Below are 55,867 nucleotides of genomic sequence, written 5' to 3'. Positions count from 1 at the left end.
GACGGGAGCCGGGACGGCCGCCGGGACCGCCGCCCCGCCCGGCGGGGCGGGCGCGTCGGAGGGCAGGCCGACCGGCGCCTCCTGGCGGGGGCGCGCGTGTTCCTGCGACCGGGCAGCCAGGGGCTGCCGGCCTTCGTGGGAGGTGGGATGCTCCGTCACGCGTGGGGTTCCGTCCATCCGGGCCGGTGGTGCGATGCACTCGCTCTTCTCGCCGATGCCGCGCCTTCGGCGGGGCTAAACCCCTGCTGGGCGGCGGATGTGGAGGCTCCGCGAGCGGCGGCAACGGCAGGGGTCGGAACACCCGGGCAGACGTCCGGCACTGTTCTCCCCCTCGTGGGTGACTTCTGATCAGGTCCTGCGCTGTGGTCGGTCCTTGACGAGCAGTCGGTTCGGTACGACGTGCCGTCGAGCCGGTCCGTGGTGCCGTCGGATCCGCCTCCGCCGTGCGGAGGACGATCCTACGTTTGAACCCCGGGGGCGCAGCAAGGGTCTCACGGGGCCGTGTGCGCCGGAGTGCGGTCCCAGTCGGACGGCAACTCCGGAATCCGCCACTCCGGATCGGGGCGCCAGTCCTCCCAGCCGTCCGCGAACGGCGCCCCCCAGGAAGCGATCCGGTCCACCGCGAGCCGCCCGGCCGTCCGCACCCGCTCGGCCTGCCGGGCTCCCATCAGACCGGACCGCTGGGCCTGCGCGAACTCGTCCTCGTCGCGCCAGAGCCAGCTGCGGTCGGGGAAGACGGAGATGTCGAGGAAGTGGTCCTCGGAGTCGACGCCGCCGGACCAGCGGGCGCGCGGCTCCTCCAGGTTCACGTACCAGCTGCGGAACCGCCAGTCCCGGTCCCAGAAGAGCCAGACGGACCAGGGCTCGTCGGGGCGGGCCAGTTTCAGGACTCCGCTGCCCGACCAGTGCGCGTGTTCCGTGGTGCGCGCGGCGGTGTAGCGGGTGGCGAGCGGCTCGTCGTGGACGGAGGTGCCGTCGGCGAGCACCGGCCGGACGCATTCGGTGCCGGGTGCCATCCAGACCGCGAGCAGCTCGGGCGTGTCGCGCACGACCGTCACCGGTCGGCAGATGTGCACCGCTCCGGTGCCGTTGCCGCGGTAGCGCCAGAGGATGTGATCCCCCGGCGCCCAGTGCTGGGAGCCGTCCGATCCTGTCATGCGCAGATCCTAGGGGCGCGCTCTCCCGGCCGCTGCGGTACAGATCACGAAAGGGCGGCTACCGGCCGGTTGCTACCGGTGGGTCACTTGGGTGCGCCGGGCGGGCACCCGGCGTGCGACCCGGCGCCCCCGGCCGGGGGCGCGCTGACGAAGGCGCTGTTCACACCGGCGTACGCCTGTCGTGGAACGATCCGAGCGCCCCGGCGTACGCCCCCTGTCCCGAGGGCACTTCACTCCGGCGTACGCCCCCTTGCCGCCCCCCGGGGAGGCGCGGGGCCGTACCCGACGTACGCGGGCGCCCACGCCCCCGCCCACGACCCCCGCACGCGCTCCTGTGTGCGGGCTCCGCACCCGTCCGCACCCGCCTACGGCCGCCGGTGGACGCCTTCTGCGTCCCGCGTCCACACCCGCGTCTCAAGGACGCGTCATGCGCAGTACGTCCAGGGCCTCGTCCAGCTGCTCGACGGTGAGGTCGCCGCGCTCCACGTAGCCGGATTCCAGGACCACTTCACGGATCGTCCTCCGCTCGGCGAGGGACTTCTTGGCGACCTTGGCAGCCTCCTCGTAGCCGATGTACTTGTTCAGCGGCGTGACCACGGACGGCGAGGACTCGGCGTACTCCCTGGCCCGTTCGGCGTTGGCCGTGATCCCGTCCACCGTGCGGTCGGCGAGCAGCCGGGAGGCGCGGGCGAGCAGCCGCACGGACTCCAGGAGGTTCTTCGCCATCACCGGCAGCATGACGTTGAGCTCGAAGTTCCCCGCCGCGCCCGCCACCGCCACCGTGGTGTCGTTTCCTGTCACCTGCGCGGCGACCATGAGGACCGCCTCGGGGATGACCGGGTTCACCTTGCCCGGCATGATCGAGGAGCCCGGCTGGAGGTCGGGGAGGTTGATCTCGGCGAGCCCGGTGCGGGGGCCGCTGGCCATCCAGCGCAGATCGTTGGAGATCTTCGTGAGGGAGACCGCGACCGTACGGAGCTGCCCGGACGTCTCCACGAGGGCGTCCCTGGCGCCCTGGGCCTCGAAGTGGTCGCGCGCCTCGGTCAGCGGCAGCCCGGTCGCGCGGGCGACCTCCGCGATGACGGCGGCGGAGAAGCCGGGCGGGGTGTTGATGCCGGTGCCCACCGCCGTGCCGCCCAGGGGTAGCTCGGCGAGCCGGGGGAGCGCCGAGCGCAACCGGTCGGCGCCGTACCGGATCTGGGCCGCGTAGCCGCCGAACTCCTGGCCGAGGGTGACCGGGGTGGCGTCCATGAGATGGGTGCGGCCCGACTTCACGACCGTCGAGAATTCGGCTGATTTTCGCTCAAGCGCGGTGGCCAGATGCGTGAGGGCCGGGAGGAGGTCGTCGGTGACGGCGGCGGTGGCAGCGATGTGGATGGAGGAGGGGAAGACGTCGTTGGACGACTGCGAGGCGTTCACATGGTCGTTGGGGTGCACCTCGCGCCCCTCCGGCAGCCGCTCGGTGGCCAGGGTCGCGATCACCTCGTTGGCGTTCATGTTGGACGAGGTGCCCGAGCCGGTCTGGAAGACGTCGACGGGGAAGTGCTCGTCCCAGCGCCCCTCGGCGACCTCGGCCGCGGCCGACGCGATGGCCTCGGCGCGGTCCCCGTCCAGCACCCCGAGTTCGGCGTTGACCCGGGCGGCGGCCGCCTTGATCCGGGCCAGGGCCTCGATGTGGGCGCGTTCGAGGCGCTGCCCGGAGACGGGGAAGTTCTCCACCGCCCGCTGGGTCTGGGCCCGCCACTTGGCGTGCGCGGGGACCCGCACCTCGCCCATGGAGTCGTGCTCGATCCGATAGCTCTCGGCCCGGTCTGTCTCGTTCATGTCCTTCGAACCTCCCAGAAAAGCTGAGCACTTGTCTTGTTCGATGTATTCCCATCGGGCGTACCGGACAGTAAAAACCGTGGGTAACCCCACTTCCAGGAGGCGCAATGAGGCGCACCAGGTACAGACTCCGCTGGCCCATCGTCGTCGTCGCCGCAGCCGCCGCGGCCCTCGGCACGATGACCGCCGCGGCCCCTGCGGGCGCGGCCCCCGCAGGACCCGCCGCACTCACCGCCGTACCGCTCCCGCCCCAGCTGGAGGCGGTCCGCGCCGCCGAGGCCACGAAGATCTACGGCGACCCGGCCGAGCGCCCGCTCGCCCAGCGCAAGACCGGACTGATCTCCCTCGGCGACAGCGAGATCTCCGGCGAGGGCGTGGGCACCTACGAGTCGCCCACCAACGGCCCCTCCAACTGGTGTCACCGCTCTCCCGACGCCGCCATCCACCGCACCGGAATCCCCGCCGACCTCACGTTCAACGTGGCCTGCTCCGGCGCGTACACCGGCAACATCCGCGTCGGCGGCAGCAAGCAGTACGCCGACGAGCTGGTCCAGAGCGACAACCTCGCCATCAAGGCGCGCAACACCCGGATCAAGATGGTCCTGCTCGTCGCCGGAGCCAACGACGACCTCCAGTTCGGCCCCGTCATGACCGACTGCGTCCAGCGCTACCTGCTCAGCCAGGGCACCTGCGAGCCCAAGTACGCCCCCGGCTGGCAGACGCGCGTCGACGGACTCGTCCCCAAGGTCGAGCAGACCATCCGGGACCTCAGGACCGTCATGACCGACGCCGGTTACGCCGACGGCGACTACAAGCTCGTCGTCATGGGCTACCCCAGCCCCATCGGCCCCGACTTCAAGGACAACCCGAGCTTCCCCGGCAAGCTGATCTGCGGCGGCATGGGCTACGACTCCGACACCGCCTGGGGCCGCAACACCGCAGTGCCCGCCTTCGAACGGGGCATGCGCGCGGCCGCCGCCGCCACCGGCGCCGTCTACCTCGACAACTCGCGGCTCTTCCACGGCCACGAGGTCTGCATGGAGGACACCTGGGCCCGGGGCCTCTACATCGACCTGACCAAGCCCGGCACCCCGGACGAGAACTCCGTCCGCCAGTCCTTCCACCCCAACAAGAGCGGCCACGCCGCCTTCGCGTCCTGCCTCACCCAGATCTACGGCTCGGGGCTCCGTGAGGCCGCCTGCGCCGACGTCGACTCCTCCGGCACGCCGACCCTCTTCCCGGTCGCCTGGGACGACGTCTACCGGCCGCTGCGGAACCAGGCCACCGGCAACTGCGTGGACGTCGACGCCTCCTCCTCGGCGAACGACACCGCCGTCCTCGGCTGGGACTGCCACGGCGGTCGCAACCAGGGCTGGTGGTACGACTCCACCCGCCGCAGCCTGCACACCGAGCTGACCCAGGACCGCTGCCTCGACGTGCCCGGCGCCGCCTACACGGCGGGCAAGGCCCTCATCGTCTGGAACTGCTCCGGCGCCGCCAACCAGAAGTTCGTCCGCGACGGAGCCACGATCCGCCCCGCCGCCGCGACCGGACTCTGCCTCGCCCAGAGCGCGGCCAGGCAGCCGGTCCGGCTCCAGAACTGCGACGGCTCCGCGAGCCAGAAGTTCGCGTAGCCGCCCTCCGCACGGCCTGCCGTACGACGGACGCCCCCCGGTCCCAGGGACCGGGGGGCGTCCTGCCTCCCGCGAGCGGTGCGGGGGCCGGGTCAGGCGAGACCGGGGCCGCGCACCGGGATGTGGGTGAACGTCGGCTCCGGCGCCGGGTTCTGGAAGAAGTCGTTGCCCTTGTCGTCCACCACGATGAACGCCGGGAAGTCCTCGACCTCGATCTTCCAGACCGCCTCCATGCCGAGTTCCTCGTACTCGACGACCTCGACCTTCTTGATGCAGTCCTGGGCGAGCCGGGCCGCGGGGCCGCCGATGGAGCCCAGGTAGAAGCCGCCGTGCGTGCCGCACGCGTCCGTGACCTGCTTCGAGCGGTTGCCCTTGGCCAGCATGACCTTCGAGCCGCCCGCCGCCTGGAACTGCTCCACGTAGCTGTCCATCCGGCCGGCCGTCGTCGGGCCGAAGGAGCCGGAGGCGTACCCCTCGGGGGTCTTCGCCGGGCCCGCGTAGTACACCGGGTGGTCCTTCAGGTACTGCGGCATCTCCTCGCCCGCGTCGAGCCGCTCCTTGATCTTGGCGTGCGCGATGTCACGCGCCACGACCAGCGGCCCGTTGAGCGAGAGGCGGGTCTTGACCGGGTACTTGCTCAGCTCGGCCAGGATGGCGTCCATCGGCTGGTTCAGATCGATCGTCACCACGTCGGAGGACTCGTCGAGGTGCTCCTCCGTGGTCTCCGGGAGGAAGCGCGCCGGGTCGGTCTCCAGCTGCTCCAGGAAGACGCCCTCGGCGGTGATCTTCGCGACGGCCTGACGGTCCGCCGAGCAGGAGACGGCGATCGCGACCGGCAGCGAGGCGCCGTGCCGGGGCAGGCGCACGACCCGCACGTCGTGGCAGAAGTACTTGCCGCCGAACTGCGCGCCGATGCCGATCTTCTGCGTCAGCTCGAAGACCTTCTCCTCCAGCTCCTTGTCGCGGAAGCCGTGACCGGTCTCGGCCGAGCCCTCGGTGGGCAGCTCGTCCAGGTAGTGCGCGGAGGCGTACTTGGCCGTCTTGAGCGCGAACTCGGCGCTGGTGCCGCCGACGACGATCGCCAGGTGGTACGGCGGGCAGGCGGCCGTGCCGAGCGAGCGGATCTTCTCCTCCAGGAACTTCATCATGCTCGCCTCGTTGAGGACGGCCTTCGTCTCCTGGTAGAGGAAGGACTTGTTGGCGGAGCCGCCGCCCTTGGCCATGAAGAGGAACTTGTACGCGCCGCCGTCGGTCGCGTACAGCTCGATCTGCGCGGGCAGGTTCGAGCCGGTGTTCTTCTCCTCCCACATGGTCACCGGGGCCATCTGCGAGTACCGCAGGTTCAGCTTGGTGTACGCGTCGAAGACGCCCTTCGACAGGGCCTCCTCGTCCTGCCCCCGGGTCAGCACGTTCTGGCCGCGCTTGCCCATGACGATCGCGGTGCCCGTGTCCTGGCACATGGGCAGGACGCCGGCGGCGGCGATGTTCGCGTTCTTGAGGAGGTCGAGGGCGACGAACTTGTCGTTCGAGGACGCCTCGGGGTCGTCGATGATCCGGCGCAGCTGCGCGAGGTGCGCCGGGCGCAGGAAGTGCTGGATGTCGTGGATCGCCTCGGCGGCGAGCGTGCGCAGCGCCTCCGGCTCGACCTTGAGGAACGTACGGCCGTCGGCCTCGAAGGTGGAGACGCCTTCGGAGGTCACCAGGCGGTAGGGCGTGGTGTCCTCTCCCAGGGGGAGCAGATCGGAGTACGCAAACTCTGGCATGGGGGCCATTCCTCACTCGGCAAAGACGGCGCACGGCCTCCGCTGGCAGTGCGCCCTCCAGCGTAGAGCGCCGCTCCGGGTGCGGTCCTGTGAGGTAAGGCTCACTTGAACGCCCCTTGAGGCGATCCGGCGCGGGGCGGTTCGAGGGCTTGTACGTCGATTGCGGGGCTTTCGGGGATACGCACGGGTTTCCTGTGGGGCGCGCGGAGTTTTCCACAGGCGGCGGCCCCGCCCTCTGGTCGCGATCTATCGCGTTTCGCTAGGCTGGGGCCGTGGACCTCGAAAAGAAGCCCGAACCCGACATGCAGCCCCAGCCGCAGCGGCAGGCCGCTCCCGCCGAGACCGGTCGGGCCGAGCCCGTCTTCGCCGATCCGCCGGGCGGGCTGCGGGCCTCGGACGCGGACCGGGACCGGATCGCGGACATCCTCAGGGACGCCCTGGCGGAGGGCCGGCTCGACGCCGAGGAGCACGCGGACCGGATCGACGCGGTCTACCGGGCCAAGACCGTCGGGGAGCTGGAGCCGATCGTCCGCGATCTGCCCGGGGCGCGCACCGCCCGTCCGCAGCCCGACTCGGCCTACGCGTACGGTCCCGAGGAGCCCGACGGTCCCGCCGACAGCCTCGTCGCGGTCTTCTCCAGCACCACCCGCAAGGGCCGCTGGCGGGTGGGCCGCAAGACGAACGCGTTCGCGCTCTTCGGGAACATCGAGATCGACCTGACCGAGGCGATCTTCGCCCAGCGGCTGACCACGATCAACGCGACCTCGATCTTCGGCAATGTCGAGGTCCGGGTCCCGGAGAACATCAGCCTGCGCGGCAGCGGCAGCGGCATCTTCGGCAACTTCGAGGTCGTGACCCTGGAGGGCGTCGACCCGCAGGCTCCGCTCGTCGTCATCAACGGCTACTCGGTCTTCGGAAACGTCGAGGCCAGACCGAAGCGCGGCAAGTGGATCACCGACCTCCAGGACCGGCTGCGCAAGCGGATCGGCGACTGACGCCGGTTCGGCGACTGGCTTGACGCCGGGTTCGGCGCTGGGTTCGGCGACGGGTCGACGGCGGCCTTACGGAGGGGCCGGGGAGAGGCGGCGACGGGGGTCGCGGAGGGGCGATGGCGGGGTTCGCGGAAGGCCGGCGGCGGGTGTGCGGCCGGGGAACCACCCCTGAGGTGACCGGAATTCGTCTTCTGATATCCGCAGAGCGGAACGGGAGCGCACGCAGTGCATAGGCGTGCGCACAGCGGGTAGGGCTGGGGCATCGCCGCTCGCTCGTGAAGCCGTCGTCAGGAGTAGACCGTGCTGGAATTGCCGCCTCAGCCCCTCCGGGTCGCCGCCACCCCCTCTTCGCGTGCCCCCGCCCGGGTGGACGAGGGCGGGCCCTGGCACGCGGAGGCGGTGTGCCGCCGGGACGAGGCGGGTCTCTTCTTCGCCCCCTCCAAGGAGCCGACCGCCGCGCGCCTCGCGCGGGAGGCGGCGGCCAAGCGGGTCTGCGGGCGCTGCCCCGTGATGGTCGAGTGCCGCGAGCACGCACTGCTCCAGCCCGAGCCGTACGGGGTGTGGGGCGGGCTCACGGCGGCCGAGCGCCGGGTCGCGCTGGCCCGCCGCAGGCGCCGGGAGGTCGAGCTGAGGAAGACCGCGGCGGGCGAGCGCGTCGCGAAGGCGGGTTGACGACGGGCCCGCGTCGCGGACCGGGCGTCCGAGCGGACCCGTACGAAGAGGGGCGCCCCCACCGCACAGGGGGGCGCCCCTCTTCGTACCGGCGGTCATCGCCGTCCGGGGTCAGTTGGCCCGATCGAAGTCGATCTTGCTGTACGCGCGCAGCTTCGAGAGCCGGTGCGTGGAGTCGATCTGGCGGATCGTGCCGGACTTCGAGCGCATGACGAGGGACTGCGTGGTCGCCGTCTCTGCGCGGTAGCGCACCCCGCGCAGCAGCTCGCCGTCGGTGATGCCGGTCGCGACGAAGAACACGTTGTCGCCGCTGACCAGGTCGTTCGTGGAGAGCACCCGGTCCAGGTCGTGACCGGCGTCGAGGGCCTTCTGCCGCTCGGCGTCGTCCTTGGGCCAGAGCTTGCCCTGGATCACACCGCCGAGGCACTTGATGGCGCAGGCGGAGATGATGCCCTCGGGGGTGCCGCCGACGCCCATGAGCATGTCGACGCCGGTGCCCTCGCGGACGGCCATGATCGAACCGGCGACGTCGCCGTCCGAGATGAACTTGATGCGGGCGCCCGTCTCGCGGATCTCCTTGACGATGCCCTCGTGGCGGGGGCGGTCCAGGATGACGACGGTGATGTCCTCGGGCGCGGAGTTCTTCGCCTTGGCGACCCGTCGGATGTTGACCGAGACCGGGGCGTTGATGTCGACGAAGTCGGCGGCTTCGGGACCCGTGACCAGCTTGTCCATGTAGAAGACGGCGGACGGGTCGAACATGGCGCCGCGGTCGGCGGCGGCCAGGACGGCGATCGCGTTCGGCATGCCCTTGGCGTTGAGCGTGGTGCCGTCGATCGGGTCGACGGCGATGTCGACCTCGGCGCCGGTGCCGTCGCCGACCCGCTCGCCGTTGAAGAGCATGGGGGCTTCGTCCTTCTCCCCCTCGCCGATGACGACGACGCCGTTCATCGAGACGGTGGAGATCAGGGTCCGCATGGCGTTGACCGCCGCGCCGTCCGCGCCGATCTTGTCGCCGCGACCGACCCAGCGGCCCGCGGCCATGGCCGCCGCCTCGGTGACGCGGACCAGTTCGAGGGCGAGATTGCGGTCGGGTGCCTCGGGGGAGACGACGAGTTCGGGCGGCAGATGATGCTGCTCGGTCATCGGAACGCACCTTTCTGTACGGCGACGGCCGGAAAAAAGAGGGTGATCTGACTCTATCGGTAGGTCGATAAAATGAGCAGTGGGGCCCACGGATGAGCGCGCGGGGTGCGGCCAGCCCTCGTGTCGGCCGCCGGAGGCCTCGTGCCACCATGGGGGCGTGGCAGGCAAGCGAGGCAGGCAGACGGTACGCGGGATGGTCCAGTCCCTCGGGGTGATCATGGTCGCCGCGGGTGTGATGTATCTCTTCATTCCGCACGACGAGAACGCCGATCCGGTCAAGGCGAAGGACTACCGGGTCGAACTGCTGACGGCTCAGCGGGCGGCGCCGTATCCGGTGCTCGCCCCCGAGGGCCTCGGCGAGGGCTGGAAGGCGACGGTCGTCTCGTACAAGCGCGAGAACGGGAACGCCTGGCAGCTCGGCTTCCTCTCCCCGGACACCCAGTACGTGGCGATCCACCAGTCCACGACGGAGCCCGGGAAGTTCGTGCCCCAGGTCACCCAGAAGGCGAAGGACACCGGGAAGACCGAGACGGTCTCCGGCCAGGTCTGGCAGCGCTGGGAGGGCCCCAAGTACGACGCGCTCGTCCGGACGGAGGGCGGCGCGACGACGGTGGTCACCGGCACCGCCTCCTTCGAGCAGCTCGCCGAGATGGCGGGCAGGCTCCAGTCCCGGAAGGCCTGAACCCCCGGCGCCGGACGCCCGCCGCACGGCGTGTGGCACAGGGCGTCTGCCGCACGCCGTATGGCGTGGCCGTACGCGAAAGGCCCCGCACTCGCAGGAGTGCGGGGCCTTCGTCATGCCGTCGGAAGGATCAGACGGTGGTGATGACCTCGTCGTAGGAGAGGCGCGGGGAGCGCGGGAACCAGGCGTCCTCGCCCGGCTTGCCGATGTTGACGACCATCAGCGGGGTGTGGTCGTCGTCCAGGAACTCCTTCTGGACGCCGGCGAAGTCGAGACCGGTCATCGGGCCCGCGGCCAGACCGGCGGCGCGGATGCCGACGATGAAGTACGCGGCCTGGAGGGCGGCGTTCAGACCGGCGGCCTGCTCGCGGACCGGGCGCTCGCCGAAGAAGAGGTCCTTGGCCTGCGGGAAGTGCGGGAGCAGGGCCGGGAGCTCCTCGTGGAACTCGTTGTCGGCGGAGAGGATCGCGACCAGCGGGGCGGTGGAGGTCTTGGCCTGGTTGCCCTCGGCCATGTGCTTCACCAGGCGCTCGCGGGCCTCGGGGGAGCGGACCAGGGTGACGCGCAGCGGGCTCTGGTTGAAGGCGGTGGGGCCGAACTTCACCAGCTCGTAGATGGCCTGGATCTGCTCGTCGGTCACCGGCTCGTCGGTGAACGTGTTGGCGGTGCGGGCCTCGCGGAAGAGGAGGTCCTGGGCGGCGGCGTCGAGGACGAGAGACATGCGGCGTACCTTCCAAACTGCAAAAAGAGGGCTCGCTTGCGGGGTTTCAAGCGATGCCTCGACAGTACGCCCTTGATTGGTGAAAATTCAACTAACCTATTCGGATAGTGATCCGTTTCACCGTGAAGTGAAGTCTACGGGACCCCCTGGCCCTGTCCGGCCCGCTGGCTCCGTCCGGCCCCCTGGCTCCGTCCGGCCCCCTGGCCCCGTCCGGACCCCGCGCCCGCCCCGGGCCTACTCCTCCCCGTCCCCGCCGCCCCCCGGTCCCTCCGGCTCCGCGCGCTCCGCCGCGAGTGAGGCGTCGAGCCGGGCCCGCGCCCCTTCGAGACGGCGACGGCACACCTTCGCCAGCTCCTCGCCGCGCTCCCAGAGCGCCAGCGACTCCTCAAGCGAGGTCCCGCCCGTCTCAAGCCGCCGGACGACCTCGATCAGCTCGTCCCGCGCCTGCTCGTACCCCAGCGCCGTCTCGTCCGTACCCGTCGTCATCCGTGGCTCCCTGCTCTCTTTTCCGGTTCTCTCACGTGCGTACCGCTCCACCGCTCAGGCCGGATCCCCGGGCCCGGCGGCCTCCGGGGACTCCCCGGTCTCGGGCACGCGGCGGACCGCGAACTCGCCCTCCGCGACCCTGGCCCGCAGCTCCTCGCCCCGCGCGACCTCCTCCGGCGCGCGGACCACCGACCCGTCCGCCCGCTGGAGCACCGCGTACCCCCGCTCCATCGTCGCGGCGGGCGAAAGCGCCCGGACCCGGGCCCGGGTGTGCGACAGCTCGGAGTCCGCCCGGTCGAGCAGATGCCCCAGGACCCGTCTGCTCCGGGCGAGCAGCGCGGCCACCTCGTCCTCGCGGACCTCCACCATCCGCCGGGGGCGCTCCATGACCGGCCGCGCGAGCGCCTGCGCGAGACCGCGCTCCTCCCGGTCGAGGAGCCCCCGCACCGTCCGCAGCGCCCGGTCCCGCAGCCCCCGCACCCGGTCCAGCTCCTCGCCGACGTCCGGGACGACCTTCTTGGCCGCGTCCGTCGGCGTCGAGGCGCGCAGATCGGCCACCAGGTCGAGCAGCGGCGAGTCCGGCTCGTGCCCGATGGCCGAGACCACGGGCGTACGGCAGTGGGCGACGGCGCGGATCAGCGCCTCGTCCGAGAACGGCAGCAGGTCCTCCACGCTGCCGCCGCCCCGGGCGACGACGATCACGTCCACCTCCGGGTGCGCGTCCAGCTCCCGGACCGCCTCGACGACCTGCGGGACGGCCTTCACGCCCTGCACCGCCACGTTCCGCACCTCGAAGGCGACGGCGGGCCAGCGCCGCCGCGCGTTCTCCAGGACGTCCCGCTCCGCCGCCGACGCCCGGCCGCAGACGAGCCCGATCCGGTGCGGCAGGAACGGCAGCGGCTTCTTCCGGTCGAGGGCGAAGAGCCCCTCGCCTGCCAGGCTCCGCTTCAGCTGTTCGAGCCGGGCGAGCAGCTCGCCGATCCCGACCGGCTTGATCTCCGCCGCCCGCAGCGACAGCTGCCCGCGCGGCGCGTACCACTCGGGCTTGGCGCGCACCACGACCCGCGCGCCCTCCGACACCACGTCCGCGACCGAGTCGAAGACCTGGCGGTAGCAGGTGACGCCGATGGAGATGTCGTGCGAGGGGTCGCGCAGGGTCAGGAAGACGACCCCGGCGCCGGGGCGCCGCGAGAGCTGCGTGATCTGCCCCTCGACCCAGATCGCCCCGAGCCGGTCGATCCATCCCCCGATGAGCCGGGAGACCTCGCCGACGGGAAGCGGCGCTTCGGCGGACGTAGTCAGAGCCATGGACCGAGCGTAACGGCGCGGTACGACAACGTCAGGAGCGCGTGCCCGCGCCGGGCGCCCCGCCTGCCCGGCCGACCGTGGCGCGGGGCCCCCGCCCGGAGCGCCGCAGGAGCACGACGGCCTCCCCTGCGTCCGGGTTCAGCGTCGGTCCCGCCCGGCGCGCCTCAGGGCCGTACTCCGGTCACGTCGCCCCCCGCTCGGGGCCCCCGGGCCCGCACCCGGTGCACGGCGCCGTCCCCTCGCCGGACACCCCTCGGAGCCGTACCCCTGTCTGGAATCCGCCCCTACCCGGAATCACCCCTACCCGGAATCACCCCTACCCGGAATCCGCCCCTGCCCGGAATCCGCCCCTGCCCGGAATCCGCCCCCGTCTGGAATCCACCCCGGCGGAGGCTCACCGCGCTCCCGGTCCCCTAGTCACCCCCTGCACCGCCAGGACCACCAGTCCCACGCCCAGCCAGATCACGCCCACGACCTGGGCCGCCGCCGAGGCCTCCACGATCACCGCGATCAGGATCGCCGCGCCTGCCACCGGCATGACGACGTGCTTCAGGACGTTCGGCGGGCCCTCCTCGCGCCGCACCGCGAACCAGCCGACCACGCTCGCGTGCAGCAGGACGAAGGCGGTCAGGGCGCCGACGTCGACCACCGACACCAGATGGTCGAGGCCGTCGGACCGCCTGGCCGCCCACACCGCCGCCGTCATCGTCACCACCGCCGACACGAGCAGCGCGACCCTGGGCACGCCCCCGTCCGTCCGGGCGAGCACATGCGGCAGCCGCCGGTCGCGGCCCATCGCGAAGAGCAGCCGCCCGCCGGCCGCCTGCCCGGCGAGCGCGGCGAAGGCGGCGCCGATCGCCTTCGAGACGGCCACCAGATCGTGCAGCCAGCCGCCCACCGAGGCGTCCACGGCGTCGTAGAAGGCCGAGCCCTGCTTCTCCGGGTCGGCGGCAAGCTGCGCCGACGAGACCGGTTCGAGCAGCGCGACCAGCCAGGACTGCGCCACGAACAGCAGACCGGCGAGGGCCAGACAGAACAGCACCGCCCGCGCCACCTTCGCCGAACCGCCGGTGACCTCCTCGGCGAAGGAGGCGATGGCGTCGAAGCCGAGATACGACAGGACGGCCACCGACACCGCCCCGAGCACCGCCGTGAGCGAGAAGGAGGCGTCCCCGGTGAACGGCGTCCACCAGTCGCGCAGGGTCCCGTCCCGGACGAGCACCACCACGGCGGAGACGACGAAGACCAGCAGGACCACGACCTCCATCAGGAGGACCGCGAAGCCGACGCGGGCGGCGGCCCGTACGCCCCACAGGTTGAGCAGGGTCGTGACGACGACGGCGATACCGGTCCAGATCCACCGGTCGACCTCCGGGACCAGCGCCTCCATGGCGATGCCCGCGAAGAGATAGGCGACCGCCGGGATCAGCAGATAGTCGAGCATCGCCATCCACCCGGCGATGAATCCCGGCCCTTCCCCGAGCCCCTTGCGCGCGTACGTGAAGACGGAGCCGGCCTGCGGGGCGACCCGCACCATCTGCGCGTAGCTGAACGCGGTGAAGGCCATGGCGATGGTGGCCACGACGTACACCAGTGCGACGGCGCCGCCTGATCTGGCGTCCAGCGTGCCGTAGACGCCGACGGGGGCCATCGGGGCGATGAACAGCAGCCCGTAGACGACCAGATCGCGGAACCCGAGGTTCCGTCGAAGTCCCGAATGCGGGGCACCGTCACCGGGCGCCACTCTCTGCGATTCCTCGGCCATGGGCACAGTTTCAGCCACCGTGCCGATCAAACCGCTCACCGACGCGGCCTTACGATGGGACGCATGACTGCAACGCCCGCGCCGACGCCCGAAGCCGCCTCCGCGCCGAGCCGCCCGAAGCGTGTCCTGCTCGCCGCTCCCCGTGGCTACTGCGCGGGTGTGGACCGTGCCGTGATCGCCGTGGAGAAGGCCCTGGAGCAGTACGGCGCGCCGATCTACGTCCGCCACGAGATCGTCCACAACAAGTACGTGGTCCAGACGCTCGAACGGAAGGGCGCGATCTTCGTCGACCAGGCGACCGAGGTGCCGCCGGGCAACATCGTGATGTTCTCCGCGCACGGCGTCGCCCCCGCCGTCCACGAGGAGGCCCGGCAGGGCCGGCTCGCCACCATCGACGCCACCTGCCCGCTGGTCACCAAGGTCCACAAGGAAGCCGTCCGCTTCGCCAAGGAGGACTTCGACATCCTCCTCATCGGCCACGAGGGCCACGAGGAGGTCGTCGGCACCTCCGGCGAGGCACCCGACCACATCCAGCTGGTCGACGGCCCCGAGGACGTGGCGAACATCGAGGTCCGCGATCCCTCCCGGGTCGTCTGGCTCTCCCAGACCACCCTGTCCGTCGACGAGACGATGGAGACGGTCGACGCGCTGAAGGAGAAGTTCCCGCAGCTGATCTCCCCGCCGTCCGACGACATCTGCTACGCCACGCAGAACCGCCAGACCGCGATCAAGGAGCTGGCGGGCCAGGCCGAGCTGGTGATCGTCGTCGGCTCGAAGAACTCCTCGAACTCGATCCGCATGGTCGAGGTCGCCAAGCAGGCGGGCGTCCCCGCCGCGTACCTGGTCGACTTCGCGAGCGAGATCGACGAAGCCTGGCTCGAAGGCGTGAGCAGCGTCGGCCTCTCCTCCGGCGCCTCCGTCCCGGACGTCCTGGTGCAGGAGGTCCTGGAGTGGCTCTCCGAGCGCGGTTACGCCGATGTGGAGATCGTCAAGACGGCCGACGAGTCGCTCACGTTCTCGCTGCCCAAGGAACTCCGCGACAAGGACCTGCGCGCCCAGGCGGAGCGACTCCTCGCCGAGGGCCCCGCCGCGCGCCCCGAATCCGCCGGACCGGTCACGAAGTGACCGGACCCGTCAAGAAGTAACCGGACCGGTCGGGAACCGACCGGAGCCGTCAAGCAGGAACCAGGCGCCTGCCAGCCCTTACCGTGGGTCCATGAACGTCTTCGGAGTGGACATCGGCGGCTCGGGCATCAAGGGCGCGCCCGTGGATCTGGAGCGCGGCGCGCTCGCCGAGGAGCGCCACAAGGTCCTGACCCCGCAGCCCGCCACACCCGACGGTGTGGCGGGCCGCGTCGTCGAGGTCGTGGAGCACTTCGGCTGGACCGGACCGGTGGGGGTGACCTTCCCCGGGGTGGTCACCGGCTCCACGGTCCGTACGGCCGCGAACGTCGACAAGTCCTGGATCGGGGTCGACGCGGGCACCCTGCTGAGCGAACGCCTCGGCGGACTGCCCGTCACGATCCTCAACGACGCCGACGCGGCCGGGATCGCCGAGATGACCTACGGCGCGGGCCGGGGCCGCAAGGGCACCGTGATCCTGCTGACCCTCGGCACCGGCATCGGCTCGGCGCTCTTCGTCGACGGCCGGCTCGTCCCGAACACGGAACTCGGCCATCTGGAGCTGAAGGGCCACGACGCCGAGACCAGGGCCTCGACGAAGGCCAAGGAGGACGAGGACCTCACCTGGGAACACTGGGCGACACGGCGGCTGCGCAAGTACCTCGCGCACGTGGAGATGCTGTTCTCGCCGGAGCTGTTCATCATCGGCGGCGGGGTGAGCCGCAAGGCCGACAGGTTCCTGCCGCTCCTGGAAGGCATCAGGGCGGAGATCGTCCCGGCGGAACTCCGCAACAACGCGGGAATCGTGGGAGCGGGAATGGCGGCGACCGGCCGGGCGGCCGGGTAGCGGGGCGAGGCGGCACGGGACGGTACGGGGCGAGGCGAGGCGGTACGGGGTCTGCGGATCCGGATTCACGTATGCGGGCTACGTGTACGGGGCTACGTGTACGGGTTCATGCGCATGGGTCCACGTGTACGGGTCCATGCGTACGGGCCTGCGTGTACGGGTCCCCCGTATGCGGGTCTGCGTATGCGGGGCTACGTGTACGGGGACGGGCGGCGGCGTGGGGGAGTGCCGCGACCGGGCTCGTCGGCACCGCTGCCGGGCTTGGCGCCGGGGCCGCTCCCGCCCCCCTTCCCGCCGCCGGGGGCGGGGGAGATCCGGGCGAGGCGCGGACGGCGGCCCATCTCCCGCACCTTCCGGACGCTCGCGATGAGCCCGGCGACGAGCGTGCCGCCGTACAGCCATCCGGCGTGCACGGCGAGGGCGGTCACGACGGCCATGGCCTGCCCTCCGATGCCGCCGGTGCCGCCGGAGACGGGGACGATGCCGACGGCGAAGGCGATGGGGACGCTGATGGGGGCGGTGACGAGGTCGGAGGGCCGGACCCAGAGCGCGGTGAGGGCGCTGACCGGCAGGAAGAGCAGCCCGTAGAAGACCGGGGAGGAGTCGAAGAGCAGCAGGTCGAGGAGGCCGAGGACCAGCATCACGGCGGAGGCGAAGAGCCCGGCGCCGAGCCCGGTGAGCCGGGGCGAGGGAAGCCGCCGGAGGGCCAGCACGACGGGCGGCACGGGCCGGGCACCGGAGGGCCGGGGGCGGGGCTTGCCGCCGGGACCGGGCGTACCGCCGGTCGGGGGCTTGGCGCCGCCACCGGGCTTGGCTCCGGCCCCGGGCTTCGCACCGGCCGCCCCGGGCTTCCCCGAGGTGGCCCCTGGCTTCCCCGCACCGGCCCCTGGCTTCCCGCCCGTACCAGGCTTTCCGGCGGCTCCCGGGGCGGAGGCGCGTTCGACGCGCGCGTCGCCGGGGCTCCGCCGGGTCCTGCCGGTCACCCGGTACACCGAGGCGCCCTCCACGAGCGCGCCCGGCGGCGTGACGGGGTTCTGCGGCCGTCGACGACCTCGCGGCTGACTAGTCCTGTGCTGCTCCACTCCACCAACGTAGGTCGGGTGGGGGCGGGAACCGGGTCCGGGACACGCCCTTTGGGTGACCTTGCCCCCGAGAACGACCGAAGGTCGGCGTCACTGGCTTGTTCGGCCCGCCCGTAAACTGGGGGATCGGCCCCCCGTCCACACCTTCAGGAAGTCGCCACCGTGTCGCTCACGATCGGAATCGTCGGTCTGCCGAATGTCGGCAAGTCGACCCTGTTCAACGCCCTGACCAAGAACGACGTGCTGGCGGCCAACTACCCGTTCGCCACCATCGAGCCCAACGTCGGCGTCGTCGGCGTCCCCGACGCGCGTCTGACGAAGCTCGCGGAGATCTTCGGCTCGCAGCGCATCCTCCCGGCGACGGTCGACTTCGTCGACATCGCGGGCATCGTGCGAGGCGCGAGCGAGGGCGAGGGCCTGGGCAACAAGTTCCTCGCGAACATCCGCGAGTCGGACGCGATCTGCCAGGTCATCCGTGCCTTCAAGGACGAGAACGTCGTGCACGTCGACGGCAAGGTCTCGCCGAAGGACGACATCGAGACGATCAACACGGAGCTGATCCTCGCGGACCTCCAGACGATCGAGAAGGTCCTGCCGCGCCTCCAGAAGGAGTCGCGGATCAAGAAGGACGTGGCGCCCAAGGTCGCGGCGGTCGAGGCGGCCCAGGCGATCCTGGAGAAGGGCGACACGCTGTTCTCGCAGGGCGTCTTGCAGGGCACGGAGAAGGCGGAGCTTCTCCACGACCTGCACCTGCTGACCACCAAGCCGTTCCTGTACGTCTTCAACGTGGACGAGGACGAGCTGACGGACGAGGCGTTCAAGGCCGAGCAGAGCGCCCTGGTCGCCCCGGCGGAGGCGATCTTCCTCAACGCGAAGCTGGAGCAGGACCTCGCCGAGCTGGACGAGGAGGACGCCATGGAGCTCCTCCAGTCGGTCGGCGCCGAGGAGCCGGGCCTGGCCACCCTCGCCCGCGTCGGCTTCGCCACCCTGGGCCTCCAGACCTACCTGACGGCAGGCCCCAAGGAGTCCCGCGCCTGGACGATCAAGCAGGGCGCGACGGCCCCCGAGGCGGCCGGTGTGATCCACACCGACTTCCAGAAGGGCTTCATCAAGGCCGAGGTCATCTCCTTCGCCGACCTCGTGGAAACCGGCTCGGTAGCCGAAGCCCGCGCGGCCGGCAAGGCCCGCATGGAGGGCAAGGAGTACGTCATGCAGGACGGGGACGTGGTGGAGTTCCGCTTCAACGTGTGAGCGGATGAAATAACACCACGTCGCTGACGTGGCAAAGATGCAGGTCAGAAGGGGTTGGACTCGATCGAGTCCAACCCCTTCGTCGTCACCGTGCTGGATGGGTGCTGGATCTTCTGACGCGGGGTCAGCGGCAATTACGTCTCGTAGACGGTGGACCGGTGTCCCACGTGAACGACCCAGACCACCAGCTCTCCGTCGTCGATCGTGTAGACGACGCGAAAGTCACCGACCCGCAGACGGCATCGCTCCGGCTGGGACGCGAGCGCGGTGGTGTTGAACCCGAGCGGGTCGCTCTCCAGCTCCGTCAGCTTGGCCAGGATGCGCAGTGCCATGTCGCGAGGGATCTTCCGAAGCTCGGCCTGCGCCTCGGGCCGGAAGGCGGTGCGGTACTCATTCACCGCGCGCCAGCGTCTCCCTCATGACGTCCTCGATCGGGATGCCGGGTGCGGGGTTGGCCATGCGCTCGTCGATGATCCGGTTGATCTCGCGCTCTTCCCACTCCTGGTACTTGCGCAGAACCTCGATGGAGACGACGGCGGCGACTTCCTTGCCCCGGCGCGTGATGACTGTGGGTACGTCGTCGCGGTCCGCGCGCTCCACCACTTCCGCCAGGTGGGCGCGCACGTCGCGGATGGACGCTATGGGCAGTGACTGCGTCATGCGCTCAAGCGTACCGAGTGTGCCATGTGTACACCACTGCCGGAATGAGGCCGGTCATGTGGTGCTGGATGCCGTGCGGGGGATGCCTCGGCGGGGTGATCCCGTGCCGGGACGGAGGCCCGAGCGTGGTCAGCCGTCGCGCAGCCCCCGGCGGAAGGCCGCGCAGCGCTCGTACACGGGGAGCAGACCACTGCGTCCGGCGGACGCGAGACTCGGAGCCTCCTGGTCCTTCCGCGACATCAGGAAGGGGATGTCGTCGGGCCACGCGATGGCGAGGTCCGGATCGAGAGGGTGGATTCCGTGTTCGCGGTCGGGGTCGTAGCCCTCCGAGCACAGGTAGACGACGGTGGCGTCGTCGGTCAGGGCGAGGAAGGCGTGCCCGAGACCCTCGGACAGATAGACGGCGTGGTGCGCCTGATCGTCAAGGCGTACGCCTTCCCACCGGCCGAAGGTCGGTGAGCCGACGCGGATGTCGACGATGACGTCCAGCACCGCTCCCCGGACGCACGCCACGTACTTGGCCTGGCCCGGCGGTACGTCCGCGAAGTGGATGCCGCGCAGGGTGCCGGCCCGGGAGACGGAACAGTTGGCCTGGGCGAGCTTGAGGTCGTGCCCCAGGGCTTCGCGCAGTGCGCGCCCCTGGAGCAGCTCGTGGAAGCTTCCCCGCTCGTCGGGGAAGACGGTCGGCTCGTGAATCCACGAACCCTCGATGGACAGGGGGCGCAAAGGCACTGACACCTCGGTAGGAGAGTGGTGGTGAGGGTGACGAGGGGTGCGATGTGCCCTGGTCAGAGGGGATCCGAGGACGCTGCGGTGCGGCACATGCCCGGCCACGCCCCGGCCACCGCCTCGCGCCAGTGTCCTATCGGCTCGATCCCGGCCTCTCGCCAGCGGTCGTGCCCCAGCACGCTGTACGCGGGCCGGGCCGCGGGCCGCACGAACGTTTCACCGGAGACGGGGCGCACCCGCGAGGCATCCGCACCAAGCAGGGTGAAGACCTCCTTGGCGAGGTCGAACCACGTGGCGTCTCCACTGCTCGTGCCGTGATAGATCCCGGGCGGGGCGGTCCCCGCGAGCGCTGCCTGCCCCAGTCGGACCAGGCGATCGGCGAGATCTCCCGTCCAGGTGGGCTGGCCCCGCTGATCGGTGACGACGTCGACGGGGCCGGTGCCACCCGCCAGTCTGATCATCGTCCGCACGAAACTCCGTCCGTGCTCCCCGAACAGCCACGCGGTGCGGATCACGTAACCGGAGTGGGGCAGCGTCTCCAGAACGGCCCGTTCTCCCGCCAGCTTGCCCCGGCCGTAGGCGGACCGCGGGGCGGTCGGCGCGTCTTCGGAATACGGCCGTGCGGCGTCGCCGTCGAAGACGTAGTCCGTCGAGACCTGTAGCAGTACGGCGCGTACGGCGTCGCATTCCTCGGCGAGGAGGCGGGGGCCTGTCCCGTTGACGGCGTGGGCCTCGGTCTCCCGCTCCTCCGCCTCGTCCACCGCGGTCCACGCGGCGCAGTTGACGACCAGAGCCGGACGGTGGGCCCGCAGGACTCTCCGCACGGCGTCGGGGTCGGTGACGTCGAGGCCGGAGCGGCCGATCCCCACCGCGGGGATGCCGGCTCGCTCCAGCTGGGCCAGGAGGTCGCGGGCCAGCATTCCTTCGGCCCCGGTCACGAGCCAGACCGGCTCCTCGGGGGCCGTCACAGCGCTGCCCGTTCCCGCAACGGCTCCCACCACGCACGCTGGTCGCGGTACCACCGCACCGTCTCGCGCAGGCCCTGCTCGAACGTCACCCGCGGTCGGTAACCGAGTTCTTCGCGGATCTTGGTCCAGTCGACGGAGTACCGTCGGTCGTGGCCCTTGCGGTCCTCCACGTACATCACGCTGGTGTCCCACCGAGCGCCGCACGCGTCGAGGAGCAGGGCGGTGAGTTCCTTGTTGGCGAGTTCGGTTCCGCCGCCGATGTTGTAGACCTCTCCCGCGTCACCGCGGGTGCGTACCAGTTCGATGGCCCTGACGTGGTCGTCCACGTGGAGCCAGTCCCGGACGTTGCCGCCGTCCCCGTACAAGGGCACCTTCCTGCCGTCCAGCAGGTTGGTGATGAAGAGCGGGATCAGCTTCTCGGGGAAGTGATGGGGACCGTAGTTGTTGGAGCAGCGGGTCACGCGTACGTCCAGGCCGTGCGTCCGGTGGTAGGACAGTGCTATCAGGTCGCTGGACGCCTTCGAGGAGGAGTACGGGGAGTTGGGCCGCAGCGGTTCGTCCTCCGTCCACGAGCCCTCGTCCGTGGATCCGTACACCTCGTCCGTCGAGATGTGCACAAAGGTCTCGATGCCGGCCCGATGGGCGGCATCGACCAGCGTGTGGGTGCCCAGCACGTTGGTGCGGACGAACTCCGCGCCGCCGTCGATGGAGCGGTCCACATGGGACTCGGCCGCGAAATGCACCACCTGGTCGTGTTCGTCCATCAGCCGCGAGACGAGTTCGGCGTCGCAGACGTCGCCCCGCACGAAGGCGAACGCCTCGTGCCCGCGCACCGTGTCCAGATTCGCGGTGTTCCCGGCGTAGGTGAGCTTGTCCAGCACCGTCACCGAAACGTCCCGGGGGCCTTCGGTGCCCAGCAGGGTACGGACGTAGTGGGAACCGATGAAACCGGCCCCGCCGGTCACCAGGATGCGGGTGGTCATGAGGGGACCTGCACCTCGCTGTGATCGCCGAGGACCAGTCGGTGGGCGGAGGAGTTGCGTGGTGCGGGCAGGACGCGCACGCCCCGACCGATGAGTGAGGCCTCGACGCGGCGGACGCCCACGAGGGAGGAGTGACGGAGCACGATGGAGTACTCGATCTCGCTGTCCTCGATGCGGCAGTCTTCCGAAATGGAGGTGAAAGGGCCGATGTAGGAGTCGTGGACCACGGTGGAGGCTCCGATGATCACGGGACCGACGATGCGGCTGGCCCTGATCCGGGCTCCCTTCTCGATCCGGACCCGGCCGATGATCTCGGTGCTGTCGTCGACCGTTCCCTCCACGCTGGGCTCGATGCCTTCCAGCACCGAACGGTTGACCTCCAGCATGTCGGTGACGTTGCCCGTGTCCTTCCAGTAGCCCGAGATGGTGGTCGACCGGACGTCCCGCCGCTGGTCGATCAGCCACTGGAGGGCATGCGTGATCTCCAGCTCGCCACGCTGCGACGGCGTGATGGCCCGTGCGGCGTCGTGGATGGCCGGGGTGAACAGATAGACGCCCACCAGGGCGAGGTCGCTCTTGGGGAACTCCGGCTTCTCCACCAACGAGACGACCCGGCCGTCGGAGTCGAGCTCCGCCACCCCGAACGATCGCGGGTCGGGCACCCGCGTCAGCAGGATGCTCGCGTCGGGGCGGTCGGCCTGGAAGTCGGCCACGAGGCCGGTGATGCCGCCGACGATGAAGTTGTCACCGAGGTACATCACGAAGTCGTCGTCACCGAGGAACTCCCGGGCGACGAGCACGGCGTGGGCGAGTCCGAGCGGGGCGGTCTGGGGTATGTACGTCACGTTGATGCCGAACCGGGAGCCGTCCCCCACGGCGCCGCGGATCTCGTCCGCGGTGTCCCCGACGACGACCCCGACCTCGGTGATGCCGGCCTCCGCTATCGCCTCAAGGCCGTAGAAGAGGACGGGTTTGTTGGCCACCGGGACCAGTTGCTTGGCCGAGGTGTGGGTGATGGGTCGTAGACGGGTACCAGTCCCGCCTGCCAAGACCAGCGCCTTCATGAGGTCCCTTCGCGGACGGCGTCGCACACGGCCGGTGCGGATGACTGGACGGCACCGCTGTCCATGGGCGGGAGGCCCCTCTCGACGAGTGCGGAGGCGGCCCGCTGCCGGGCGGTGCGTCGCGTGGGCACGCGACGGTGAACCGGGTTGACCCGTCGGCCCGTTCGATGACGCTCGCGGTGGCTCGGACCGCGCGTTCCCCGGGAGCGATCGGCCTCGGCCGCCGCCTGTGAACGGAGGACGCCGGGGCTGGAGACGGCTCTCCCGGGGAGATCGTCGATCGGCATGGGGTCCACCTCCCGTCCTGTGAGTCTGCCGCGACTCTACTTGCCGAGGCCAGGGCTGTCCGGGAAATGATCTTGGAAGTTCGCAGGGCGGAGGGCGGGCATGGCAAGGTGCGCCCCGGCCTTCTTGGGGGCGTCGGTGGCTCGGAATCGCCGGGGGAGGCAGGGGCCGCACTCCGTCACGTCGGCCCGATCCGGACTCCGCCGCCTGCCCCGGGCCGTGTGTTCACCACCGCCCGGCGGCGGGCCTCCGGCCCCCCGGCCGGCCCCTGGCGACAGGCCCCACCTCGGCGAAGTCCGGAGCCGAGGGGTGGGAGGGGGCCGGGTCTCGCCGCCGAATGGAGGGATAGGGCTTCCCTCGGATCGGTCGGGCGACGGCGCGATTTTCGGGAATAAGAACTTCTTTACAAGCGCCACGAGATGGCGCATGATCAACACGGCGCCGCAAGATCAGGAAGCGCGGCGATCTGTATGGGTGTTCATCGGGGGAGTGAGATATGGGTGCCGTGAGAGCGGTCCGGACTCTCAGGAATGCGGAATCAGGTGATCCACTTCCTGGAGTAATAGTTTTTGCGGCAGGTGGGTGCGCGGGAGGCGAGTCATGACCTCCTACTCGGTACTGGTGCCGTTTCTTCCCAGAAGGCCGGAGCAGGTTCTGCCCTACGCCGGCCTCGTGCACTGGACGCAGGCTGAACGGCTCTGGCAGGGGCAGGGGATGCTCCTTGAGACCCACCAGGCGTTCGCGCACGCCGCCGGAGCCGGATTCCGGGTCCCGGTCGGACTGGGCGTGACCCTCATGCCGCTGCGGCATCCCTTCGAGGCTGCCATGCAGGCACGGTCCCTGGCCATGGCCACCGGGCACCCCGTGATCGCGGGGTTCGGGCCGGGAAGCAAGTCCATGCAGCGGAGCCTGCTCGGCAGGCCCTACGCAAGCCCGCTGACCGCCGCCCGTGAGTACCTGACGGCGGTACGGGGGCTGCTGGCCAACGAGATCGTCGACGTCAAGGGCGAGTACGTCACCTGCCACGGTGCGCTCTCCCCGTTCCCCGCGCCTCCGGTCGAACTCGGCCTCGGTGTGCTCCGACCAGGCATGGCGCGCCTTGCCGGGGAGGTCGCCGACGTGGCCATCACATGGCTGACACCGGCTTCCTACCTTCGGGACGTCGTGCGGCCCGCCATGAGCGAAGGGGCGGCGGCGGCCGGCCGTGCCGTGCCGCGCTTGACCGCCATCGTGCCTGTCGCACTGGAACACGAAGGGCACGAGCCTGCCAGGATCGCGCTGGCGAGCAACTCGGCCCATCTGAAGGGGCCGCACTACATCGACATGCTGAGGCGTGCCGATGTCGGTGTCGGAGGGGAGGACCCGACCGTCGACGCGCAGGCGCTGGTGGACGGTGGAGCCTTTCTCTCCGGCGATGTGCAAAGCGTCCTGGCGAAACTCAGGCAATACGAGGAAGCGGGCGTCGACGAGATCGTCCTGAACGTCACAGGCGTTCACCATTTGGTCGGCGCTCAGGCGGCGACGGCCGATTTGAAGACGATTCTTTCCGGGGCGCTGTCTTCCTCGAAGTGACGAGTCGGACGTGTTTTCTGCGCGCTTTATCGACGTCGCTTGGAATTTAATTCGCTTTATGTGCTTGCTGTGGGCTGCCTATTCAACGGCGATTATGCCGCTGCTTTGATGTGCGCTGCCATTTCCTAGGCACTGACGATTCGGGACAAGGGGGGGCTTGATGTCCGCGTTGAAAGAACGCCTCATGAGTTGGGTGACCGGTCACGCGGCGGACCGTCCGGTCGGCCGATCCGCTGCCCGGACGGTCGTGCTGGAGGACGCCGGGCATCTGAAGTCCCTCCTGGAATCCGATGTGGTCGACGCGGAGACCCTGGTCTTCGCGCCTGGTCGACCGGAGGGCCTCACCGGCCCCACGGTGGTGGCGTACGAGGGATCGCTCGCCGAACCCGGCATGGAGTTCTCGCACGACCCCGGCTTCTACTTGCAGATCCAGGCCTACGGGGTCAGCGAGTACATGTCCGTCGTCGGGGCCACCGCGATCCGGGTGGCGGATGCCACGGACTTCGAGCTCTACCTGCGGGACGCCGACCGGGCGCGGAACGAGGGCGTCTTCCCCGAGTTCCTCACCGCACCGGTCGTCCAGCTGGCGGATCTGCCCGGTCTGGGAGCCCTCCCCGGACCGGACGGCCCCTGGCTGCGCCTGTACGTGGACGAGTCGGGACGGATGTCGACGTCGCCCGGGGGCGCACCGCTCGGCAAGGTGGGCGACGGCTTCGACCGGATCGTCGCCGAATGGTCAAGGGTCAACGACGCCTCCGCTTCTCCCTGCGCGGTCTGTCTGGGCGCCACCGTGCCGGAGGAGTACCGGGTGCGGGAGCTGGCCGAGCGACCGTGGCTCGGACGCTACCTCGCCGTCCTGCACGGCATCCGTGACCTCCGGGCCCGTGGCCTGAACGTCACCGGTGTCTCCGGCTTCGGCAGCCGCCTGGTGAACGCGCTCGGCGAGGTGCCCGACCCCGCCGACGCCGTCGACCCGGGGCTCCCGCTGCTGTTGTGGGCGGGTGACGAGGTGTACGCGCACAGCCCCCTGCGGGCACGGAGCTTCCGGCTGAACCGTGATACGGCCGAAACGGTCGAGGCGCTGTTGGTGTGCGGTTCTCCCGAGCGGGCATCCGAGTATGCCGGTGCGGCGGATGTCGCCACGGTTCTCGGGCAGTTCGAGCAGGCCGGTGTCCCGCTCCTCGTCAATTCCCTTGTCGTGGAGGGGAAGTGAGATGCCTCAAATGACGCTTCCGGAGACGGATTCGAGGACGGTTCCCGGCCAGGCCGGCGTGCTTCTGGCCGAAATGGGTGACCGGGCGGTGCTCTGTGACCTCTACGACGCGAAAGGAGCCGCCGTGTACCACGATTTGGCGGCTCAGGACGGGCACGAGGTACGTGAACTCGTCTCTCTCGTGAGAACCGCGCCAGGACCGGTACTGGACCTGGCCGCCGGCTCCGGGCGGTTGACCATGCCCCTCCTGGCGCTCGGCCGACAGGTCACGGCGCTGGAACTCTCCGGAAGCATGCTGGAACTCCTGGCCGCACGGCTGGACGAAGCGCCCGCGGCGCTGAGGGACCGATGCACCCTGGTGCGGGCCGACATGAGCGAGTTCTCGCTCGGCCGGCTCTTCCAGACGATCGTGCTCGGCACGACCTCCGTGTCGCTGCTCGACTCGGCAGGCCGGAAGGGGCTCTACGCGTCGGTGCGCTCCCATCTCGCGCCAGGAGGCCGGTTCCTCATGTCCACCCTGGAGATCGACCCGGGCGAGACCGGACCCGAGGAGAGGGTGATGGAGATCCGTACCGCGAACGCCGGCTACCGGCTCTTCGAACACTGGGTGCCCGGTGCCGAGACCCGCACGGTCACGGTCTTCCCCCTCGCGGGCTCGACGCCCGACGAGACGGCCGGGGCGGAAGCGGGCCTGACGACGGTCTGCACCTCGACCAGCCGCGTACTGGTCGCCGACCAGCTGGAAGAGGAGATGGGCGAGGCCGGTCTGGCCGTGCGCGCCCGCCACACCCTGCCCAGTGCCGACCCGCGTCACGTCAGCGTGCTTCTCGAAGTGGAGTCCGCCGCGTGAGTTACTCCTCGAACGCTCTGTGGCCGTCGTTGCAGCCCACCGACCTGCACGGCAGGGACGACCTGTGCGCCGTCTCGGCAGACGGTGTGCGGATCCGGTTCGCCGACGGGCGTGAACTCCTGTGCGGCTCAAGCGGCCTGTGGAACGCCAACCTCGGATTCGGCAACCGCGCCGTCGCCGATGCGGCAGCCGAAGCGCTGCGCACCGCGTCGTACCTGAGCGTCTTCCGCTACGAGAACGTGTATGCGCGGCAGGCCGCCGAAGCCCTGGTGGAGGTGGCAGGACCCGACCACTACGGGCGGGTGCTGTTCTCCACCTCGGGCGGTGCGGCCAACGACCTCGCCATGAAGGTGGCGCGGCACTACCAGGCACTCAGGAACAGCGCCGCACGGAAGCTCGTGGTGGGACTGCGAGGCAGCTACCACGGACTGACCTTCGGCGGGTTCGCGCTGACCGGTGAAGACCTCGGACAGCAGATGTACGGCGTGGACCAGCGCTTCGTACGGCATGTCACACCGAACGAGCCTGCGGAACTCACCGCGCTGATGGAACGCCAGGGCGGGCAGATCGCGGCGGTCGTGGTCGAACCGGTCCTCGGCTCGGGTGCGGTACCGCTCACCGACGAGTACCTCACGACCCTGCTGAAGCTCCGGGACGAGCACGGCTTCCTGCTCGTGGCCGACGAGGTGGCGACGGGGTTCGGCCGGACCGGAACCTTCTTCGCCTCCCAGGCATGGCCTTCGCCTCCCGACCTCCTGATCGTCTCCAAGGGGCTGACCAACGGCACGAGCGCCGCCGCCGCGGTGCTGGCCGCACGACACGTGTCCGATGCGTTCGACGAGACAGGGAGCGTCCTCGTCCACGGCGAGACGCAGGCGGGAACCCCCGTCACCTGTGCGTCCATCCTGGCCACCATCTCCGAGATGCGCAGGCTCGACGCCGTGGCCCAGGCGCGGCGTCTCGGCTCCCGGATGGCGGAGGGTCTGGCGGCCCTCGTCGCCGAGCACCCCTACGTGACGGACACGACGGGCGTCGGCTGCTTCCGGTCCCTGCGCGTCGCTTCGAGGGACGGCAGTGGGCAGCCCCTGCCGCAGAGCGAGGTCCCGGCACTCGTGGCCGCGATCCGGGAAGCGGGCGCCATCGTCCACCCGGGGGTGAACGGCATACAGCTCATCCCCGCCCTCACCTACACCGATTCCGATCTCGACGAGCTGTTCTCCTGCGTACGCGAGGGACTCGACCTCTACATCGGCCGGCACTCCGCGTTGGAGGAGTCGCGATGACGAGGCCGGCCGGTAGCGGGAACGCCCGAGTGATGAGCGGCAGCCAGGACCTCGCGCGACGGCTGCACGACGAGTTCGACGTGCAGAACCGTCACGTCCTGCTCCTGGTGGACTCCGGTGTCCACGACACCGAGATCCACCGCCGGGTGACACAGGCCCTTGGCCCGGGGTCCCGGGAGACCTCGGTGCTGGAGGGGGCCGGGGACCGCGACAGCGTGATCGATCTCGCCACCCGTGTGACCACGGCGGATCTGGTGGTCGCCGTGGGCGGCGGTTCGCTCCTGGACCAGGCCAAGATCGCCACCCTGATCTCGGCCGACCCGGGGACGGGCAGGCGTCTGACGGTGCCTCAGCGCTCGGGAATGGTGCTGCTCAGCCCCGCGCCGCCCCGTCCGATGCCGCTGGTCGCGGTGCCCACCACCCTGGGCACCGGTGCGGAGTCGAGCACCGTCGCGTGTCTGAGCTGTCCAGAGGGCAAGCGCCTGGTCATGGGGAGCGGGCTTCTGCCCGAGCTGGCGGTGATCGATCCGGTGGCCACCTCGACGCTGCCGCACCACCTGGTGGCCGAAGGCGTGCTGGAAGCACTCCATCGAGTGGTGAGCCCTTACATCGGTGACCACGGCGAACTGCCGCAGCAGGACGCCTTGGCCGAGAGGACCGCCGTTCGGCTGGCACGGCTCGGATACGAGGTCGCGGCGGCAGGGCAGGCCGGGAACAGGACGTCGGACCGGCTGCGTGCGGAAATCGCCGACCTCAGCGGCAGCAGCCACGGAGCGGCGTTCCAGGCGGGCCGCGACCCCTACTCGGTCAAGGGCTGGAGCATCGCGAACGAGCTGTCCACGGAGCTGGGCCTGCGGAAGATGACCGCGGTGGCGGCGCTGCTCCCGCCGCTGTGGCGGGTGATCGACGGCGGCGATGAACGGCTGGGCTCCGCAAGCCGGCTGAGGCGGATCTGGTCGTCCGTCAGGTCGGCGAGCCCCGAGCCGCTTCCCGCGGATCCGGCTGCCGGAATCGCCGCCCTCATCGACGCGTGGCGGATCGGACGACACGTCGCCGCACTCCCCGGCCAGGAGGAGACCGTCGCGTCCCGGACCACCCGGGCCTGGGGAGCGGGGCTCCCCATGCTCGGCGCGCTTGGCCACGACGACGTCCTGGGCCTGCTGCGGGAAGCAGGTCTGCCACCTCGGTCGTACGGCGTCCGGGCGGACCGCCTCGCGGCCGCGGGTCCCCTCGTGCGGACCCCTTGAGACTTCCGGTCCGGTCCGCTGGCGCGGACAGGACCGGGGAATGTAAGAAAAAAATCCGATATATCAGAAGGAGGGGAAATGCAGGACTTCGAGAAGGCTCAGCCGGTCCTTGAGCTGGGTATGCAGGAGCTTGAGGCCATGGACGCGCCGGGCTGGTGGACTGTCGTCGGCATCAGCGCCGGTGTGATCGTCAGCGCCTCTGCCGCGTACGGCAGCGCCGCCGTCAGCATCGCCGTCACCTGATCTCACCTGCCGATAGGCCGGTGAGCGCGCCCACCCGTCGAGCCGCACAGGAGTGAGGCTCGGCCGACAACGAGGAGAGGAGGTGTAAGAAATGCAGGAGACACAGGAGAAGAACGAGTTCGGCTCGATGCTCGAACTGGGCATGCAGGAACTGGAGGCCATGGAGGCCCCCGGCTTCTGGACCGGTTTCTCGATCGGCGTCGGCATCGTCAGCGTCGCCACCGCGAGCGCCGCTGTCAGCATCGCCGTCACCTGATGACCGCAGGCTGAGATCCGGATGCCGTGGTGGCAGCTCCTATCCGCCACCACGGCGTCCGGGTCCCGCAGAAAGTCAAGATAACACCACGAAGTGGAGATGAGCAGGGATGAAGAGCTCAAACCAGACAGGCGTCGCCCTCCCCGTCACCGTCCTGTGCGTGCTGATCGCGCTGGGAGCCGTGGCGGCTGCCCTGACCCTGTCGGGAGCGGCGCGGATCAGTGCGGTCGCCGTCCTGGTGGTCGCCCTGGCGGGGGCCATGGCGCTCCTCGGCGCGGCGAAGGCACGGGACACGCGTGGGTAAGCAGGCCGTCGTCGAGTTCCACTCGGTCACCAAGCGGTTTGGCGGAGTCTCCGCTGTCGAGGACCTGTCCTTCACGGTCCGCCCAGGCCGAATCGTCGGCATCCTCGGCCGCAACGGTGCCGGCAAGAGCACCTCGCTGAGGGTTCTCCTCGGACTCGCACGCCCCACGGAGGGAAGCGCGACCGTCTTCGGCCAGGCGTATCAGGATCTGCCGCACGCCGCGCGGAGGATCGGGGTGAGCATGGACAGCATCGGTCCGACCCCGGGCACCACAGGCCGACGCGACCTGTCCGTCTGGGCCAGGACCCTGGGGCTGCCCCCGGCCCGCGTCGACGAGGTGATCGACCTCGTCGATCTGACCGAAGGGGCCGACCGCAAGGTCAAGGGCTACTCCACCGGCATGAAGCAGAGGCTCGCGCTGGCCACGGCCCTGCTGGCGGATCCGGAACTGCTGGTGCTCGACGAACCGGTCAACGGACTGGACCCGGACGGCATCAGATGGCTGCGCGAGCTGCTGCGGTCCCTTGCGGCCGAAGGACGCACCGTGCTGCTCTCCAGCCACCTGCTCGCCGAGGTCGAACAGACGGTGGACGACGTGGTGATCCTCCAGCGGACCCTGCGCTACGCGGGTGCGCTCGAAGACCTGACCACGGGCGGTGCCGACCGACTGGAGGACCGCTTCTTCGAACTGGCCGGCACAAGGAGTGGGAGGGCCACCGAATGAGCGACGCGCTGCGAGGCGAATGGGCCAAGGCATGGAGCGGCCGAGCCTGGATCATGCTGCTCAGCTTCGCCGTCTACATGTCGCTGCTCACCAGCTTCGGTTACGCCTCCGAAGGACGCGACGGCATCACAGCGGGCACGACGGACATCTCCGCCGTCACCGACGACGTGGTCCGCGCCTGGATGATGACGTTCCTCCTCTCCTCCCTGTTCGGCGCGATCGCCGTCAGCCGGGAGTACACATCCGGTTCGATCAGCCGCTCCGTGCTGCTCACCGGGAGACGACGCCTGTTCGTGGCCAAGGCCACGGTCTCCGCAGCCGTGGGAGCCCTGTTCGGCCTTGTCGCGATCGCCCTCGCGGTGGCATCCGCCTGGGGACTGCTCGGCATGTACGGGTTGCGGCCCGAGTGGACCACGGAAACCACCCTGATCGCCCTGGGCGTCTTCGTCTGCAACGTGCTGGCCGCACCCTGGGGTGCCTTCCTCGGCTGGATCATCCGCCACCAGATCGGCTCGGTCATCGCCGTGATGGCGATGACCCTCCTCGTCGATCCCGGCCTCCAGCGCCTGGTGCCGGGCCTGTCGAAGTACCTGCTCACCATCGCCATGAGCGCGGTGTACAGGGATGTGAACCACGACCTGCTCTCCCCGCAGGCCGCTCTCCTGGTCATAGCCGGGTGGCTCGCCGCGGCCGGATTCGCCGGGTACCGGCTGCTGCGCACCCGAGACATCACGTAAGGCGTACCCATGCCCTCCAAGACCGCTTCGGCCGACATCGATCCCGAGTTCCTGGACCGGCCGAAACTCGCCGCCGACGTGTCGGTCCACGAGCCCGCCGAGGAAGGCGGTCCCTGGCTCATCCAACAGGGCCAGCGCAAGTACTTCCGCGTCGAGGCCGATCTCGCCAGGCTGGTCCTCGCCCTGAACGGCACCCGTGACCACGCGCTGCTCGCGGACATCCTCGGAACACCCTGGACCGTGGAGGCAGTCGGTACGGCGGTCGACACGCTCGCGAAGGGACACCTGCTCGACAACGGGGAGCCTGTCCGGACGAGCAACCGGTGGGTCAAGTTCGTTCCCCCGCTCACCGTGCAGTTCACCCTCCTGCGACCGGACGGTCTGCTGAAGTTGGCCTCCCCCCTGGTACGGCTGCTGAGCGGCAGGGCGGGACGCGTGACGGCCCTGGTCGTCGCCCTGGGCGGACTGCTGGCGCTCGCCGCCCAGTCGCGGGAAGTCGGCGCCGTACTCGGCCGTCCGCTGCCGCTGTCCACCTACCTGGTCGTGGTCGCGGGAATCCTCGCCACCACCGCGATCCACGAGTTCGGCCACGGCGCCGTGCTCAGCCACTACGGCGGACGGCCGGCCCGGATGGGCGTGATGCTGTTCTACCTCTCGCCCGCCTTCTTCTGCGACGTCTCCGACGGATGGCGACTGCCCCGCAAGGAGCAGCGCGTCGCCGTGGCCCTCGCCGGAATCGCCACCCAGGTGGTCATCGCGGGTGCCACGGCCACCGCCTCCCCCTTCTTCCACGGGATGGCGCGCGACGGACTGATCGTCTTCGCGATCGCCGCCTACACCTCGGGCCTCCTCAACCTGGCCCCGTTCGTGAAGCTCGACGGCTACATCGCCCTGATGAGCCACCTCGACATCCCTCACCTTCGGGACCACACGCTGACGGACGCGAGGCGCTGGATCGCCCGGGTCCTGTTCGGCGGGAGCTACGAGCGCCGCCTGCCCGAGCTTCGCTGGGCGGTCCCCTTCGGCCTCGCCTGCATGGTCTTCCCGATGTACCTGATCGCCACCGGCGTGCGGATGTGGGGAGACTCGTTGCAGCGGATGGGCTTCTTCGGCTCCTGGCTCCTGCTGGGCGGTCTCGGATACCTCCTGTACCACCTGGGGCGTGGAGCCGGCCGGCTGGTGCGCGACGCCCGAGCCGGTGGCGCGCGTCCCCTTCGCATCGGCGTCGTGACGCTGTTCCTGGCGGCGGCGGCCACCGCGGTCCTCGGCCTCGTCAAGGTCCCCTACACCGTCACCGGCGGGTACGCCGTGCGCGCCGGGGGACAGGTCGAACTGCTCCTGCCGCTGTCCGCGGACCTCTCGGTGATCCGTGAGAACACCGCGGTGCGCCTGATCCGGGCGGGAGCCGCCGTGCGGACCGAGATCGGACAGGCCGTCGTCGCCGATGCCCGGGGCACCGAGACGACCGCGCCGCTCTCCGCCTTCCTGCCGGTTCGGACCGACGGACTTCCCCTGCCGGCCCAGGGATACCGGCTGACCACCGCCGTGGTCCCGGAGGACGAGGTGGGCGTGGCCGAAGTGGCCTCCGGAGACCGCCCCCTGGGCGCGTGGCTCTACGCGCACTACGTGGCTCCAGCCCTGCGCTGGTAGCCCGGACCGTACGGCCAGACCGCGGTCCCGCCCCTACCTGCCCCCCTCAAGGATCGACGCAAGCGGCCGACTGGTGCCAGACACGGCCATTCGGCTAGGAGACCGATGGACTTCCGATACTTCGCCTTCTGCCAGCCCGGTGCCTTCTACGACGTGCCGGATCCCGACTCCGGGAACCTCGACTACGCCGGCACCAAGGCCGAACTGCCGTCCGGATGGACCCGGCACGCCGACAGCGAATGGGTGGTCTTCCACCCGCCCGTGCTGCGGCTTCCCGAGCAGGGCTGGAAGATCCACGTCTCGGCGACGCCCGAGAACGCCGAACGGATCATCGAGGTCGTCCGGGGCTACTGCCTGCCTCGCGAGGTGTCCTTCAAGTTCATCCGGTCCGAGTCGGTGCTGATCCGGCGCAACAGCAAGTACGGCGACCGGGGGAGCAGCGGCAAGTTCGTCACCGTCTACCCACGTGACGAGCAGCACCTGGCCGAGATCCTGGACGAACTCGGCGCGCTGCTCGAAGGAGAGCAGGGACCGTACATCCTCAGCGACCTGAGGTGGCGCTCCGGTCCGCTGTACGTGCGCTACGGCGGATTCGTCGCCCATCTCGTACGGTCCCCGTCGGGTGAGATGGTCCACTGCATCAAGGACGCGGACGGAAACTGGGTCCCGGACGTGCGCGGCCCCGGCTTCAGACCGCCTGCCTGGGTGGAGCTGCCCGAGTGCCTCCAGGAGGCAGTCGCGGCACGGAACGCGGGCACCCTGGGCGACTTCCCCTTCCGGCCGACGAAGGCCATGCACTTCTCCAACGGCGGTGGCGTGTACCAGGCCACCGACACCCGGTCGGGCGACACCGTGCTCCTCAAGGAGGCCCGCCCCCTCGCGGGTCTGGACGCCTCAGGCGCCGACGCGGTCGAGCGGCTGCGGAAGGAGCACTGGGCCCTGGAACACCTGGCGGGGCTGGACTTCTCGCCGACCCTGCTGGACTACCGCAAGGGACGTGAACACTGGTTCCTGGTGCGCGAGTACGTCGACGGCAAGTCGCTCCTGGGGGAGGTGTACAAGCGCAACCCCCTCCTGTCGCACGAGCCCTGCGACGACGAACGCCTGGGCGAGTACGCCCGATGGGCCCTGGACGTGCTGGGCAGGGTGGAACGCGCGGTGGACGCGATGCACGAACGGGGAGTGGTCTTCGGCGACCTGCACCCGAACAACGTCCTCGTGCGCCCCGACGGCCGGATCGCCCTGATCGATCTGGAGGCGAGCAGCGAGGTCGAGGCGGGAGCGCACCAGGCCATGGCCGCGCCCGGATTCCAGGCGCCGTCCGGCTACGGGGGTCGGGACGTCGACCGCTATGCCCTCGGCTGCCTGCGGCTGAGTGTCTTTCTCCCCCTTACCCAGGCACTGCCCTGGGACCCGGCCAAGACCGGCCAGTTCATCGACCTCGTCACCCGCCTCTTTCCGCTGCCGGACGACTTCGGGGACGAGGTCCGGCGGGACCTCGGTCCTGCCGCCGTCGCCGAGTCCCCGGTCGTGCCGCGGAAGCTCTGGCCGACGGACGGCTTCGGCACCGAGGGCTGGCCGGAGCTGCGCGGACGGCTGGCCGACGGCATTCTCGCGACGGCCACGCCCGGCCGTACCGACCGGCTCTACCCCGGGGACATCGAGCAGTTCCACGGGGAGGCGGGCGGCGCGAACCTCGCCTTCGGGGCCGCCGGTGTCATCTGGGCCCTCGCCCGGACCGGAACGGATGTCCCCGGCGGGCACCTCGACTGGCTCTCCTCCGCCGTGGACCGGATGAAGGCCCCGTCGCCCGGCTTCTACGACGGCCTCGCCGGCATCGCCTACGTCCTGGACGACCTCGGTCGCCGTGATCTGGCGGGAGGTCTTCTGGACCGGGCCGAGTCGCTGGTCACGGAGGACACGGACGACACCCTCTTCTCCGGGCTGTCCGGCCTGGGACTCACCCTGCTTCACCTCGCCGACCGGTGGGGCGAGTCCGGCCCTCTCGAACGCGCGGAGAAGCTCGCCGAGCGGATATCCGGCAGAGCGGTACGTCAGGTCGGACCGAGGAGGCGTCCCGGCCTGTTGCACGGTGCCTCGGGGAGCGCGCTGTTCCTGCTGCGTCTCCACGAGCGTACGGGGGAGGCGAAGTACCTGGACCAGGCGGTGCACGCGCTCCGCACCGATCTGGCCGACAGCGGTTGGTCCTCCGCCGAGGAGTCCGTGCGGGAGGAGGCGTGGCGCACGCCGGTGCTGGCGGCAGGGGCGGGGATCGCCCTGGTGCTCGATTCCGTCACGGCCCATGTCCAGGACCCTGAACTCACGCGTGCGAGAAGCGAGTTCGGCGAGCGTCTCGCCACTCCCTTCTTCGCCCACGCCGGTCTCTTCACCGGTCGGGCCGGCGCCCTGCTCGCGGTGGACCGGATGAGGGGGGCCGAAGACCGGGACGAGGTCGTCCGCAGTCATCTGGCCGCTCTGGGCTGGCACGCGGTTTCCCATGACGAGGCTCCCGCCTTCCTCGGTGACCAGTGCATGCGGCTGTCCATGGACCTCGCCACCGGATCCGCGGGAATCCTCCTGGCGGTCCAGTCCGTGCTGGGGGACGGGGAGCCGGGCCTTCCCTTCCTCGCCAAGGCCGGTACCAGGGCATGACGGCGTCCTCCCGTGCTCCCCGCGTCACGGTGATCTGCCCGACCTACAATCGCTCCGAGGCCATCGTCCGCACACTGGATTCGGTCCGCGCCCAGTCGTTCTCCGACTGGGAGATGCTGGTCGTCTCGGACGGCAGCACGGACGACACGGACGAGTGGGTCCGCGAGGCGGCCGACGAGGACCCGCGCATCCGGCTCGTCCGTGCCGGGCGACACGGCCATCCCAGTGGCCCCCGGACGATCGGACTGGCCGAGGCCCGGGGAGAGATCGCCGCCTACCTCGACCATGACGACCGCTGGCGCCCGGATCATCTGGCCGTGGTGCTCGACGCCTTCGACAAGGGCGCCGATGTGGTGGCCACCGCATGCGAGCGCCGGGACTCCGCGGGGCGGCTGGTCTCCCGCTCCGGCATCCTCGAACTCTGCTGGCATCCGCAGATCCAGTTGCTGGGACCGGTTTTCGAACCCTCACGCGTGGCCCACCGCCTGCCGCTCGCCGCGGCGGCGGGTGGCTGGCGCACGGGCATCGGCCTGGAGGACTGGGACCTGTGGCTGCGCATGGCCGACACGGGTCTGCGTTTCACCACTCTCGACGAGCACACCGCGGTACTCCTCGACGACAGCGGAACACGCCGCCATCGCACGGCCCGGCGGCACCGTCTGACGCTCGCCGTGTTCGACGATGCCCGCGAGGCCCGTCGGGTGCTGGAGGAGGTGCGGTCCGAGCGGTACGAGGCCGCTTCCCGCGAGGCGTACCTGCGGGACAACATCGCCTGGTACCAGCAGATGTCCCTGACACCGGAGTTCGTCACCCCCCAAGGGTGGGCGGGCGATGTGAGGCCGGAGCTTGAGCGGCTGGCCGCCGCCCCGGACCTGGTCCTCTGGCCTGACCTGGTCGTCGTGCCGGAGGGGCGCCGCTTCGCGGTGGCCCAGATGCAGTGGTGTTCCACCCCCGAGCACGCCGCACGGATCACGGAACTGGTGGCGGAGGTCCAGCGGGAACAGCTCGGTCTGGTCACCCGTATCGCCGAGGGCCGATGCTGACCTTCGGGGGAGCCCCGCAGGGTCCCCCCGCAGGAACCCCGACGCCGAAGATCAGCACTTGGAGGGCGGTCGCCACATGATCGACGTCATGAGGACCCTTGAGCCCTCGTCGGGGCTGACGCGCGGATACCACCTGGCTCCACCCCAGGGGGCCGAAAGCCCGTTGTGGAACACGATCGTCGTCCTTCGGCCCGTGGTCGGTCTGGACGACGAGGACGTTCCGATGTCGGCGCGGGTGGTGGGGGCGGCGGGGCACGCGCGTGCCGACGCCCTGCTGCGCGGTGCCGGCGAGGCGGTGGAACGAGCGGCCCTGCACCCCTCGAACGCCCTTCCCGCCGTCCGCGGACGAGCCGCCGAACTGTCGGCCCCCACCCTTCCCTGGCACGGACCGGAGATGGCACTGGCCGCTCCGCAGGCGGCGGAGGCCGTACTCGACTGGCTGCCGGCGCGACGGCTGAGCGATGACAGCCCGGTTCTGGTACCCACGGGACTGATCGACTTCCCGTACACGGACACGGACACGGCCGCCTGGTTCGACGCCGGTCCGTCCTGCGCCGCCTCCGGTAGTTCGCCGTCGATGGCGTTGCGCTCGGCGCTGCTGGAGATGGTGGAACGGGACGCGATGCTGGTCGCCTGGGAGTGCGGTCTGCGACTGCCTTCCTGGACCGACCTCTCGGCTGCCACGCTCCCGCCCTGCGAAGCGGCCGAGCGGATGGCGAAGAAGGCGCTGTCCGCCCTGTGGGGCAAGGCACGGGACGAAGGAATCGAGCCTTGTCTGGCCAGGATTCCCACCGCGGTACCCGGCCTGTGGTGTGTGGTGGGCTCGCTGATCGATCCGGCGGAACGGCCCGGGGCGCTCGCCTCGGTCGGTCTGAAGGTGTCCGACCGGCCGTGGGCCGCGCTGCTCGGCGCCTTCCAGGAGGCGTGGCAGGTGCGGGCCTGCTTGAAGGCCGAGCAGGAGCGATCGTCCGGAGACGCTCCGCCCGCACCGCACGGGATCGCATCCGAGCCGGATCGGATCCGGTACATGGTTTCCCCGGCCGGAGTGTCCTCGCTCCGCGAGTGGGTGGCCGCTTTCGTACCGGCGGGGCCGCAGCCCGATCCCGTCCGGGTCCCGGACGAGACCGTGCTGGCGGCGGTGCTCGCGGACGGGGCCGACCCGGTGGCCGTGGACCTCACCGCGCGGTTGCCGGAACCACTGCGCGCCATGGGGTGGCAAGCGGTGAAGGTGGTGCCGGCGGGTTATCAGCACCTGCGGATGGACGAGAGGCACCAGTGGAGCCGGAATGCCTTCAGGCTGGCGACGGCGGAGGCTCGCACAGGATGCGAGGCGATGTACCCGGAAGGCTCTCCCCACCGTCCTCACCCCCTGCCGTGACAAGCGTCAGGGGGGCGTACCGACCTCCGCGCCGGGACGGTGCCGGGATGCTCCCGGATGAGCGCGGGCCGGAGTGGGCGTGGTGGAGTTCCGGTTCGACGTGTGAGCGGATGAAATGACACGACGTCGCTGACGCGGTAAATATGCAGGTCAGAAGGGGTCCATCTCTCCGGAGGCGGGCCCCTGGGCTTTTCCCGTGCTGGGTGGGTGCTGGGTTGGCCGATCGGGCATCAGTCGTTTCCCCTCTCGGGTGACACCACGAGTGGTACGTTATTAAGTACCACTTGTTGGGAGGGTCGGGTCGTGTCCATCACTGCGAGTGAAGCCCGCAAGGAACTGTTTCCGTTGATCAAGAAGGTCAACGAAAACCATGAGGCCATCGAGATCGTCTCCAAGCACGGCAATGCTGTGCTTGTCTCGGCCGAGGACTATGCGGCGCTGCGCGAAGGCTCCTACCTCCTGCGCTCGCCGGCGAACGCCCGGCGTCTGCTCAAGGCGTATGAGAACGCCCTGTCGCACATCAATGTGTCCGAGCGTGAGCTGATCGATCCCAAGTCGCCGGACGCAGGTGTGGGTGCCGGGTGAGGCTGGTCTTCGAGGATCAGGGCTGGGAGGACTACACATCCTGGCTCAAGAACGACCGCAAGATGCTGGCCCGGATCAACAAGCTCATCGAAGAGGTCAGGCGTGACCCCTTCACGGGCCTCGGCAAGCCGGAGCCGCTGAAGTATCACCTGCCTGGAGCCTGGTCGCGACGGATCGATGACGAGCATCGCCTTGTCTATCTGGTGACGGACAAGGAGATCGTCATCCTCGTTGCCCGGTATCACTACTGAGTGGCGCGGTCGGGCGCAGGTCATGTGTCGACGGCTCGCCGAGTTCGCTCGTGGCAGGCCGACGGCGTAGCCGATGCGTCTGCGGAGCGGCCCCCGCTGAAGGCCAGACCGAGCCCCTCCTCCACCTCGCCCAGGCCCGCGCCGCCACCAGCGAGGCGCCGTCGACCGCAAGCGTTCTCTCCGTAGCCGAGGGGAAGGAACCTCGAAGAGCCGACGCCTACCGGATCAGCTTCCGTCCTCGTCTCCGGTGGGGGGTTCGGCGGGCCGGTGCGGGCTGTGCGAGGGATCCCAGAGGTGTGGAGACGCCATGTCGTCCTCATTCGTCTCCCACTGCTCTCTGTTGCTTTTGTTCACGCTGCTCTCGGCCGCCCAAGGTGTGAATACGTCGCTGAACGGCGGACCTTCGGGGGCTGAGGAGTGGGGCGGCCATGGCCCTGCGGGGTCTGCCTGGCCCGGGGAGTCGCCCTCTGGCTCCTCGTCGGGAGCCAGCCCAAAGGCCTGCCTGATCTCCGCGGCGGCCTCGTGCAGCCCTTCCGCTTCCATGAACCGCATCACACGGTGTGCGAGCACCACATACCCGTCCATATCCGGTTTGAGGCCCACAGCCGTCAGCAACAGACGCAGCCGATCAGCGACCCCCACCTCCTCCTCGCGGTCGAACATCTCCCCTCCAGGGCCACCCTCGTCCCACAGCGTTCTCCCGGTAGTGTCCCCGGTCCTCGCGTCCACCGGAGGGACGAGCAGGTGGCGGAAGAGCTCGGACACCTCCTCGTCATTGGCCGCCGCCGCGATCTGTGCCAGCGGGCCGATCATCTGGACGGCCTTCTCGATCTCGTTCTCATGGCGGGCCAGCCACCACACCACCGCGCTGCCCGTGCTCTTGAGTACGTCGTCGCCGAGGTAGCGCCGCTTGTTGCGCTCGTGCTGGCGCTCGTACTCCCAGATCTCCTCGTCCTTGCGGAGATCGTTCAGCTTCCTCAGGCGCTCGCGGTCGGCGGGGGCGAGAGCCAACGTCACATCGGCCGCCAGAGCCTCCACGCGTTCATCCCGGTCCGGGAGCGGGACGCTCAACTCCCCGTCCAAGAGGTACTGCGCGAAGCTCGCCCGCGCGGGTTCCTCGTGGCGGACGACCTCTTGGGCCCGGCTCACGACCGAGGCGACGGCCAGGGCGGGGGAGGCGCCGTCGGAGCGGCCGGTGTGGTTGGGGACAGGCTTCCACCATACGGTGGCAGAGAAGAGGAAGTCGTAGCCGTCGGTCGCGCTCGGCAGCGCCGCTTCGATCACCCGTGTCTCCTGGTACGGCTCTTCCAGCGGCGGCGCGGGCTCCTCGGGCTCCTCGGGCTCGTACGGGCCGTCCGACGTGTGGCCACTGCTGAGGACCGTCATCACGAGCAGCAGGGAGCCCGAGGTCGTGACCATGGACAGGAAGCCCCACAACCACGCCGACCAGTGCTGGAGGTTTCCGAGCACAGCCGGTGCGAGGCCGCAGAGAGCAACGAACAACATGCTGGAAAAACGGCGTCTCATCGTGCCTCTTCCGCGGCTCGTGGTCCGGCGTCCGCACGCTCCGTGCGGCCGTACTGCACGTGGTCGATGCGCTGCCAGAAGCGGGCGGCGACCGATGCCCGGGACGGGTGGCGCGCGGACCTGGCCCAGCCGCATGCGATGGTGTAGAGGCGATGAAGTGCGGCCGTGCGGCTGCGTGTCGCCCCGACCATCACGTCCAGCGCCGTCATCTGTGTGCTGTCGCCCGCCACCGCGTTCAGCCAGCCGCTCACCAGCGGGTTCCACAGCTCCGTCGGCGGCTCGGAGAACACCGCTTCCCAACCGGCGGAGAGGTCCGGCCACGGGGGCGGGTCAGGCGCCCGCTCGCGCATCAATAGCTCGGTGAGCAGTTGGAGATGCGGCTCTGCCTTGTGCGGCTCCCGACGCACCCTGTCCCGCAGGCGGTCGATCAGCAGTCGGTAGAGCCGACCGTCATGGCCGACGAGATGGAGAAGCGCCTCACGGGCCTCGCGCGCCGCCTCCCCATGCCGTGCGGCGAGATAGTGCAGCCGTACGACCGCCTGATCCGGGTGCGTCGCACTGAGGTTCTGGACGCAGACTGTCGTCAGGACACGTGCGAGGCTGTCCGACAAGGGGCCCGATCTCGCGACGCACTCGCGTATCCGCTTGCGAAACCATCCCCCGAACCTCTCGTGACCGAGCCCGAATTCGAGGGCCGCTACGGCCAGCGGATTCGAGGGCGTTCCGGTCGCGCGGTCCGCCCAGCGCGTCGCGAGGGCGAAAAGGTGGTCGGGCCGTTCGGCGGCGAGGGCTCGCTCGCCGAAGCGGACGACCAGGTTCACCCGATCGTCTGTGGTCAGGCCGTGCAGCCCGGCGGCGCGGTCGATCCAGTCTCTGAGGTCGTCGCGTACTCCGGGGAAGTTCGCCCAGAAGTACGTCCGCACGGCGTCGGCGTAGGCGAGCCGTTCGAAGCGAAGCCGCGCATCCGGATCTCGCTCGATCCCGAGCCGCTCCAAACGCTTTCCGAAGTCCATCCGCCCAAGCTCGGTCGTCGCCTCCTCCTGGTGCCCCACCGTCTTCAGCAGACCGTGCCATGCCTCGTAGACGATGTCGGCGCGGACCTCCTCGAACATGGCCGTCGCGAGCAGCAGGGCTCGGTCAGGTGTGGTGTGGACCGCGGTCATCTGTCGGCCGACCTCGCCGGCACGGTCGGTCACCGCGTGCATTGCCTGGTCGAGCCAGCTCCCGAAGTCGGCGCCGAACCGCCCGCTGTCGCGGGCGGCTCTCACCAGTCCCGCGAGTCGCGCCAGTTCCCGCATGGGGGAGCGATCGCATAACTGCCGGAGGGCGGCGTTCCCCAGATCCGTGGTGCGAAAGGGCATCAGGTCCATGCGGAGGTGCCGGGTGACGACGGCGATGCCCCTCGGCCGTCGCAGTCTCACCGTGTGCGGTACGAGGTCCGCCGGGTGGGCGTGCTCCATGCCCCACGGCAGGACGACGACCATGTGGGCCCCCTTCTCCTGGACCTGTGACCGGTGGACGGCCAGGCGGCGCTGGGCCTTGCGATACGCCTCCTCGTCGGCGATTCCGGAGAGGTCGAGGAGGAAACGGTCCCCTCTGCCGGGAGCGAGACGGTTCTCGTCCTCACTCGTGATGGGAAGCTCCTCGAACCGGATACTCTCCTCGCCGGTACCTCCTTCCTCACTGAACCCATGCAGCAACATGATCGCCGCGGCACGGCGGCCACTGCCGGGCTGCGCCTCCAGCAGCACCATCGATCCGGGCTTCTCCAGACGGCGGGCGGCGATGCGGTAGCCCACCGGCGGAACGAATCGGTCGGCCAGGCGCACCCGGTCCTCACGGGTGATCCGGAGAGACTCGACCCCTTTACGAATCATCCAGTCCGCGCTGATTCCGTAGAAGACGTACTGGTGCCCTGCGCCGTTGTTCACCGGGCCACGCGGATCGTTGACGGTGACGCGGTCCTGCTCAGTCATCGCCCTTCGTCCGAGCGCCGACGCTCGTGCTCGAAGCGCTGGTGGACCGTACCGCTGTTGTCGCCCGCCGTGAACTGGACCCCGGTGTTGTCGCCCTCGAAGTGAGGCGCGTTGTACTGATGGCCCGGACCGGTGTTCACGGGCCCCTGCGGCTCGTTGACGAAGGTGCCGGAAAGGTCTCCGTTCAGGTTTCCGATGCCGCCGCGCACGCGCTGCTCGACATCGCGTGTCCGCATCCTGTTGCGCTCGGTGCTCCTGGCCGACGTGGGGGCCGCCGCCTCTGTCCGCTCCCGCGCCGCACGGGCGTCCTTGTCCGCCGTACCGAGTTCGGGAAGGAGCCGGGCCAGGGCGTCGCCGAGTGTCCTCAGGTCCGATCCGGCGTTGCGGTGGTCGAACCGCCGGTACTGGCAGTCCGCCAGCTCCAGCAGATCGTCCGGGAGGGCGGCGCGGTCGATCCACGTGGTCTTTCCGACGAGCACGGGGATCACCAGGACCCCGCGGTCGAGCGCGGTCTGGATCTCGCGACGGGTCCAGTCCTGCTCGGCTTCGATGGCGGGGCGCCCGTCGGCCCCCCGTACCTCGGCCCAACGTGGGCCGATCACCGCGAGAAGAGCCTGGCACTCCTCTACTGCTTTGACCAATTCGCCCGGGAAGCGGTGGCCGGGCTCGATCGAGTTGCTGGCGAAGAAAATCCGCTCGTCGCCGAATCGGCGGGAGAGTTCCCGAGCGACCATGGTCGCCGTGGACTCCTCGTCGCCTGTGCGGTAGTTGACGAAGACGTGGGGCATGAAGGTTCCCTTCGTGAGAGGTAGACGGGTGAACGAGCGCGGCGCTGTGGACTGAGGGGTTCGGTCCGCTCGGGCCATGAGGTCCCAGCCGTGCGACGGCATGGTGCATCCACGGGAGGGCGTGCGAGGGAGGGCTCACTGCCTAGTGCGTCACCGGTCGCGGTCAGCTCGAAGGAGCCGGGTGTGATGCGGCGCGCCGAGTGGCTATCCAGAGGGTCCTGCCGGAGAACCGGGGAAACCGGTGAGCTGGGCGGCTTGAGGTTGGCTCGGTGGAGGAGTGAGCGCCGGGTCCGTAGGGCTTTCAGTCGTGCGCGGGGGCGAGTACGCGTGCCAACGCGGGCTGTAGATCACGTACGGCGCGGCTGCTTCGGAAGCGGGAGAGTTCCCGTGCGAGACGCCGGACATCGCTGTTCACCGTCGCCGACGGAACAGCAGGCATCACGCCGAGCAGCTCAGAGGCGATCGTGCATGCTTGCTCGACCTCTCCGGAAGCGGCGTGGGCCAGGGACCTGCGGAAGCCATACCTGGTGCGGGTGCGCAGCGCGTGTGGTGGCAGGCGGAGGCACTCCCGGTCGAGTAGCTCCGCGGCGGCCTTGGGGCGACCGAGGTCGTGCAGGCACCAGCCGGTCGACATCGCCGCCGGATCGCTCACATGGGAGGTACCGATCACGGGCTCGCCGCCGCTGCGGGCGTCGTCGCTCGCGAGGAGTTCCCGCGCCCTTTCGAGGCTGCGCAGGCAGTCGATTTCGTTGCCGTCGAGCGCGTGCCCTTGGGCCTCCCGTTGGGCTGCGAGTCCCCGGATGCGCGGCGGAAGTTCGCTGCTCTGGGCGCGGCGGGCCAGAGTGACGGTGCCGGCGGCGTCCCCGCCGTACATAGTGACCAGGGCGCGTCGTACCAGTGCGTAGGAACCGAGGTACGGATCACCCCCGGCGCGTGCCAGTTCGGCGGCCTCGCCCGTCCAGCCGAGTGCCGCGTCATTGTTCCCGGCCTCTTGGGCCATCCAGCCGGTGAACTCCGCGAACCGTGAGGCGAGCAGGAGTGCGGGAGCCCGGGAAGCGGACCGGGCGTCTGAGGCCAGCCCGGCGACCACGTGGGTCTGCGTCTCCAGCAGGGGCAGCAGGACCCCGGGCGCGGTGGACTGGCCGAGCTTTCGTAGCTGGTCGAACTGCGTGCGGAAGGAGGACAGGAGGGGATCAGTGGCGGGGGAGACCGCCTGGCTGCCGAGCTTCAGCCCGAGGTCGATCAGTACTCCCGTACTCGCCGAGAGGACCGCCCGGCGCCCGACGAGCGGGCGGCTCGGACGGGCAGGAGGTTCGGAGGCGCCCGATTCCGGTTCCGAGTCCGTCTCGGGAGGGGTGACGAGGTGCTGCAGCTCGCCGTCTGCGCCGAGGAAGGCGTCGCACCGCCGGGCCAGCTCGGGTGATGCGGCACGCTGCCCACGTTCGACCTTGCTGAGGTGTCCCTTGTCGTAATTGAGCGCCACGGAGAACTCGGTCAGAGTCAGCCCCGCTTCCACTCGTAGGCGGCGAAGTTCGGGGCCGAAACGTAAAGTCGTGCTCATCATCAACCTCCCCTTGAACAGGGTCTACGAGGATCGTCCGTCTTCATGGAGAGCCGTCATCCGACGACCATCGAGCGATACGAAACCCGACGGTGAACACCCGCTGTGACGGCGTCGCTTCGCTTCGCATCCGAGAGGGAGTCTGGCACGACGGGTGCGTGGACAACCGTGGTTCGGCGTCGTTGCCTGTTGCCTCTTTCTGCGCCGGGTGCGGTCAGTGCTTCGGCGGACGTGTCCGGCAGCCCCATCCCTTCATGGGCAGCGCAGCCCCTGGGGTCCTAGAAAAGGCTCCTCTCCGCCCCCGGCAGTCTGTGCCACAGGTCCAGCCAGTCGGGGAGGAGGAAGAGGGGGCGGGTCAGGACGAGGTCGCCGGCTCGTTGGGGGCGGAGGGCGAGGCCCAGTTCGGCGAAGACCGGGTCGGCGGTGGGGGTGCGCATCAGGCTGCCGGGGCGTGGTGTCGTGCGGTGGACGAGCCAGTTCTCCACGTGGGAGGGCGTGCAGCCGGTCAGCGGGGCCGCGTACAGCCTCACCTGGGGGCCCGTGAGGGCGTCCACGGCCACGCAGCCCAGGCGGTCGTTCCGGAAGAGGGCCCTGATGCCGTGGCCGGGGAAGTCCGCGTGGTCGAGGCGTCGGACTTCGCCGTGGTGGGCGGCCAGCGAGCCTGCCGGCCGTTCGCCGAGGGCGCCCGCGACCTCCGTCAGGGTCATGCCGAAGTGCAGCGGGCCGACTCCTCCGTACGGGGTGAACGTCCACTCGGCCCGTTCCTCCTCCCGGGCGATCCGCCAGGGGCCCCGGTACCCCGGTTCGCTTCCCGGCGCGGCCACCGGCGGCTCCGGCACCGGGGCGCCCGGTGCCGGGCGGGCGGGTGCCGGGCGGGCCCGGTGCTCCGGTGCCGCGGTGCCTCCCGGGTGGCCGGTCGGCTGCTTTCGGTCCTCCCCGCCGGGGGCGCCGTCGTCCTCGCCCCAGGCCGTCAGCCGCTCCCGGGCGATCCATCGGTAGTACGAGTCCGCGCTCACGGCCAGGACCGTGCGGACGGCGGGCGCGTACCGGGGGGCGTACGAGGCGAGGGCGGGGTCCGCGAGGAGGAGCGCGACCGTCGCGAGCGCGGCCTCCCTCACCTGCGGATCCGGGTCCTCGCAGAAGGCCGCGACCCGGTCGTGGAGCACGCGTCGCGCCGTGTGGGCCGCGGTGAGCGGATCTCGCGCCGCCTCCGCGCCGGTCCCGGCGCCGGCCCCCGCATCGGCTTCCAGGCGGGCGATGTCGGCGAACGACGCCAGCCAGTCGAGCAGTTCGGCGCGGAGTGATCGTCGGCCCGAGCCGCGTCGCCAGCGGTCCTCGGCGAGGGTGCGGGGGTCTTCGAGCAGCCGGGCCACCGCCAGGGCCGCCGATGTGGTCGCCGGGGACGTCCGTCGTTCGTCGAGGAGCAGTCGGTACAGGTCGCCCACCGCCCGTACCCGACGGGAGGGGGCCGCTGCCAGCACACCCGCGATGATGTCCGGTGTGTCCGGTCTGTACGCGGAGCCCGTGCCGGAGTCGGTGGAGGCCTGCGGAGGATCCGGGGGCGTCTCGTTGATCACGGCCGCAGTCTTTCAGCCGGTTCCCCGTCGATCGGCGGGCCGCGCGGGGTCATCGGCGAACCCGAGCCGGGAAGGGGTGGGGGAGGGCGCCCTGTACGGCCGGTCCCCCGGAGGCCCCGTTGCCTCTCACCGGCCGCCGCCCCCGTGTTCCGAGGGCCGGGCGATCAGACCAGGATGGTCGTCGACCAGGGCACCGCCGCGTTCCAGCCGGGCCAGAGGCTCTCCGGTTCGGCGCGGGCGGTCAGGACGACCAACAGGGGTGTCCGGCCCGCCAGCTGGATCGTCTCGGCTATGCAGGCGGGGACGGCGTCGCCGAAGCGGTGCAGGTTCTCGGCGACCACCACCAGGGGGCTGTGCGGGGTCGAACGGCGCAGGGCGGCGCGCAGGTCGTCGGCGAGGGCGGCCCCGTCCGGGCCGGTGCGGACGTTCCACACGGTGGCCTGGCCGTCCCGGCGGAGCCTGTCCGTGAGTTCGGAGAGGAGCCAGCCCTGTCCCTCGCCGGTGTTCCCGGCGAGCGTGACGACGTGCGGGCGCTGCTGGCGCTGCACCAGGGCCAACAGGGCGAACAGGAGATCGAGTTCGGGGTCGGAGGGGGCGTTGAAGCCGAGTTCGCGGGCGGCGTTGCCCTCCGAAGGGAGCAGGGCGGGGTCCTGCTGGATGATCGCCTGGTGCAACTCCCGTACCTCACGGCTGGGCTGGACGCCGAAGTCCCTGGTCAGCTGCTGCTGGAGCCGCTCGTAGGCGCGCAGTGCCTCGGCCTGGTGGCCCGCCCGGTAGAGGGCGAGCATGAGGAGCTGGCAGGAGCGTTCCCGGGCGGGTTCGGCGGCGGTCGCGGCCTCCAGGCAGTTGATCACCTTGAAGTGCTGTCCGTTGCGGAGCTGGGCGTCCCAGAAGTCTTCGAGGGCGGCGGTCCTCGCGCTGTCCGCCGCCGCCAACTGGGGCCAGTCGATGCCGGACGCGGCGAGTTCCTGTCCGGCGCGGCCACGCCAGAGCCGGAGCGCGGCGCGCAGGGTGCGGGCGGCGCTCTCGGGCTGTCCGGCGGCCAGCGCGTCGTGGCCCTGGGCGGCGAGGACCCGGAACCGGGCCAGGTCCAGGGCTTCCGGGGCCAGTCGCAGCATGTAGCCGGGGGCCTTGTTGACCAGGGACGCGACCTGGGCGGGCACGCCGCCGCGGGCCAGCACCCCGCGCAGCGCCGAGATCGTGTTCTGTAGCACCTTGCGCGCCGTCGCCGGGGCGTCCCCGGCGGGCCACAGGGCCTGCATGAGGTCGCTGGTGGCGACCACCTGGTTGGCGTGGAGGAGCAGGAAGGCGAGGACGGCGCGCTGGTTCATGCCGCGCAGCGGCAGGGGGCCGGTGGAGGTGACGATCTCCAGCGGCCCGAGAATCCGGAAGGAGACTTCCGGCCCTTCGGGGGGTCCGGGCCGGGACTTTCCCGACGCGCCGGCCCGTATGAGTCCCGGGCTCTGCGAGCCGGGCTGGGCCGCCGTGCGCGGCCTGCGGGCCGCCGCCGGGCCTCGGGCGGTCGTGCGCGGCATCGTCTGGTTGAGCATGATGACCCCCGTATCCCACTGCTGCCGGGCGAAGGCACGGCCGGCCGTGGCGCGGCTCGGTCGCGTGCCTTCGCTCTTCCTGGGGGTATTGGTGAACCGACCCGGGGTTCCGGCACGCGGACCCATACGGGTGCGACGTGGCCGCCCCCCGGTCAGCCACCTCTATTCGTCCTCGGCACGAGACTAAGGGCGATGAAAGGAATTTCGTCGACGCTATCAGCAAGCCCGATGGCGTCGCCGTTTGATTACCGAGGTGTGGTCGTCAGTCCCATGACGTCCCGTACCTCGGTGCTGTTTTCGGCCACTTCGCGCAGTACCGCGTCCATGGTGGTCGCGGACTGCGAGAAAAGCTCGCGGCCGGACTGTGTGAGCCTGACGTGGAATCCTCTCTTGTCGGTGGGGCAGGGCTTGCGTTCGGCGTAGCCGCCGCCGACCATCTGGGCCAGAAGGCGGGAGACCTGAGGCTGGCTGCGGGACGCGCGCGAACTCAGTTCGCCCGCCCGGATCCAGCCATCCTCGCCTTCCTCATGCGCCATTACGTCCATGATCTCGAAGGCGCTGGCGCACAGGCCGTGGTTCTCGGACAGTGCGCGCTCGGCCGCGTTGTTGATCTCCGCGCAGGCGCGGGTCACGGCCACCCAACGTTCGGTCAGAGCTGTTGTCGTCACGCTCCTCATCGTAGGTTCGGCATCAGCCCCTTGTCTATGCATGCGTATGCATGTACTGTCAGCGGCAGGTCGATGCATTCGAATAAATCTTCATGTACCCCGAAGGAGACACGGTGACCGAGCAGGCGTTAGCGCCCCACCCGGCCGATCAGGGCGTAGAGCAGTCGCCCGCGCAGGCCCCCGCCAAGGCCCCCTGGACCGCCCTCGTGGTGGTCGGCGTCGCCCAGCTGATGGTCATGCTGGACTCGACGGTCGTGAACGTGGCGCTCCCCTCCATCGGAGCCCAGCTGCCCGCCGACCAGACGGCCATGCAGTGGACCATCAGCGCGTACGTCCTGATGCTCGGCAGCCTGCTGCTCTTCGGCGGCCGGGTCTCGGACGTCTTCGGCCGCCGGCGCACCTTCGTCACCGGTCTCTCCGGCTTCGCCCTCGCCTCCGTGCTCTGCGGCATCGCGGGCAACCAGGAACTGCTCGTGGCCGGCCGGGCCATCCAGGGCGCGGGAGCGGCCCTGCTCTCCGCGGCGGCCCTCTCCATCATCCTGGCGGTCTACCAGGACGAAGGGCAGCGCAAGATCGCGCTCACCGCCTGGAGCGGTCTCGGCGTCATCGGCGCCACCATCGGTGTCGTGCTCGGCGGTCTGATCGTCACGGCCATCAGCTGGCGCTGGGCCTTCCTGATCAACATCCCCATCTGCATCGCCGCCCTGATCGGCGCCCTGCGCAGTATGCCCGCCCTCCGCGCGAGCAGCGGCCGCAAGCTCCGCCTGCCCTCGGCCCTCGTCTCCACCGCCGGACTCGCCGCCCTGTCCTTCGGCCTCATCCGTCTGCACGAGGGCTTCGGCGACCGGAACGCCTGGATCAGCATCGGCGCCGCCGTCCTCCTCCTCGCCGCCGTGACCTTCATGGAGGTCGGCCAGGCCGACCCGCTGCTCCCGCTCCACCTGCTCCGCAAGCCCACCTACTGGCTGTCCAGCGTCGGCCTCCTCCTGGTGGCCAGTGTGATGATCAGCAGCTCCTACCTGGCCAGCATGTACTTCCAGCAGGCCCACGGCATGAGCGCCTTCGTCACCGGACTCTCGCTGCTCCCCATGGGCCTCGCCGCCCTCGTCGTCGCCCTGGTCGCACCGTCCCTCGCGAACGCCCTCGGACTCGGCGGCATGTACGTCACCGGAGCCGTGCTCCAGCTGATCGGCACCGGCATCCTGGCGACCGGCACCGGCAGCGTCCCGCTGACCATCGTCGCCCTGGCCGTCATCGGCGCCGGTCTGCCCGCCTGCTTCGTCCCGCTCTTCGGCATCGGCACCTCCCACGTCAAGCTGGAGGAGTCCGGGGTGGGCTCCGGCCTCCTGAACACCTTCAACGAGACCGGCGCCGCCCTCGGCATCGCCGTCATCGGCACCATCCTCGCGACCTCGGTCGACGGGAGCCTCGAAAAGGGCGACTCGGTCGGGACCGCGACCACCGCGGGTGTCGGCGACGGCTTCCTGGCCCTGGCCATCTGCTCCGCCATCGCCATCGTGATCGCCTTCGTCCTGCGCTCGCTGACCCGCACCCCCCAGGGCGCCGACGCCTGACCGACCTCCCCGGAACGCCGCCGGGCCGACCCGCCCGGCGACGCTCCACCGGCGACCGGCCGGCACGACCCGGCCGCCGGTCGGGACCACCACACGACTCCCCCTCCCGAACGTGGGCTTGCAGCCGCTCCGGCCGCAAGCCCACTTCGCGTTTCCCGGGGCGAACGCGCCACCCGGGGGATGTTCCGAGCGCGACCGCCGGGGGAGTACGGACACGGCCCCTGGGTGGGTACGGACACGGCCTCCGGAGGCGTACGGGCGCGGCCCCCGGAGGCTGTGCGTGCCGCCCCGGAGCCGTACGCCCGCCGCCCCGGAGCCGTACGCGCGTGCCCCCTCCGGCCACACCTCCCGCCCCCCTTCCGGCCACCAATGGACGGCTGATTACCGCTCGCTGGATTGCGCGTTCCACTCCCGTGGAAGGGGAATTGAATTCATGGACAGGGTCGCCGGGCGGTCTGTAGGTTAACAATCAACTGCTTGTCCGGTGCGGCGAAAGAAGAAGCCCGACGGGATGCGTCCGGGTCGAATTCGAATCGACCCGCATTTCGTACGGAATCGTTCCCGTCATTCATTTCCGTCGGGTTCGCGAGAAATTCAACACCTGCACGGCAGCCGGTATTCATCCGTGATTCCGCCCTCAAGCGCGAAGGAATTCGCATGGCCATCTCGCCCGAAGAGCTTCCGAACACGCTGTCCGCGGCCGCGAAGGCCGCCCCCGCCTGGCAGGCCGCGGGCGCCACCGTCCGCTTCGTGCTCTCCGAGCCCGCCGCCGACCTCACCCTCGACCCCGCGGGAGAGCTGACCGACGCGGAGCCGACGCACGTCCTGCGCATCAGCTACCCGGACCTCGACGACCTCGCCGCCGGCCGCCGCACCTTCCTGCGGACCGTCACCAGCCGCCGCGTCTCCTCGCACGGACCGGTCATGCAGACGTTCGCCGTCGGGCAGGCCCTGACGACCTTCGCCCTTCCGCGCTGAACGCCCCAGACAAGGAATCCCCATGACGTACACCCACAACCCGGCCGCCCACCCGCTGCTCGACTCCTACGAGTCCGGCGTCCTCGACCAGGTCGTCGCCTTCGCCCGTGACGAGGTCGCCCCCGGCGCCGCCGAGCGCGACCGCATCGAGAAGGGCCAGATCGACTGGGACACCGTCCGCAAGGGCCACGCCCTCGGCCTGCTGCGCATGGCCATCCCGCGCGACTTCGGCGGCCTCGGCCTGAGCCAGCTCGCCCTCGCCCTGACCCTGGAGGAACTGGCCGCCGCCGACCCCGGCATGGCGCTCGTCTTCGGCGCCACCGGCCTCTTCCAGACCCCGCTTCTGATCTGCGGCAACCCCGAACTCCAGGGCAAGTACCTGCCCGCCTTCCTCGGCCCGGAGCCGGTCCTCGCCTGCAACGCGGTCGCCGAGGAGAAGAACGGCACCGACCTCGTCCTTCCCCAGCAGGTGCCGCACGCCCAGGACATGACGATCGCCCGCCGTTCCGGCAGCGAGTACCTGCTCACCGGCACCAAGCGCTACATCACCAACGCCCCGGTCGCCACCTACGCCACGGTCATGGCCAACCTCGACGAGGGGCCCGGCTCCACCGGCCTGACCTGCTTCGTCACCGAACTGGAGCAGGACGGCGTCACCCGAGGCGAGATCCACGACAAGGTCGGCTACCGCACCGCCCCCGCCGGCGAACTGATCCTCGACAACGCCCGGGTGCCCGAGGAGAACGTCATCGGCGACGAGCGCGGCGGCTGGGACCTCAACGTCGCCATCGGCAACATCACCCGCGTCACCTGCGCGGCCGTCGCCACCGGCATCGCCCGCCACGCCCTCGACCGCGCCGTCGAGTGGGCCGGTACCCGCCGACAGGGCGGCCGGCTGCTCTTCGAGCACCAGATGTCCGCCCGCAAGCTCGCCGACATGTCCGCCCGGGTCTCCGCCGCGCGCGCCCTCTACCTGGACGCCGTCCTGAAGGCCGACACCGTCATCCCCACCCCGGCCTACGAGCCCGCCGTCGCCAAGCTGGTCGCCGACCGCGCCGCCATCGACAACGCCGACGCCGCCATGAGCCTCATCGGCGCCGCCGCCTTCCAGCGCGAGGACGGCATGGACCGGATCCTGCGCGACGCCTACGGCCCCCGCATCTACGAGGGCAGCCCCGAGGCGCTCGCCCTCGTCATCACCGGCGAGCTGTTCGGTGTCCCGGAGGTCCGGTGACCACCGCCGCCCCCCTGCGCCCCACCACACCCGACTCCTACCGCGAGCGGGTGCTGCGGGCCGCCGCCGACACCCGGCTGCCCGACCTCGACGCCCTGGTCGACGGCGAGCCGCTGTTCCGCTCCACCAGCCCCGAGGGACTGCTGACCCTCACCGTGCGGGGCGCGCAACTGCCCGCCGCCTACCTCGACGACGTCTACCGCTTCCGCCTCGCCCAGTACCTCAAGCGCGGCTGGATCGACGAGGACCTCGCCGCCGCCGCCGGCCTCGCCGTCGAGCCGTACGACACCCACGCCCTGGAGGACCAGCACACCCTGGTCGTGGAGACGGAGACCGGGATCCTGCGGGGCTACGGCACCCTGGCCCGCACCCGCAGCCCCGAGCACACGCTCCTCGGGGACGACACCCACCTGCCGTTCGTCGTCGAACGCGACTACGGACTGCGGCTCGCCGACGAACTCGGCGCCACCACCCCCTCGAACCGGGTGTGGGAGGGCAAGCGGCTCATGCGCGACTACGCCATGGAACGCTCGCAGGCCGCCGTGTCCGTTCCCTGGTGGGTCTACCGGGGCTGGGCCGAGGGCTGTCTGAAGGCCCTGGCGGAGGAGGGCGCGGCGATCGTCGGCGACGGAAAGCCGAACGGAGCCATCCTCCAGCTGTCCCTGCTCGGCTTCCACGCCCGGACCCTCGACGTACCGGCCCTCGCCGTCGACCCCGGCGACCTCTTCGCACCGATGTGGGACCAGCAGCAGCGCTCGTACCCCTTCGTCCTCACCGGCTCGGACGCGCTCCGGCCCACCCTGGACCACCTCGACGCGGTCCTCGCGTCCGGGACGCCCGGGTCGGTCGCGGCCCGGCTGACCGCCTTCCGGGAGGCCAGGGCATGAGCCGGCACACGGACCAGGGCAGCCCGCCCGACGTGGGCACCCCCGAGGAGGCCCGCGAACTCGCGGAGGAGACCTATTACGCCTCCCTCACCCAGCGCAACCGGGGCCTCATCCCCGCCGCGCTCCAGGAGCAGATCCGGCACACCCCCCTGCTCATCGCGGGCTGCGGCTCCATCGGCGGGGCCACCGTCCAGCCGCTCGGCCGCATGGGATACCGGGACTTCGTCCTCGCGGACGTCGGCACCTACGAACTGAACAACCTCAACCGGCAGCACGCCACCGTCGACGACCTGGGCCGCAACAAGGCCGAGGTGGGCGCCGACGCCCTGCGCGCCATCAACCCGCACGTCAAGGCCGAGGTGGTGCCCGTGGGCATCACCCGGGAGAACGTCCGGGAACTCGTCCGGCGGGCCGAGATCATCGTCGACGGAGTCGACGTGACCACCCCGTCCGGGCTGCGGGCCAAGATCGCCCTGCACCAGGAGGCCTGCCGCCAGCGCAAGCCGCTGGTCACCGGCTGGGACATGGCGGGCATGCTCGCGGCCCAGTGCTTCGACTACCGGCTGGTCCGGCGGATCTTCGACGGGCAGCTGCTGGCCGAGGACGCCGACGTGCTGAGCACCTGGGAAGTGATCTTCCGCATCGCCCCCCGGTCGCACATCCCGGGCGAGATGTACCGCGAACTCCGCCAGGGCCTCGGCCGCCCCGACTACAGCGTGCCGCAGCTCACCGAGGCGGCGACCCAGTTCGGCTCGCTCGCCGTCCACATGGTCAACCAGCTGGTGGCGGGCGAGGACGTACCGCGCACGGTCGCCGTCGACGTCCACCACATCGCCCTGACCCCCGGACGCCGGGTCATGGACCGGGTCACCCGCCACTGGGAGAAGGCCCGCTTCCTCAACAACCTGCCGCGCGAGCAGGCCTGGCGCGGATTCAGCCCCGCCGCCGTCTACCGGCTCAGCCGCCGTCCCGCGCCGGCCGCGTAATCGTGCCCCGCCCAGGCGACGACCACACCGCCGTGCCCCGCCCAGGCGACGACCGCCCGGCCCGCCGATCGCCCGTCGACGGCAGCTCCCCAGCACGCGGCACGACCCGCAGAAAGGAAAGCACCACATGAGAAAAGAATTCGCGTACGTCGACGCGCGTACGACCGGAATCGTGCTGAGCGAGACCGAGTCCGGCATCCTGGAGGCCGCCGCGCTGCGGCTGGCCGCCCAGTACACGGACAGCTCCCTGCACAACACCGACCTCCTGCACGCCGTGGAACTCGCGGCCGCCGCACTGCCGAGCGAGGTCCGGCGCGCGCTCATCTCCTTCCGGGACGAGGGCAACACCAGCGGCACCCTCCTGCTGCGCGGGCTTCCGCTGGGCAGCCTGCCGGCCACCCCGGACCGGCCCGAGGACGAACCGGAGTGGACCTCGGTCTCCGTGGCGACCCTCGCCCAGCTGATGGTGATGTCCGTCCTGGGCCGCGCCATCTCGTACAGCGACGAGAAGAACGGCAACCTCGTCCAGGACGTCAGCCCCAAGCGCGGCGCCGAGCAGCGCCAGGAGAACAGCGGCTCCATCCTCCTCGAACTGCACACCGAGGACGGTTTCCATCCCGCCGCCCCGCACTTCCTGAGCCTGATCTGCCTGCGCGGCGACCGCGACGGGATCGCCGCCACCGTGACCGGCGGCATCGGCGACGTCCTGCCGGAACTCGACGCGAGGACCGTCGCCACCCTGCGCCGACCGGAGTTCCGGACGAAGTTCAGCACGTCCTTCGTCCACGACACCGACGAGGAGGTCCTCGCCCCGGCCGCCCCGGTGCTCTCCGGCACGGAGACCAACCCGGACCTGCGGGTGGACTTCCACGGCACGGTCGGCACCACCCCCGCCGCGCGGGCGGCCCTCGCTGCCCTTGAGGACGCCGTCCTCGGCTCCCTGCGCGGGATCGTCCTCGAACCCGGCGAGCTGATCATCCTCGACAACCGGCGTACGGTGCACGGCCGTACGGGATTCAACCCGCGCTACGACGGCGCGGACCGCTGGCTGCGCCGCTCCTTCGCCCTGGCCGACCTGCGCCCGGTCCTCGACGACCTCGGCGAGGGCCGCAGCCACAACGCGATCACCGCGGGACAGATGGCTCCCGGGCTCGCCGCGGCGGCCTGACGGCCCCCGGGCCCGAGCCCGCGCCGGGCGGCCACACCCCGCGCCCGCGCGCCGACCCCTCGCCCAGCCCCTCCGACCCTCGCCCCACCCCCCCCCCCCCCCCCCCCCCCCCCCCCCCCCCCCCCCCCCCCCCCCCCCCCCCCCCCCCCCCCCCCCCCCCCGCCACCCCCCCCCCCCCCCCCCCCCCCCCCCCCCCCCCCCCCCCCCCCCCCCCCCCCCCCCGCCGCCCCCCCCCGCCCCCCCCCCCCGCCCCCCCCCCCCCCC

51 protein-coding genes are annotated in these 55,867 nt (G+C 70.6%); 29 read left to right on the top strand and 22 right to left on the bottom strand.

The features are described 5' to 3' along the window. Positions 1-491: 491 nt before the first annotated feature. On the bottom strand, positions 492-1,157 hold the full coding sequence (locus BU197_RS00255; RefSeq protein ID WP_188266087.1) for a DUF402 domain-containing protein: 666 nt from the start codon (positions 1,155-1,157) through the stop codon (positions 492-494). Between the two features lie 414 nt (positions 1,158-1,571). Further along, positions 1,572-2,981: a class II fumarate hydratase gene (locus BU197_RS00250; protein WP_188266086.1), complete on the bottom strand. Its 1,410-nt coding sequence runs from the start codon at positions 2,979-2,981 to the stop codon at positions 1,572-1,574. Positions 2,982-3,088: 107 nt separating this feature from the next. On the opposite strand from BU197_RS00250, the gene BU197_RS00245 reads away from it, so the two are divergent. Continuing rightward, positions 3,089-4,615 (top strand): ricin-type beta-trefoil lectin domain protein, encoded by a 1,527-nt coding sequence (locus tag BU197_RS00245; RefSeq protein WP_188266085.1) that lies wholly within the window; start codon positions 3,089-3,091, stop codon positions 4,613-4,615. A 92-nt stretch (positions 4,616-4,707) separates the two neighbouring features. Here BU197_RS00245 and BU197_RS00240 read toward each other — a convergent pair whose 3' ends face one another. Next, a complete protein-coding gene (locus tag BU197_RS00240) occupies positions 4,708-6,378 on the bottom strand; it encodes a fumarate hydratase (protein ID WP_188266084.1) in 1,671 nt (556 codons plus the stop codon). A gap of 272 nt (positions 6,379-6,650) precedes the next feature. On the opposite strand from BU197_RS00240, the gene BU197_RS00235 reads away from it, so the two are divergent. Continuing rightward, on the top strand, positions 6,651-7,373 hold the full coding sequence (locus tag BU197_RS00235) for a DUF1707 domain-containing protein (RefSeq protein WP_317452162.1): 723 nt from the start codon (positions 6,651-6,653) through the stop codon (positions 7,371-7,373). 297 nt (positions 7,374-7,670) lie between these two features. Next, complete coding sequence (locus tag BU197_RS00230) at positions 7,671-8,042, top strand: WhiB family transcriptional regulator (protein WP_188266083.1); 372 nt, start codon at positions 7,671-7,673, stop codon at positions 8,040-8,042. 111 nt (positions 8,043-8,153) lie between these two features. Here the strand turns inward: BU197_RS00230 and glpX are convergent, their stop codons facing one another. Continuing rightward, positions 8,154-9,188 carry a class II fructose-bisphosphatase gene (glpX, locus tag BU197_RS00225; protein ID WP_188266082.1) on the bottom strand — a complete coding sequence of 345 codons (1,035 nt, stop codon included), beginning with the start codon at positions 9,186-9,188 and terminating at the stop codon, positions 8,154-8,156. A 157-nt stretch (positions 9,189-9,345) separates the two neighbouring features. On the opposite strand from glpX, the gene BU197_RS00220 reads away from it, so the two are divergent. Continuing rightward, the gene (locus BU197_RS00220) at positions 9,346-9,870 is read left to right on the top strand and encodes a DUF4245 domain-containing protein (protein ID WP_188266081.1); all 525 of its coding nucleotides are present in this window, start codon (positions 9,346-9,348) and stop codon (positions 9,868-9,870) included. Positions 9,871-10,000: 130 nt separating this feature from the next. Here the strand turns inward: BU197_RS00220 and BU197_RS00215 are convergent, their stop codons facing one another. From BU197_RS00215 to BU197_RS00200, 4 genes are all read right to left on the bottom strand, one after another. Continuing rightward, the gene (locus BU197_RS00215) at positions 10,001-10,591 is read right to left on the bottom strand and encodes a malonic semialdehyde reductase (protein WP_188266080.1); all 591 of its coding nucleotides are present in this window, start codon (positions 10,589-10,591) and stop codon (positions 10,001-10,003) included. A gap of 234 nt (positions 10,592-10,825) precedes the next feature. Next, on the bottom strand, positions 10,826-11,077 hold the full coding sequence (locus BU197_RS00210; RefSeq protein WP_188266079.1) for an exodeoxyribonuclease VII small subunit: 252 nt from the start codon (positions 11,075-11,077) through the stop codon (positions 10,826-10,828). Positions 11,078-11,131: 54 nt separating this feature from the next. Beyond that, the gene (gene xseA, locus BU197_RS00205; RefSeq protein WP_188266078.1) at positions 11,132-12,385 is read right to left on the bottom strand and encodes an exodeoxyribonuclease VII large subunit; all 1,254 of its coding nucleotides are present in this window, start codon (positions 12,383-12,385) and stop codon (positions 11,132-11,134) included. A gap of 394 nt (positions 12,386-12,779) precedes the next feature. Next, complete coding sequence (locus BU197_RS00200) at positions 12,780-14,150, bottom strand: APC family permease (protein ID WP_188266077.1); 1,371 nt, start codon at positions 14,148-14,150, stop codon at positions 12,780-12,782. 54 nt (positions 14,151-14,204) lie between these two features. Here BU197_RS00200 and BU197_RS00195 point away from each other — a divergent pair, with 54 nt between their 5' ends. Together BU197_RS00195 and ppgK are read left to right on the top strand one after the other, a co-directional pair. Then, a complete protein-coding gene (locus tag BU197_RS00195) occupies positions 14,205-15,275 on the top strand; it encodes a 4-hydroxy-3-methylbut-2-enyl diphosphate reductase (RefSeq protein WP_188266076.1) in 1,071 nt (356 codons plus the stop codon). A 91-nt stretch (positions 15,276-15,366) separates the two neighbouring features. Continuing rightward, positions 15,367-16,119, top strand: a complete 753-nt coding sequence (gene ppgK / locus BU197_RS00190) for a polyphosphate--glucose phosphotransferase (RefSeq protein WP_188266075.1) — start codon at positions 15,367-15,369, stop codon at positions 16,117-16,119. A gap of 191 nt (positions 16,120-16,310) precedes the next feature. Here the strand turns inward: ppgK and BU197_RS00185 are convergent, their stop codons facing one another. Continuing rightward, complete coding sequence (locus tag BU197_RS00185) at positions 16,311-16,844, bottom strand: DUF6542 domain-containing protein (protein WP_317452163.1); 534 nt, start codon at positions 16,842-16,844, stop codon at positions 16,311-16,313. Positions 16,845-17,363: 519 nt separating this feature from the next. On the opposite strand from BU197_RS00185, the gene ychF reads away from it, so the two are divergent. Then, on the top strand, positions 17,364-18,452 hold the full coding sequence (gene ychF, locus BU197_RS00180; RefSeq protein ID WP_188266074.1) for a redox-regulated ATPase YchF: 1,089 nt from the start codon (positions 17,364-17,366) through the stop codon (positions 18,450-18,452). A gap of 134 nt (positions 18,453-18,586) precedes the next feature. Here the strand turns inward: ychF and BU197_RS00175 are convergent, their stop codons facing one another. From BU197_RS00175 to BU197_RS00150, 6 genes are all read right to left on the bottom strand, one after another. Continuing rightward, complete coding sequence (locus BU197_RS00175) at positions 18,587-18,850, bottom strand: type II toxin-antitoxin system RelE family toxin (protein ID WP_188266073.1); 264 nt, start codon at positions 18,848-18,850, stop codon at positions 18,587-18,589. After that, complete coding sequence (locus tag BU197_RS00170) at positions 18,843-19,112, bottom strand: type II toxin-antitoxin system Phd/YefM family antitoxin (protein ID WP_188266072.1); 270 nt, start codon at positions 19,110-19,112, stop codon at positions 18,843-18,845. The genes BU197_RS00175 and BU197_RS00170 overlap by 8 nt, the downstream gene beginning before the upstream one ends. Before the next feature lie 129 nt (positions 19,113-19,241). Then, on the bottom strand, positions 19,242-19,838 hold the full coding sequence (locus BU197_RS00165; RefSeq protein ID WP_188266089.1) for a dTDP-4-dehydrorhamnose 3,5-epimerase family protein: 597 nt from the start codon (positions 19,836-19,838) through the stop codon (positions 19,242-19,244). 62 nt (positions 19,839-19,900) lie between these two features. Then, complete coding sequence (rfbD, locus tag BU197_RS00160) at positions 19,901-20,809, bottom strand: dTDP-4-dehydrorhamnose reductase (protein WP_317452161.1); 909 nt, start codon at positions 20,807-20,809, stop codon at positions 19,901-19,903. Beyond that, positions 20,806-21,792 (bottom strand): dTDP-glucose 4,6-dehydratase, encoded by a 987-nt coding sequence (gene rfbB / locus BU197_RS00155; protein WP_188266071.1) that lies wholly within the window; start codon positions 21,790-21,792, stop codon positions 20,806-20,808. Before rfbB ends, rfbD begins: the two co-directional genes overlap by 4 nt. Then, positions 21,789-22,856: a glucose-1-phosphate thymidylyltransferase gene (locus tag BU197_RS00150; protein ID WP_188266070.1), complete on the bottom strand. Its 1,068-nt coding sequence runs from the start codon at positions 22,854-22,856 to the stop codon at positions 21,789-21,791. The genes rfbB and BU197_RS00150 overlap by 4 nt, the downstream gene beginning before the upstream one ends. A gap of 885 nt (positions 22,857-23,741) precedes the next feature. Between BU197_RS00150 and BU197_RS00145 the strand changes: the two genes are divergently transcribed. From BU197_RS00145 to BU197_RS00070, 16 genes are all read left to right on the top strand, one after another. Continuing rightward, positions 23,742-24,713 carry an LLM class flavin-dependent oxidoreductase gene (locus BU197_RS00145; RefSeq protein ID WP_188266069.1) on the top strand — a complete coding sequence of 324 codons (972 nt, stop codon included), beginning with the start codon at positions 23,742-23,744 and terminating at the stop codon, positions 24,711-24,713. Between the two features lie 184 nt (positions 24,714-24,897). Further along, positions 24,898-25,926 (top strand): daptide biosynthesis RiPP recognition protein, encoded by a 1,029-nt coding sequence (gene mpaB, locus BU197_RS00140; RefSeq protein ID WP_188266068.1) that lies wholly within the window; start codon positions 24,898-24,900, stop codon positions 25,924-25,926. Between the two features lies 1 nt (position 25,927). Beyond that, complete coding sequence (gene mpaM / locus BU197_RS00135; protein ID WP_317452160.1) at positions 25,928-26,776, top strand: daptide-type RiPP biosynthesis methyltransferase; 849 nt, start codon at positions 25,928-25,930, stop codon at positions 26,774-26,776. Next, complete coding sequence (gene mpaD, locus BU197_RS00130; protein WP_188266066.1) at positions 26,773-28,059, top strand: daptide-type RiPP biosynthesis aminotransferase; 1,287 nt, start codon at positions 26,773-26,775, stop codon at positions 28,057-28,059. Before mpaM ends, mpaD begins: the two co-directional genes overlap by 4 nt. Before the next feature lie 32 nt (positions 28,060-28,091). Then, positions 28,092-29,306 carry a daptide-type RiPP biosynthesis dehydogenase gene (mpaC, locus tag BU197_RS00125; protein WP_262928214.1) on the top strand — a complete coding sequence of 405 codons (1,215 nt, stop codon included), beginning with the start codon at positions 28,092-28,094 and terminating at the stop codon, positions 29,304-29,306. Positions 29,307-29,384: 78 nt separating this feature from the next. After that, positions 29,385-29,549 carry a daptide-type RiPP gene (locus BU197_RS00120; RefSeq protein WP_188266064.1) on the top strand — a complete coding sequence of 55 codons (165 nt, stop codon included), beginning with the start codon at positions 29,385-29,387 and terminating at the stop codon, positions 29,547-29,549. A 91-nt stretch (positions 29,550-29,640) separates the two neighbouring features. Continuing rightward, the gene (locus tag BU197_RS00115) at positions 29,641-29,805 is read left to right on the top strand and encodes a daptide-type RiPP (protein WP_188266063.1); all 165 of its coding nucleotides are present in this window, start codon (positions 29,641-29,643) and stop codon (positions 29,803-29,805) included. Positions 29,806-29,914: 109 nt separating this feature from the next. Beyond that, positions 29,915-30,109 (top strand): hypothetical protein, encoded by a 195-nt coding sequence (locus BU197_RS00110; protein ID WP_188266062.1) that lies wholly within the window; start codon positions 29,915-29,917, stop codon positions 30,107-30,109. After that, positions 30,102-30,833: an ATP-binding cassette domain-containing protein gene (locus BU197_RS00105; protein ID WP_188266061.1), complete on the top strand. Its 732-nt coding sequence runs from the start codon at positions 30,102-30,104 to the stop codon at positions 30,831-30,833. Before BU197_RS00110 ends, BU197_RS00105 begins: the two co-directional genes overlap by 8 nt. Next, positions 30,830-31,570, top strand: coding sequence for an ABC transporter permease (locus BU197_RS00100; protein WP_188266060.1), 741 nt, complete (start codon positions 30,830-30,832; stop codon positions 31,568-31,570). Before BU197_RS00105 ends, BU197_RS00100 begins: the two co-directional genes overlap by 4 nt. Positions 31,571-31,579: 9 nt before the next feature. After that, entirely contained in the window at positions 31,580-33,220 is a 1,641-nt protein-coding gene (gene mpaP / locus BU197_RS00095; protein ID WP_188266059.1) for a daptide biosynthesis intramembrane metalloprotease, read from the top strand. 105 nt (positions 33,221-33,325) lie between these two features. Then, positions 33,326-35,872, top strand: a complete 2,547-nt coding sequence (lanKC, locus tag BU197_RS00090; RefSeq protein WP_188266058.1) for a class III lanthionine synthetase LanKC — start codon at positions 33,326-33,328, stop codon at positions 35,870-35,872. Then, positions 35,869-36,915, top strand: coding sequence for a glycosyltransferase family 2 protein (locus BU197_RS00085; protein WP_188266057.1), 1,047 nt, complete (start codon positions 35,869-35,871; stop codon positions 36,913-36,915). The genes lanKC and BU197_RS00085 overlap by 4 nt, the downstream gene beginning before the upstream one ends. Positions 36,916-37,003: 88 nt before the next feature. Beyond that, positions 37,004-38,293: a YcaO-like family protein gene (locus BU197_RS00080; RefSeq protein WP_188266056.1), complete on the top strand. Its 1,290-nt coding sequence runs from the start codon at positions 37,004-37,006 to the stop codon at positions 38,291-38,293. Positions 38,294-38,596: 303 nt separating this feature from the next. Next, the gene (locus BU197_RS00075) at positions 38,597-38,878 is read left to right on the top strand and encodes a type II toxin-antitoxin system Phd/YefM family antitoxin (protein ID WP_188266055.1); all 282 of its coding nucleotides are present in this window, start codon (positions 38,597-38,599) and stop codon (positions 38,876-38,878) included. Beyond that, on the top strand, positions 38,875-39,129 hold the full coding sequence (locus BU197_RS00070; protein ID WP_188266054.1) for a Txe/YoeB family addiction module toxin: 255 nt from the start codon (positions 38,875-38,877) through the stop codon (positions 39,127-39,129). Before BU197_RS00075 ends, BU197_RS00070 begins: the two co-directional genes overlap by 4 nt. Before the next feature lie 225 nt (positions 39,130-39,354). Here the strand turns inward: BU197_RS00070 and BU197_RS00065 are convergent, their stop codons facing one another. From BU197_RS00065 to BU197_RS00035, 7 genes are all read right to left on the bottom strand, one after another. Beyond that, positions 39,355-40,656 carry a hypothetical protein gene (locus BU197_RS00065; protein WP_188266053.1) on the bottom strand — a complete coding sequence of 434 codons (1,302 nt, stop codon included), beginning with the start codon at positions 40,654-40,656 and terminating at the stop codon, positions 39,355-39,357. Next, positions 40,653-42,632 (bottom strand): hypothetical protein, encoded by a 1,980-nt coding sequence (locus tag BU197_RS00060; RefSeq protein ID WP_188266052.1) that lies wholly within the window; start codon positions 42,630-42,632, stop codon positions 40,653-40,655. The genes BU197_RS00065 and BU197_RS00060 overlap by 4 nt, the downstream gene beginning before the upstream one ends. Then, complete coding sequence (locus BU197_RS00055; protein ID WP_188266051.1) at positions 42,629-43,420, bottom strand: toll/interleukin-1 receptor domain-containing protein; 792 nt, start codon at positions 43,418-43,420, stop codon at positions 42,629-42,631. The genes BU197_RS00060 and BU197_RS00055 overlap by 4 nt, the downstream gene beginning before the upstream one ends. Before the next feature lie 301 nt (positions 43,421-43,721). Continuing rightward, positions 43,722-44,981, bottom strand: coding sequence for a helix-turn-helix domain-containing protein (locus tag BU197_RS00050; protein WP_188266050.1), 1,260 nt, complete (start codon positions 44,979-44,981; stop codon positions 43,722-43,724). A 278-nt stretch (positions 44,982-45,259) separates the two neighbouring features. Beyond that, complete coding sequence (locus BU197_RS00045) at positions 45,260-46,558, bottom strand: hypothetical protein (protein WP_223183134.1); 1,299 nt, start codon at positions 46,556-46,558, stop codon at positions 45,260-45,262. A gap of 164 nt (positions 46,559-46,722) precedes the next feature. After that, positions 46,723-48,108 (bottom strand): AfsR/SARP family transcriptional regulator, encoded by a 1,386-nt coding sequence (locus BU197_RS00040; RefSeq protein WP_188266049.1) that lies wholly within the window; start codon positions 48,106-48,108, stop codon positions 46,723-46,725. Between the two features lie 245 nt (positions 48,109-48,353). After that, positions 48,354-48,776 (bottom strand): MarR family winged helix-turn-helix transcriptional regulator, encoded by a 423-nt coding sequence (locus BU197_RS00035; RefSeq protein WP_188266048.1) that lies wholly within the window; start codon positions 48,774-48,776, stop codon positions 48,354-48,356. A 113-nt stretch (positions 48,777-48,889) separates the two neighbouring features. On the opposite strand from BU197_RS00035, the gene BU197_RS00030 reads away from it, so the two are divergent. The 6 genes from BU197_RS00030 to BU197_RS00005 all read left to right on the top strand — a co-directional run bounded on the left by BU197_RS00030 (position 48,890) and on the right by BU197_RS00005 (position 55,603). Next, positions 48,890-50,350, top strand: a complete 1,461-nt coding sequence (locus BU197_RS00030; protein WP_317452159.1) for an MFS transporter — start codon at positions 48,890-48,892, stop codon at positions 50,348-50,350. Positions 50,351-51,007: 657 nt separating this feature from the next. Continuing rightward, a complete protein-coding gene (locus tag BU197_RS00025; RefSeq protein WP_188266046.1) occupies positions 51,008-51,328 on the top strand; it encodes a hypothetical protein in 321 nt (106 codons plus the stop codon). 22 nt (positions 51,329-51,350) lie between these two features. Further along, a complete protein-coding gene (locus tag BU197_RS00020; RefSeq protein WP_188266045.1) occupies positions 51,351-52,562 on the top strand; it encodes an acyl-CoA dehydrogenase family protein in 1,212 nt (403 codons plus the stop codon). Beyond that, complete coding sequence (locus BU197_RS00015; protein WP_188266044.1) at positions 52,559-53,449, top strand: hypothetical protein; 891 nt, start codon at positions 52,559-52,561, stop codon at positions 53,447-53,449. The genes BU197_RS00020 and BU197_RS00015 overlap by 4 nt, the downstream gene beginning before the upstream one ends. Next, positions 53,446-54,435 (top strand): HesA/MoeB/ThiF family protein, encoded by a 990-nt coding sequence (locus tag BU197_RS00010; protein WP_188266043.1) that lies wholly within the window; start codon positions 53,446-53,448, stop codon positions 54,433-54,435. Before BU197_RS00015 ends, BU197_RS00010 begins: the two co-directional genes overlap by 4 nt. A gap of 127 nt (positions 54,436-54,562) precedes the next feature. Further along, positions 54,563-55,603 (top strand): TauD/TfdA family dioxygenase, encoded by a 1,041-nt coding sequence (locus BU197_RS00005; RefSeq protein WP_188266042.1) that lies wholly within the window; start codon positions 54,563-54,565, stop codon positions 55,601-55,603. The last annotated feature ends 264 nt before the right edge of the window (positions 55,604-55,867 follow it).

The sequence above is a fragment of the Streptomyces sp. CBMA291 genome (genome assembly GCF_014596525.1).
In the GTDB taxonomy this organism is placed as follows: domain Bacteria; phylum Actinomycetota; class Actinomycetes; order Streptomycetales; family Streptomycetaceae; genus Streptomyces.
Note: the sequence above shows the minus strand (reverse complement) of the source record. Positions and strands in the feature narration are given on the sequence as shown.

Coding starts and splice junctions, on each gene's coding strand:
- glpX (WP_188266082.1), bottom strand. CDS start 9,188: ATGACCGAGCAGCATCATCTGCCGCCCGAACTCGTCGTCTCCCCCGAG.
- rfbB (WP_188266071.1), bottom strand. CDS start 21,792: ATGACCACCCGCATCCTGGTGACCGGCGGGGCCGGTTTCATCGGTTCC.
- BU197_RS00115 (WP_188266063.1), top strand. CDS start 29,641: ATGCAGGAGACACAGGAGAAGAACGAGTTCGGCTCGATGCTCGAACTG.
- BU197_RS00010 (WP_188266043.1), top strand. CDS start 53,446: ATGAGCCGGCACACGGACCAGGGCAGCCCGCCCGACGTGGGCACCCCC.
- BU197_RS00150 (WP_188266070.1), bottom strand. CDS start 22,856: ATGAAGGCGCTGGTCTTGGCAGGCGGGACTGGTACCCGTCTACGACCC.
- mpaM (WP_317452160.1), top strand. CDS start 25,928: ATGCCTCAAATGACGCTTCCGGAGACGGATTCGAGGACGGTTCCCGGC.
- BU197_RS00240 (WP_188266084.1), bottom strand. CDS start 6,378: ATGCCAGAGTTTGCGTACTCCGATCTGCTCCCCCTGGGAGAGGACACC.
- BU197_RS00005 (WP_188266042.1), top strand. CDS start 54,563: ATGAGAAAAGAATTCGCGTACGTCGACGCGCGTACGACCGGAATCGTG.
- BU197_RS00060 (WP_188266052.1), bottom strand. CDS start 42,632: ATGACTGAGCAGGACCGCGTCACCGTCAACGATCCGCGTGGCCCGGTG.
- BU197_RS00210 (WP_188266079.1), bottom strand. CDS start 11,077: ATGACGACGGGTACGGACGAGACGGCGCTGGGGTACGAGCAGGCGCGG.
- BU197_RS00050 (WP_188266050.1), bottom strand. CDS start 44,981: ATGAGCACGACTTTACGTTTCGGCCCCGAACTTCGCCGCCTACGAGTG.
- BU197_RS00020 (WP_188266045.1), top strand. CDS start 51,351: ATGACGTACACCCACAACCCGGCCGCCCACCCGCTGCTCGACTCCTAC.
- BU197_RS00195 (WP_188266076.1), top strand. CDS start 14,205: ATGGGACGCATGACTGCAACGCCCGCGCCGACGCCCGAAGCCGCCTCC.
- mpaC (WP_262928214.1), top strand. CDS start 28,092: ATGAGCGGCAGCCAGGACCTCGCGCGACGGCTGCACGACGAGTTCGAC.
- BU197_RS00085 (WP_188266057.1), top strand. CDS start 35,869: ATGACGGCGTCCTCCCGTGCTCCCCGCGTCACGGTGATCTGCCCGACC.
- BU197_RS00040 (WP_188266049.1), bottom strand. CDS start 48,108: ATGCTCAACCAGACGATGCCGCGCACGACCGCCCGAGGCCCGGCGGCG.
- BU197_RS00055 (WP_188266051.1), bottom strand. CDS start 43,420: ATGCCCCACGTCTTCGTCAACTACCGCACAGGCGACGAGGAGTCCACG.
- BU197_RS00215 (WP_188266080.1), bottom strand. CDS start 10,591: ATGTCTCTCGTCCTCGACGCCGCCGCCCAGGACCTCCTCTTCCGCGAG.
- BU197_RS00250 (WP_188266086.1), bottom strand. CDS start 2,981: ATGAACGAGACAGACCGGGCCGAGAGCTATCGGATCGAGCACGACTCC.
- BU197_RS00170 (WP_188266072.1), bottom strand. CDS start 19,112: ATGACGCAGTCACTGCCCATAGCGTCCATCCGCGACGTGCGCGCCCAC.
- BU197_RS00120 (WP_188266064.1), top strand. CDS start 29,385: ATGCAGGACTTCGAGAAGGCTCAGCCGGTCCTTGAGCTGGGTATGCAG.
- lanKC (WP_188266058.1), top strand. CDS start 33,326: ATGGACTTCCGATACTTCGCCTTCTGCCAGCCCGGTGCCTTCTACGAC.
- BU197_RS00065 (WP_188266053.1), bottom strand. CDS start 40,656: ATGAGACGCCGTTTTTCCAGCATGTTGTTCGTTGCTCTCTGCGGCCTC.
- BU197_RS00100 (WP_188266060.1), top strand. CDS start 30,830: ATGAGCGACGCGCTGCGAGGCGAATGGGCCAAGGCATGGAGCGGCCGA.
- BU197_RS00145 (WP_188266069.1), top strand. CDS start 23,742: ATGACCTCCTACTCGGTACTGGTGCCGTTTCTTCCCAGAAGGCCGGAG.
- mpaB (WP_188266068.1), top strand. CDS start 24,898: ATGAGTTGGGTGACCGGTCACGCGGCGGACCGTCCGGTCGGCCGATCC.
- BU197_RS00255 (WP_188266087.1), bottom strand. CDS start 1,157: ATGACAGGATCGGACGGCTCCCAGCACTGGGCGCCGGGGGATCACATC.
- ppgK (WP_188266075.1), top strand. CDS start 15,367: ATGAACGTCTTCGGAGTGGACATCGGCGGCTCGGGCATCAAGGGCGCG.
- BU197_RS00245 (WP_188266085.1), top strand. CDS start 3,089: ATGAGGCGCACCAGGTACAGACTCCGCTGGCCCATCGTCGTCGTCGCC.
- BU197_RS00110 (WP_188266062.1), top strand. CDS start 29,915: ATGAAGAGCTCAAACCAGACAGGCGTCGCCCTCCCCGTCACCGTCCTG.
- BU197_RS00080 (WP_188266056.1), top strand. CDS start 37,004: ATGAGGACCCTTGAGCCCTCGTCGGGGCTGACGCGCGGATACCACCTG.
- xseA (WP_188266078.1), bottom strand. CDS start 12,385: ATGGCTCTGACTACGTCCGCCGAAGCGCCGCTTCCCGTCGGCGAGGTC.
- BU197_RS00025 (WP_188266046.1), top strand. CDS start 51,008: ATGGCCATCTCGCCCGAAGAGCTTCCGAACACGCTGTCCGCGGCCGCG.
- mpaP (WP_188266059.1), top strand. CDS start 31,580: ATGCCCTCCAAGACCGCTTCGGCCGACATCGATCCCGAGTTCCTGGAC.
- BU197_RS00200 (WP_188266077.1), bottom strand. CDS start 14,150: ATGGCCGAGGAATCGCAGAGAGTGGCGCCCGGTGACGGTGCCCCGCAT.